The sequence below is a fragment of the Streptomyces sp. NPDC048182 genome (genome assembly GCF_043202555.1).
Taxonomy (GTDB): Bacteria; Actinomycetota; Actinomycetes; order Streptomycetales; family Streptomycetaceae; genus Streptomyces.
Window position 1 is genome coordinate 55272 of sequence record NZ_JBIDAQ010000008.1, and the last position, 57671, is coordinate 112942.

Below are 57671 nucleotides of genomic sequence, written 5' to 3' on the forward strand. Positions count from 1 at the left end.
ACGCCCACCCTGACGGGAAGGTCGGACCATGGCTGTGCTCGCCGTGCTCATCCCGGTCATCATGCTCGGCGCGCTCCTCGCCCTGGGCCGCTACGAGGAGGTGCTGCTGCCGTGGACCGCGCCGCCGCCCGAGCCGTCCGAGACCGCCGCCGCCCCCTCCTCGGCGACGCCCTGACTCCTCGTCCCGCGTGTGACACGATGCGCCGGTGACCAGCGACGCCACCGCACCGCGCCTGTCCGACCTCGCCCGGCTGCGCCGCGTCCGCGACCGGATCGACCGCGAGTACGCCCAGCCGCTGGACGTCGAGGCCCTCGCCCGCGGCGCGCACATGTCGGCCGGCCACCTCAGCCGCGCGTTCCGCCGCGCCTACGGCGAGTCCCCGTACTCCTACCTCATGACCCGGCGCATCGAGCGCGCCATGGCGCTGCTGCGCCGCGGCGACCGCAGCGTCACCGAGGTCTGCTTCGAGGTCGGCTGCTCCTCCCTCGGCACCTTCTCCACGCGCTTCACCGAGCTGGTCGGTATGCCCCCGAGCGCCTACAGGAAGGCGGCGGCCGAGACCCCGGCGGAGCTGCCTGCCTGCGTGGCCAAGCAGGTCACCAGGCCGGTCAGGAATCGAGAAGCGCCCGCCGCCGGCCGTGACTAGCGTGACGGACATGGACCTCACCATTCACACCACCGTCCTCCCGCACGACGACCCCGACGCCTCCGTGGCCTTCTACCGCGACACCCTCGGCTTCGAGGTGCGCAACGACGTCGGCCAGGGCGCCATGCGCTGGATCACCGTCGGCCCGCCGGGACAGCCCGGCACGTCGATCCTCCTCGCGCCGCCCGCCCCCGACCCCGGCATCACCGACGACGAGCGCCGCACCATCGCCGAGATGATGGCCAAGGGCACCTACGGCTGGATCCTGCTGGCCACCCACGACCTCGACGGCACCTTCGAGAAGGTGCAGGCCGGCGACGCCGAGGTGGTCCAGGAGCCCACTGAGCAGCCCTACGGCGTCCGCGACTGCGCCTTCCGCGACCCGGCGGGCAACCTGGTCCGCATCCAGGAACTGCGCTGACCCACCCGCACCCCGAGCCGATGCAGACCCGAGCCGATGGAGACCCGATGAGCAAGGCCGCGCACCCGGCCCCCGCCTCACCCGCCGCCGACCGCCACGACCTGATCCGCGTGCACGGCGCCCGCGAGAACAACCTCAAGGACGTCAGCGTCGAGATCCCCAAGCGGCGCCTGACGGTGTTCACCGGAGTCTCCGGCTCGGGCAAGAGCTCGCTGGTCTTCGACACGGTCGCCGCCGAGTCGAAGCGCCTGATCAACGAGACGTACAGCGCCTTCGTGCAGGGCTTCATGCCGGCCACGGCCCGCCCCGACGTCGACGTCCTGGACGGCCTGACCACCGCCATCACCGTGGACCAGCAGCGCATGGGCGCCGACCCCCGCTCCACCGTCGGCACCGCCACCGACGTCAACGCCATGCTGCGCATCCTGTTCAGCCGGCTCGGCGACCCGCACATCGGCCCACCCGGCGCGTACGCCTTCAACGTGCCCTCGGTCCGGGCCAGCGGCGCGATCACCGTGGAGCGCGGCGCCAAGAAGGCGGTCAAGGCCACCTTCAACCGGCTCGGCGGGATGTGCCCGCGCTGCGAGGGCCGGGGCGCGGTCTCCGACATCGACCTCACCCAGCTCTACGACGACACCAAGTCGATCTCCGAGGGCGCCTTCACCATCCCCGGCTGGAAGGCGGACAACGTCTGGACCGTCGGCGTCTACGCCCAGTCCGGCTTCTTCGACCCCGACAAGCCGATCCGCGACTTCACCGAGCGGGAACTGCACACCTTCCTGCACGGCGAGCCGGTCAAGGTGAAGGTCAACGGCGTCAACCTCACCTACGAGGGACTCGTCCCGAAGATCCAGAAGTCCATGCTGGCCAAGGACAAGGAGGCGATGCAGCCGCACATCCGGGCCTTCGTGGAACGCGCCGTCACCTTCGCCACCTGCCCCGAGTGCGCCGGCACCCGGCTCACCGAGGCCGCCCGCTCCTCCAAGGTCGCCGGGATCAGCATCGCCGACGCCTGCGCGATGCAGATCAGCGACCTGGCCGACTGGGTGCGCGCCCTGGCCGAGCCGTCCGTCGCGCCGCTCCTCGCGGGGCTCGGCGACATCCTCGACTCCTTCACCGAGATCGGCCTCGGCTACCTCTCCCTCGACCGCCCCGCCGGCACCCTGTCCGGCGGCGAGGCGCAGCGCGTGAAGATGGTCCGCCACCTCGGCTCGCCGCTCACCGACGTCACGTACGTCTTCGACGAGCCCACCGCCGGACTGCACCCGCACGACATCCAGCGCATGAACGACCTGCTGCTGCGGCTGCGCGACAAAGGCAACACGGTGCTCGTCGTGGAGCACAAGCCGGAGGTCATCGCCATCGCCGACCACGTGGTCGACCTCGGCCCCGGCGCCGGCACCGAGGGCGGCACGGTCTGCTTCGAGGGCACGGTCGAGGGGCTGCGCGCCGCCGGCACCATCACCGGGCGGCACCTGGACGACCGGGCCGCCGTCAAGGAGGACGTCCGCAAGCCCACCGGCACGCTGCCGGTGCGCGGAGCGCGCGCCAACAACCTGCGGGACGTGGACGTCGACATCCCGCTGGGCGTCCTGACCGTGGTCACCGGCGTGGCCGGCTCCGGCAAGAGCAGCCTCGTGCACGGGTCGATCCCGGCCGACGCGGGCGTGGTCTCCGTCGACCAGAGCCCGATCCGCGGCTCCCGGCGCAGCAACCCGGCCACCTACACGGGCCTCCTGGAGCCGGTCCGCAAGGCCTTCGCCAAGGCCAACGGGGTCAAGCCGGCCCTGTTCAGCGCCAACTCCGAGGGCGCCTGCCCCACCTGCAACGGCGCCGGCGTGGTCTACACCGACCTCGGGATGATGGCGGGCGTCGCGATGCCCTGCGAGGAGTGCGAGGGCAGGCGGTTCCAGCCGGCGGTCCTGGAGTACCGCCTGGCCGGCCGGGACATCGGCGAGGTGCTCGCCATGCCGGTGGCCGAGGCCGCCGCGTTCTTCGGCGCGGGCGAGGCCCGCCTGCCGGCCGCGCACCGGATCCTGGAACGCCTCGCCGACGTCGGGCTCGGCTACCTCACCCTCGGCCAGCCGCTCACCACCCTCTCCGGCGGCGAACGCCAACGCCTCAAGCTGGCCACGCACATGGGCGACAAGGGCGGGATCTACGTCCTCGACGAGCCGACCAACGGCCTCCACCTCGCCGACGTCGAGCAACTCCTCGCCCTGCTCGACCGGTTGGTCGACGCCGGCAAGTCGGTCGTCGTGGTCGAGCACCACCAGGCGGTCATGGCCCACGCCGACTGGATCATCGACCTCGGCCCCGGCGCCGGCCACGACGGCGGCCGGGTGGTCTTCGAGGGCACGCCGGCCGAACTGATCGAGGCGCGCTCGACGCTGACGGGGGAGCACCTGGCGGCGTACGTGGGCGGCGCCTAGTCCCCGTCGTCTTCCTTCCTGCCGCGGCCCGCGCCCGGCAGGAACTCCTGGACCTTGGCCTTGAAGCCCTGCTTGACGACCGAGCCGCGGTCCGGGTCGCCCTTGAGGATGGCGGCGGCCGTCGACTCCATCTGCTCCCAGGTGGCGTGCGGCGGGATCGGCGGTACGGCCGGGTCGGTGACGAACTCGATCACCGCCGGGCCGTCCGCCGCGAGCCCCGCCCGCCACGCCGCCTCGACCTCCTCCGGCTTCTCCACCCGGATGCCGGTGAGGCCGAGGGAGCGGGCGAACTCCGCGTAGGGCACGTCCGGGAGCTCCTGCGAGGGCTCGAAGGACGGCGCGCCGCCCATCGCCCGCAGCTCCCAGGTGACCTGGTTGAGGTCGCGGTTGTTCCAGACGCCCACCACCAGGCGGGGATCCTCCCACAGGTGGCGGTACTTGGCCGCCGTGATCAGCTCCGCGAGCCCGTTCATCTGCATCGCCCCGTCCCCGACCAGGGCCACCACCGGCCGGTCCGGGTGGGCGAACTTCGCGCCGATCGCGTACGGCACCCCGCAGCCCATGGTGGCCAGCGTGCCGGAGAGCGAGCCGCGCATGCCGGGGCGCATGGTCAGGTGCCGGGCGTACCAGTTGGCGGTCGAGCCGGAGTCGGAGGTGACGATCGCGTTCTCTGGCAGCAGGGGGTCGAGGGCGGACGCCACCAGTTCCGGGTTGACCGGATCGGCGTCGAGCTCCGCGCGCCGGCGCATGATGTCGCGCCAGCGCGTGACGTTGTCCCGTACGGTGTCCTGCCACTCGCCGCCGCGCCCCGGCTCGATCAGCGGGATCAGCCGCTCCAGGGTGGCCTTCGCGTCGCCGACCAGGTTCACCTCGTAGGGATATCGCATCCCGATCATTCTGCGGGTCGATGTCGATCTGCACGCCGCGCGCCTGGCCGAAGTCGGGGAGGTACTGGGAGTACGGGAACGACGAGCCGATGGTCAGCAGGGTGTCGCAGTCCCGCATCAGCTCGTAGGACGGGCGGGTGCCGAGCAGGCCGATCGAGCCGGTGACGTACGGGAGTTCGTCGCTCAGCACGTCCTTGCCGAGCAGCGCCTTGGCCACCCCGGCGCCGAGCAGTTCCGCGAGGCGCTCCACCTCGGCGCGGGCGCCGGCCGCGCCCTGGCCGACCAGGATCGCCACCTTGTCACCGGAGTTGAGGACCTCGGCCGCCCGGCGCACCGCGTCCTCGTCGGGCACGGCCGTCCAGCCGGCGCGGTCGGGTGCGGTGTCCAGGCCGGCGGGCACCATCTTGAACTCGTGGGTGGGCGGGGAGTAGTCGAGGTCCTGCACGTCGCCCGGGATGATCACCGCGGTGGGGCAGCGGCGCGCGTAGGCGGTGCGGATCGCGCGGTCCAGGACGTTCGGGAGCTGCTCGGGGACCGTCACCGTCTCCAGGAACTCCGAGGCCACGTCCTTGAACAGGCTGTGCAGGTCGACCTCCTGCTGGTAGGAGCCGCCCATCGCGCTGCGGTGGGTCTGCCCGACGATCGCCAGCACCGGGACGTGGTCGAGCTTGGCGTCGTACAACCCGTTGAGCAGGTGGATCGCGCCGGGTCCCGAGGTCGCCGCGCACACCCCGAGCCGGCCGCTGAACTTGGCGTACCCGACCGCCTGGAGGGCCGACATCTCCTCGTGCCGGGACTGCACGAACCTCGGCCGGTCCTCGGCCCGGCCCCAGGCGGCGAGCAGCCCGTTGATGCCGTCGCCGGGGTATCCGAAGACCTGCTCGACGCCCCAGTCCCGCAGCCGCTGGAGGACGTGATCGGACACCTTGCTGCTCATGCGGGCCTCCCGGGCGGGGTGGGGTGGGGTCGACGGCAGCGGTACGGGTGACCCCGGGCGGGGGCGGAAAACCTCGGCGGGTCTTGGTTCGGAGCGGGGGCGTGGGCTCGGTGGGCGGCGCTGCCCCGCCGTCTGCCGTCTGCCGTCCGCTGTCGGCGGAGCGGGCGGGGTGCTCGGTGAAACCCCCGCTTCACCCGCCCGGGCGCCTCGTTCCCGCGAACGGCGCACGGCGGCGCGCGCCGGCGGGGCGGGCGGGCTGTGATGGCGTCGGGGCGCGCGTGCCGCCCCGACGCCCGCAGCCGTCGCTCGAAGGAGCCCGTCCCATGCGCCGCACCGCCCGTCCCCTGCGCCGCGCCGCCCGTGCCCTGTCCGTATCCGTCCTGGCCGCCGCCGCCCTGGGCGTCGCCACGGGCCCCGGCCGGGCGGCACCGGGCGTCCCGCCGCAGCCACCCGGCACCACCGCACCCGGCTGCTCCGGCGCGTCGCCGTACTCCTCCGGAGAGGCCGCGCCGGGAGAGGCAGCGGTACCGGAAGAGGGTGCCGCGCCGTACGCGGGGGAGGGTGCCGCGCCCTACGAGGGACTGCCGCCCGGGGAGGAGGCGGTACCCGACGAGGGGATGCCGCCGGGGGAGCCGACCGAGCCGGGAGAGGGACTCGTCCCCGGAGAGCGGGTCGCGCCCAGCGAGGGCCTCGAGCCCGGGGAGCCGGCACCCGGTGAGGAACTCGCGCCCGGGGAGCCGGCCGCCCCCGGTGAGGGGCTCCTGCCCGAGGGACAGGCCCTACCCGGCGAGGGGTCGTCGCCCGAGGCGCAGGCCGCTCCCGGTGGGGGCTCCGTGGTCGGCGTACGGGTGGCTCGGCGCCAAGGGGCCGCACCGGCGGAGGAGGTGGCGCTGCGCGGCGGAGCGGTGCGGAGGGTGCGGAGCACCACCGCGCTCCACGAGACGTCCAGCGCCCGAGTCGCCCTGCGCCCGGAAGCCGGGCCGGCGGAGGGGGCGGTGCCGCGCGGCGGGACTGTGCGGGAGCCGGTGGAGGCCGCCGCGTTCCAAGGGGCCCCGGGCGGGCGAGTCGCCCCGCGCTCGGCAACCGTGCCGCAGGCGGTGCGGGCCGCCGCGTTCCATGAAGCGCCCGGCGCACCCACCCCACCGGCAGCACCGGAGAACCCCGCCGCTCCAGAGGCCCCCGCGGCGCCCGACCGGCCCGCGGCACCGGGCGACCCGGCCGCGCCCGATGCCCCGGCGGCTCCGCCGGGCCCCGCCGCCCCCGATGCCCCGGGAGCCCCTGACGCCCCGGCCGCGCCCGATGACCCGACCGCGCCCGACGCCGCCGAGGCACCCGACGCACCCGGCGCCGCAGACGCACCCGGCGCCCCCGCCCAGCGCACCGTGCCCGCCGCCTACGCCGGCCCCCCTCAGGGCGAGCCCTGCGCCGGTGGCAAGCCGCCCTGTCCCAACGGGGAGGCGGGGGCCGCGTCTCGAGGTGAGTCGTGCGGTGGCGGTGATACCGCCCCCGAGCACGGTGTGCACGCCGGAGCCGGCGGCACCTTCACCGACTCCGTGCCCGTCCTTGCCGCCGGCGGCGCCCTGATCGCGGGTGCCTGCGCGGCGGCCGGGCACCGGCTGCTGACCAGGCTGCGCCCCCGCCCGCGAGGCGGCGACGGGACGCTGTGATCGACGCGACCCCGGCCGCAGCCATGGCCGGGCGGCGTGCTGGGTACGTGGTAGGTCGACGTCCCGGCGGCGACAGGACACGGCACGGACTGCGCGGAGGCGGAGATGCGGACCGAGGAGGAGCCCCGGGGACACGGCCCCGTCCGCTTCGGGCCCCCGTTCCCCGGCGACGGACTGCCCGTCCTGCCCGAACTCTCCGCCGTCCTCGCCGCCGCGGCCGGCCGGGGCGGCGAGGAGCCCGTCGGCGGCGCCCCCGCCCTGCTGGACGCCGCCCACGGATACGGGGACCGGCGCGGCCTGCCCCCGGGCCCCGTGGCCGCCGCCCCCGGCGCGGGCGCCCTGCTGCTCGCCCTCACCGCCGCGCTCGGCGGCGACGTGATCGTGCCCCGCCCCTGCGCCGCCTGGTGGGAACCGTACGCGCGCCTGCTCGGCCGGCCCGTCTTCCACGTCCCCACCCCGGCCGAGTCCGGCGGCGTCCCCGACCCGTACGCCCTCCTCGAGACCGTCCGCCGGGTGCGCGCCGAGGGCGGTGCGCCCCGCCTGCTCGTGCTGTCCGTCGCCGACGACCCGACCGGCACCGTCGCGCCGCCCGAGCCGCTGCGCGAGACCGTGGAGGCGGCCGCCGCCGAGGGCCTGCACCTGGTCAGCGACGAGACCTGGCGGGACACCGTGCACGACCCGCACGCCACCGTGCTGCTCAGCCCGGCCGAGATGCTGCCCGAGCGGGTCACCGTCGTCACCGACCTGGCCGGCGCCCTGCTGCCGCCCGGCTGGCCGGCCGCCGTGGCCCGCTTCCCGCCCTCCGCCGCCGGAAGCGGCCTGCACGCGCGCGTGCTCGACGTGCTCACCGCCCTCAAGGCCCGGATCGCGGCCCCCGTCGCCGTCGCGGCCGGCTACGCGCTCGCCGAACCCGAGCCGGTCACCACCCGGCGCGCTGCCACCGTACGGCTGCACGCGCGGGTGGCCGCCGCCGCGCACGCCGCCGTGGTCGCCGCCGGCGCCACCGCCCGGCCCCCGCAGGCCGGCCGCCATCTGTACGCCGACCTCGGCCCGCTGCGCGACGCGCTCGCCGCGCGGGGCGTGGACGACGCCCAGGACCTGGAGGACCACCTCACCGCCCGGCTCGGCATGCCCGCGCCGGGCGGCCACCGCTTCGGCGACGACCTCCAGGCGCTGCGCGTGCGGCTGTCCACCGGCCCGCTGGTGGCCGGCGGCGCGGACGGCGGGACCCGGGCGGGCGCGGAGAGCCTGGCCGCGCCCGACCCGCTGCGCGTGCCGCACCTGCGACGCGCGCTGACCGCGCTGAGCACGGTCTTCGACGAACTCCGCGACGCCCGGCGAGGGGAGCCTCCTCGATGACGCAGCAGCCGCCCGTGTCCGGCACCTCCCGCATGTCCCGCACGTCTCGCACGGAACAGCCCCGGCCCGCTCCGAGCGCCCCCGCATCCACCTCGTCGCCCCCGTCGCCCCCCTCGGCGCCGCCGGTCCTCGCCGCCCCCCGCCCCCTGGCCGAGCACCGGCTCTGGCCCCGCACCTTCCACGACCGCCTGACCACGCCCCTGCCCGGCCTCGCCGCGACGGTCAGATTCGCCCGCGAGGGCGCGGTCCGACCCGGCCCCGAGGGCCTCGCCGACATCCCCCGACTGCCGTACGCGCCGGGCCCGCTGCCCCGTGTGGACGCCCGCACCGTCGCCGTCACCTGGGCGGGCCACGCCAGCTGGGTCGTGCGCATCGGCGGCCTGACCGTGCTCACCGACCCGGTCTGGTCCCGCCGCATCCTCGGCACCCCGGCCCGCATCACCCCCGTCGGCGTCCCCTGGAGCGCGCTGCCGCGCGTCGACGCGGTCGTCATCAGCCACAACCACTACGACCACCTGGACGCCCCCACCCTGCGCCGACTGCCCCGCGACACCCCGGTGTTCGTGCCGGCCGGGCTCGCCCGCTGGTTCCACCGGCGCCGGTTCACCCGCGTCACCGACCTCGACTGGTGGGAGGCGGCCGAACTGGGCGGCGTGCGCTTCGACTTCGTACCGGCGCACCACTGGTCCAAGCGCAGCCTCACCGACACCTGCCGCACCCTGTGGGGCGGCTGGGTGCTCACCGACCCGGACGGGCAGCGCGTTTACTTCGCCGGCGACACCGGCTACGGCCACTGGTTCACCCGCATCGGCCGCCGCTACCCCGGCATCGACCTGGCCCTGCTCCCCATCGGCGCCTACGACCCCCGCTGGTGGCTCCGCGACGTGCACTGCGACCCGGAGGAGGCCGTGCGCGCGGCCCGCGACCTCGGCGCCCGCCGGATGGCGCCGATGCACTGGGGCACGTTCGTACTGTCCGCCGAACCGGTCCTGGAACCGCTCACCCGCGTCCGCGCGGCCTGGCACCGGGCCGGCCTGCCCCGCGAGCACCTGTGGGACCTGGCCGTCGGCGGCTCCCAGGTACTGGGCCCCGCCTGAGAACCACCCCCGGCCCGCACCACGCCCCTACGCCTTGGCCGGCCGCCGGACCCGCCGCAGCAGCCGCCGCCACAGCCCGGGCACCACGCTGACCACCACCGTCAGCAGGATCGCCAGGGCCACGCCCTCCCACGGCTCGGCGAACAGCGCACCGCTCAGCACGCCGATCAGCTGGTACGTCAGCGCCCACGCCAGGCAGGCCGGCAGATTGCCCCGCGCGAACCGGCGCAGCGGCCACTTCGCGAGCAGGCAGGCCAGCATCACGGGTATCCGCCCGGCCGGCACCAGCCGGGACAGCACGAGGACGGCGACGTCGTGCTCGGACAGCTTGGCCTGCGCCTGCTCCAGGCGGTCCTCGGGCGCCCGCGAGCGGATCGCCTCCAGCCACCGCGAGCCGTTCTTCGAGCCGACGCCGCGCCGCCCCAGCCAGTACAGCGCGATGTCCCCGAGGAACGCGGCCAGCGAGGCCGTCACGAACACCATCAGCATCGAGAACGGCAGCGTCTGGTGCATCGCCACCACCGCCGCCGAACTGACCAGCGCCCCCGTCGGCACCACCGGCACCAGGGCGCCGATCAGCACCAGCAGGAACAGCGACGGCAGGCCGAGCGCCTGCTGCGTCGCCTCCGTCGGCACCACCGTGGCGACTACGCCCATTCCGGCCGCCCCGTACCAGGGCGCCGCCAGCCAGGTCACCGTACGACCTCCACCCGCACACTCTCACCGTGCCCGAGCAGGTGGACCGCCACGCCGGGCGCGCGCAGCGCCGACAGGCGCACGAACTCCTCGCCCGGCGTGTGGAACTCGTGGGGGCGCACACCGTCCATCCCGATCGGCCAGTACGTGCCGTAGTGCACCGGCACCGCGGCGCGCGGCGCGAGCCGGGCCAGCGCCTCGGCCGCCCGCTCGGCGTCCAGGTGCTCCGGACCGAGGCCCGGCCCCCAGCCGCCCACCGGCAGCAGCGCGGTGTCCAGCGGCCCCGTCTCCTTCTCCATGCCGTCGAAGAGGCCGGTGTCCCCGGCGAAGTAGGTCCGCGACTCGCCCTCGACCACGTAGCCGAGCGCGGGGGAGCGGTGCGGGCCGAACGGCAGCCGGCGCCCGTCGTGCCGAGCCGGCACCGCCCGGATCCGCAGGTCCCCGACGCTCGTCTCGTCGCCCGGCGCCACCTCGCTCACCCGCAGGTGGCGCAGCCGGCGCAGCAGCCCCGGCACCTGGCGCGGCGCGCCGCGGGGCACCAGGAGACGGGTTCCGGGCGCCAGCCTGGCCAGCGAGGGCACGTGCAGGTGGTCGGCGTGCAGGTGGGACACGAGGGCGATGTCCGCGCGCCACGCCTCGGGCGGCGGGGGCGCGCCGCGCCGGCGGCGCAGATGCGCGAGCCGGCGCGTGAACAAGGGGTCGGTCAGCACCCGTATGTCCGAATCCTCGACCGTGCAGGTGGCGTGACCCCACCAGGTGACCTCCACCGGCACCGCGCTGCCTCCTTCGTGCGACTCCCCGAAGCGTACGTCCAGGAGTAGGGTCGGCGGCGAAACCGGAGGTGGCGGGAGGCGAGGGGGACGCCATGGGGCAGGTGCGGGTGACGGCGATCGCGAGTCTGACGCCGCTGGAGCGTCTTGACGACGACCCCTTCCTGGTCGACTCCCGCAGCCAGCACGCCATGTGCGCCCGCTGGGCCGCGGACCGGGGCTATGTCGTCGCCAGGGAGCTGCTGGTCAGCGGTCTGCGCGCGGACCACGAGGCGCTGTGGGAGGGGGTCCGTCCGGGCCGCGACCTGTTCGTGGCGCCCAGCCACCGCGTGCTGGAGAGCGCGCTGGCGTCCGTGGCCGCGTTCAACGAGGAGTGCGCGCGGCGCGGAGTGCGCGTCGAGACCGCCGGCCACGCGGAACCGGCCTACGACGCCCGCATGAAGGCATGCGTGCACCGCCGCCTCTCCATGCCGACGGCCGGCTACGACGGCCGCTGACCCCTCCGGGACCTCCCGGGCCCCGCCCCCACGTCCCCGTTCCCCCGGCCCCGGGCCTCCGCCCCCGGCCCCGGTCCTCTGCCCCCCCCGGCCCTGGGCTCCCGGCCCCGGCCTCCCGGCGCGCATCCCCGGTCCACCGGTCCCGTGCCTTCCCACTGGCCCCGAGCCCTCGGGCTCCCCGACCCGTCTTCCGGGCCCCGGCCTCCCAGGCTCCTGGCTTCCCAGCCCCACGTCCCCGGTCCACCGGCCCCGGGCCTCTGCCCTCCGGCCCGGGCCCCGGGCTCCCGGACCTTACAGGCTGCCGGCCCCGGCCCCCCGGCCCCCCGGCCCCCCGGCGCCCTGGCCCCGGGCCCCGGCCCCCGGCCTCCCGGGAACCCGGGTCCCCGGCCGTCCCCGGCCGCCCCCGGCCGCTGTGACACCCTGTTGTGGCAATCTGGGGGAGTCCGCGCCGAGGAACGGCTGGTGCGCGGGTCGGAACGTGAGGTGTGCGGAGCGTGGGTGGCGGGCGTTGGCGGCGGATCGCCAGTCAGATCGGGCGGAGCGTCGCCGTGTGGGCGGTGTCCACCCTGACCATGCTCGCCCTGGCCGGCATCCTGCCGGACTTCCGGCTCAAGGACGCCGACGGCGACAGCGCGACCGACATCGCCGTCACCGCGGCGGCGGGCGCGGGCGCCTTCGGCCTGCTCTCCGCCCTGGTGTGGCCGCTCCTGGTCCGCATGCTGCTGCTGATCCCGGCACTCGTCCTCGGGCTGCTGGTCTTCTTCCTCAACGGCGCGCTGCTCCTGATCGCCATGGACATGAACCCCACCGAGCGCGGCGGCGTCGCCCCGGAGACGGCCGTCGTGGTGGCCGCCGTGATGTCCGCCGTCGCCTCGGCCACCGGGGCCGCGCTCGCGGTCCGCGACGACGACGCCTACCGGCGCCGGCTCTACCGCCTCGCCGACCGCCGCCGCCGAGCCACGCCGCCCTGCCCCGTCGACCCCGGCACCGTCTTCGTGCAGCTGGACGGCGTCGGCCACGACGTGCTGCTGCAGGCCGTCGACGCCGGTGCCATGCCCACCGTCGCCCGCTGGCTCGGCCGCGACGGCGCCTCCGCCACCCACCGGCTCACCAGCTGGCGCACCGACTGGTCCAGCCAGACCGGCGCCAGCCAGCTCGGCATCCTGCACGGCAGCAACAACGACGTGCCCGCCTTCCGCTGGTACGAGAAGGACAGCGGCGAGGTCGTGGTCTGCAACCGGCCCACCAGCGCCGCCGAGCTGCAGCGCCGCGCCGTCGCCCGCACCGGCGACGGCGGACTGCTCACCCTGGACGGCGCCAGCCGCGGCAACCTCTTCGGCGGCGGCGCCGACGAGCAGGCCCTCGTGCTGTCCATCGCCACCCGCCGCCGCAGCCGCGAGACCCGCTCCAGATCCGGCTACTTCGCCTACTTCAGCGACCCCGCCAACGCCGTGCGCACCGCGCTGTCCTTCGCCGCCGAGGTCGGCCGCGAGATCGGCCAGTCCACCCGCGCCCGCCTGCACAAGGTCCGCCCCCGGGTCTCCCGCGGCGGCCTCTACCCCTTCCTGCGCGCCTTCGCCACCGTCGTCGAACGGGACGTCGTCGTCTCGGCGGTGATGGGCGACATGCTCGCCGGCCGCACCGCCGTCTACGCCGACCTGATCGCCTACGACGAGGTGGCGCACCACTCCGGGCCGCACAGCCGCGACGCCGCCAAGGTGCTGCGCCGCCTGGACCGCTCCCTCGCACTGATCGAGAACGTCGCCGAGCACGCCCCCCGCCCCTACCGCCTCGTCCTCCTCTCCGACCACGGCCAGAGCCCCGGCGAGACCTTCCGCGCCCGCTACGGGCTGACCCTCGCCGACCTGGTCAAGGCCGGCTGCGGGCTGCCCGTGCCCCGCCGGGCGCGCCGCACCCGCAGCGGCGCCGAGGCCCGCAACACGGTGCGGGCCGCGCTGCACCGCCCGGTCGAGGAGGGCGCCCGGCAGCACCACCCGGACGCCGGCCGGCACGCGGAACCCGTCGTCCTCGCCTCGGGCAACCTGGGCCTGGTCTCCTTCCCCGACGTGCACCACCGGATGAGCCGGGAGGAGATCGACGCCCGCCACCCCGCCCTGCTGCCCACCCTCGCCAACCACCCCGGCGTCGGCTTCCTGCTGGTGCGCAGCGAGGAGCACGACGGCGTGGTCCTCGGCGCGCGGGGCGTGGAGGTCCCCCTGGACCGCCTCACCGACGACTCCGCCCCGCTGGCCCCCTTCGGCCCCGGCGCCGCGGACGCGATCCGCCGCACCCACGCCTTCCCGCACACCGCCGACATCATGGTCAACTCCTTCCACGACCCGGCCGACGGCGAGGTGCTGGCCTTCGAGGAGCAGATCGGCTCCCACGGCGGCCTCGGCGGCGCCCAGTCCCACGCCTTCCTGCTCTCCCCGAGGGTCCTGTCCGCCCCCACCGCCGACGGCTCGGAGCCGGCCGGCGCCGAGCACATCCACCACATCCTGCGCCGCTGGCTCCGCGAGGGCAGCGGCCCGCAGGTCCCGCTGAACGATCCCCTGTCGGACGGGCGTACCGACGCAATACTTCCGGCGCCGGACACCGTCCCGCAGGACGAATCCGCCTGACTTGGCACCACGCCGGCCCCTCCCCGACGATGGTCGGCGGCCCAGGCGATCCCGGGCCGACCCCCCACCCTCTGAGAGGCGCACCACCCATGCACGCCCCCGGGACCGCCCCCACCCCACCGGCCCCGCAGGACACCACCGAGGCACCCGCGGACGCCCCAGGACGCCACACCCGCCGCTTCGGCCTCCCCACCGCCACCGCCCTGGTCATGGGCAACATCATCGGCGGCGGCATCTTCCTGCTCCCGGCCTCGGTCGCCCCGTTCGGCACCGTCAGCCTGCTCGCCTTCGGCGTCCTCACCGTCGGCGCCATCGCGCTCGCCCTGGTCTTCGGCCGCCTCGCCGCCCGCGACCCGCGCACCGGCGGCCCCTACGTCTACGCCCGCGCCGCCTTCGGCGACTTCGCCGGCTTCCTCGCCGCCTGGGCGTACTGGATCACGACCTGGGTCTCCAACGCGGCCCTCGCCGTCGCCGCCGTCGGCTACCTGGACGTCCTGATCCCGGTGAACGACCACCGCTGGAGCGCCTGCCTGGCCGCGCTCACCCTCCAGTGGCTGCCGGCGCTGGCCAACTTCGCGGGCACCCGCTACGTGGGCGCGGTCCAGCTGGTCTCCACGGTGCTGAAGTTCGCGCCGCTGCTCCTGGTGGCCGTCGGCGGCCTGTTCTTCTTCGACGCCGGCAATCTGGGCCCCTTCCACACCGGCGACGGCTCGACCGTCGGCGCGGTGTCGGCCTCCGCCGCCATCCTGCTCTTCTCCTACCTCGGCGTGGAGTCCGCCGCGGTCAGCGCCGGCGAGGTCAAGAACCCCCGCCGCACCGTCGGACGCGCCACGGTCATCGGCACGGCGGGCGCCGCCCTGGTCTACCTCCTGGGCACCCTCTCCGTCTTCGGAACCGTCGCCCACGACCGCCTGGTCACCTCCACGGCCCCCTTCTCCGACGCGGTGAACGCCATGTTCGGCGGCACCTGGGGCGGCTGGGCGGTGGCGCTGGCCGCCCTGGTCTCGATGACCGGCTGCCTCAACGGCTGGACCCTGCTCAGCGCCCAGACCCCGTACGCGGCGGCGAAGGACGGCCTGTTCCCCGCCTTCTTCGCCCGCAGGCGCCGGGGTGTCCCCACCTCCGGGGTGGCGGTGACGGTGGTCCTGGCCTCCCTGCTCACCGTCTACAACTACACGGCCGGCTCGGCGAAGGTCTTCGAGGTCCTCGTCCTGGTCACCACCTTCACCGCCACCGTTCCCTACCTCCTGGCCACCGCCGCCCAGCTCCACCATCTGGCGTCCGGACGGGAGGTGAACCGCCCCCGCCTGATCCGTGACGCCGTGATCGCCTCCGTGGCGGCGGCCTTCTCGCTCTGGCTGGTGGCGGGTGCGGGGTACGCGGCGGTCTACCAGGGCGTGCTGTTCCTCTTCGCGGGCGTGCTGGTGTACGCGGTCATGACGGCGCGGCGCCGGCGCTGAACTCCGCCCAGCGGGGCACGGATAAGTGTGATCGTATGAGGCGGTGGACTCCCGTTGAGGGAGCCCACCGCCCCCGGCGCAACAGATCCGAAAGGAACCCCGTGGCCACCACGCGCTCCGCACACACCGTCTGGGAAGGCAACCTGCTCGAGGGCAGCGGTGTCGTCGCCTTCGACTCGTCCGGGATCGGCGAGCAGCCGGTGTCGTGGCCCTCGCGGGCCGAGCAGGCGAACGGGAAGACCAGCCCCGAGGAGCTGATCGCCGCCGCCCACTCCAGCTGCTTCGCGATGGCGCTGTCGCACGGCCTGGCCGGCGCGGGCACCCCGCCCACCCGGCTCACCACCTCCGCCGACGTCACCTTCCAGCCCGGCGAGGGCATCACCGGCATCCACCTCACGGTCGAGGGCACCGTCCCCGGCCTGGACGACGACGGCTTCCGCGCCGCCGCGAACGACGCCAAGCAGAACTGCCCCGTCAGCCAGGCCCTCAAGGGCACGACGATCACCCTCGACGCGAAGCTCGCCTGAGCGGCTGCCCGGAGGCCGGCGTACCGCTCACCGGCCTCCGGCCCGGCTCAGGGCGCCGAGGAGATGGTCCAGGTCGTGCGGCATCAGGGCGACGAGGACCCCGCCCTCGGCAGAACCGCACTCCACGATCCGCGCCTGGGGATTGATCCGCACGCCCTCGCGCAGGGACGGGCGGCGCAGGCCGACCTGATGGAGCCAGCGCGGCCCAGCACTGCCCTGGCCCCGCCGTCACATCCCCGCCCGCTCCCACCCCCGCCGGTCCGGGCGCGGTCCGAGCTGGTGGGGGTCGCGGGAGCGGTAGACCACGTACGGGCGGACCAGGTACGGCAAGGGGGCGCTGAACATGTGGACGAGGCGGGTGTACGGGACCATCGCGATCAGGAGCATGCCGACCACCGCGTGGATCTGGTAGAGGGTCGGGACGCCGACCATCAGCTCCGTCTTCGGCTGGAGGGTGAACAGGCTGCGGGCCCAGGGGCCGATGGTCGTGCGGTAGTTGTAGCCCTCGCCCGAGGAGTGGGACAGCTTGGCCACCATGCCCAGGATGATGGCGGCCAGCAGGAACAGGTACATGGTCTTGTCGTTGGCCGTCGTCGCCTTGAAGACCGGGGCCTTGGTGCGGCGGCGGTAGACCAGGAGCGCGATGCCGGCGACGGTGAGGATGCCCGCGCCGGTGCCGCCGATGAGCGAGAAGAGGTGGTACGCGCGCTCGTTCACGCCGACCGCGTTGGTCCAGGACTCCGGGACGAAGATGCCGATCAGGTGGCCGACGAGGACGAACAGGATGCCGTAGTGGAAGACCGGCGAGGCGATGTTCAGCAACTTCGACTCGTAGACCTGCGAGGAGCGCGTCGTCCAGCCGAAGCGGTCGTAGCGGCGGCGCCACACCAGGCCGGCGATCAGCAGCACGAAGGCGGCGTAGGGGAGGACGGCCCAGAGGAAGGTGGTCATGTACGGGCTCCAGCGGGGGCGGGCGGCAGGGTGGCGCACACCGCGTCGAGCACGCACGCGTAGGGCGTGCCGGCGGCGGTGAGCCGGGAGCGGAGCTGGTCCAGGGCGTCGCGGTGCTCGGTGAGCATGCCGATGTCCCCGGTGCGGGAGGCGAATTCCAGCACCGCCGGCAGGAAGTCCGGCAGCTCCTCGCCGGTCAGCTCCAGGCCGTGCGCGCGGTAGTGCTCCTTGAAGCGGACCAGCGACATGCCGCGCCGCCGGGTGTCGCCGTCCGTCCACCAGCTCAGGTAGAGGCTGTGGCGGTTCTTGAAGTCGAAGACCTGCACGTAGTGGGACTGGAGGTCGGTGTCCGACGTCGCCGTCGCGTGGTCGGTGAACTCCCGCAGCTGCGGGGCCGCCTCGCGAAGGAGCGGCAGGCGGGCCCGGAAGTCCTCGTCCGGGTAGGTCAGGCAGAGCGCCGCCGCCTGGTACAGCACCTCGAAGCCGGCCATCACGCCTCCCTCTCGTCGTCCGCGGTCTGCCGCCGGCGCAGGATGTGGAAGTTCTCCACCGGCACCAGCGGCAGCCGCTTGCGCCCCGAGTCCAGGCCGAACGGCCCGTCCCCGCCCATGCCCGGCCCGCCGTCGACGTCGAGGCTGCACGTGTCCGGCAGCGCCGACGCCTCAAGTCGGTGCGCGTCGCCGACGGCCGCCGTCGGAATCACGTACCGCTCCTCGTACTTGGCGATGGCCAACAGGCGGTACATGTCCTCGATCTCCTGGGCCGGCATCCCGACCCCCGCCGCGACCGCCGGATCCGGGTCCTCGCCGAGGTTCAGGGCACGCATGTGCGCCCGCATCGCGGCCAGCTTCTCCAGGGAGGCGCGGACCGGGCCCACGTCGCCGGCGGTGAACAGCTCCGCCAGGTACTCCAGCGGGATGCGCAGCGTGTCGATCGCGCCGAAGAGATTCCCGGCGTCCTCGCCGTCGTGACCCGTCTCGGTCAGGGCGTCCACCACGGGGGAGAGCGGCGGGATGTACCAGACCATCGGCATCGTCCGGTACTCCGGGTGCAGCGGCAGCGCCACCTTGTACTTGCTCACCAGCGCGTGCACCGGCGAGCGCCGGGCCGCCTCCAGCCAGTCGTTCGGGATCCCCGCGGCCTCCGCGGCCCGGCGCACCTCGGGGTCCTCCGGGTCGAGGAAGAGCCCCAACTGGGCCTCGTACAGATCCCGTTCGTTCGGAGTCTCGGCCGCCGCCGTCACCTTGTCCGCGTCGTAGAGGACCACGCCGAGGTAGCGCAGCCGGCCCACGCACGTCTCCGAACAGACCGTCGGCTGGCCGACCTCGATGCGCGGGTAGCAGAAGGTGCACTTCTCGGCCTTGCCGGTGCGGTGGTTGAAGTACACCTTCTTGTACGGGCACCCCGTCACGCACATCCGCCAGCCCCGGCAGCGGTCCTGGTCGACCAGGACGATGCCGTCCTCCGCCCGCTTGTACATCGCCCCCGACGGACAGGCGGCCACGCACGACGGGTTGAGGCAGTGCTCGCAGATCCGGGGGAGGTAGAACATGAAGGTCTCTTCGTAGGCGAACTTCACCTTCTCGGAGGTCTCCTGGCGGACCTTCGCCACCATCGGGTCCAGGTCGCCGTAGGCGGGCGCGCCGCCGAGGTTGTCGTCCCAGTTGGAGGACCACCCGATCTTCATCGGCTTGCCGTCGAGCTGCGAGACGGGCCGGGCGACCGGGAAGTCGTCACCGAGCGGGGCGTCGATGAGGTTCTTGTAGTCGTACGTCCAGGGCTCGTAGTAGTCCTTGATCTCCGGGAGCTTGGGGTTGGAGAACAGGCCCGCCAGTTTCTTCAGCCGGCCGCCGGACTTCAGGCGCAGCGCGCCGCGCCGGTTCAGCTCCCAGCCGCCCTGCCAGCGCTCCTGGTCCTCGTAGCGGCGCGGGTAGCCCTGCCCGGGGCGGGTCTCGACGTTGTTGAACCAGACGTACTCCATGCCCCGGCGGTTGGTCCACGCCTGCTTGCAGGTGACCGAGCAGGTGTGGCAGCCGATGCACTTGTCGAGGTTCATCACCATGGCGATCTGGGCCATCGGGCGCATCAGTACTCGACCTCCTGGCTGCGGCGGCGGATGACCGTCACCTCGTCGCGTTGATTGCCCGTCGGGCCCAGGTAGTTGAAGGCCCACGACAGCTGGGCGTAGCCGCCGATCAGGTGGGTGGGCTTGAGGATCAGCCGGGTCAGGGAGTTGTGGATGCCGCCGCGCCGGCCGGTCGTCTCCGCCAGCGGCGTGTTGACCGTGCGCTCCTGGGCGTGGTGCATGTACACCGTGCCGGGCGGCATGCGGTGCGAGACGATCGCGCGGGCCACCACCACGCCGTTGCGGTTGACCGCCTCGATCCAGTCGTCGTCGGCCACCCCGATGGCGTCCGCGTCCTGCGGCGCCATCCAGATGCCCTGGCCGCCCCGGGACAGTGACAGCATGAACAGGTTGTCCTGGTACTCGGAGTGGATCGACCACTTGTTGTGCGGGGTGAGGTAGCGGACCGTCACCTCGCGCTCGCCGTCCGGGCCGAGGCGCGGCTCGCCGAACAGGCGGTGCATGTCGAGCGGTGGGCGGTAGACCGGCAGCGCCTCGCCCAGCTCGTGCATCCAGTCGTGGTCGACGAAGAACTGCTGGCGCCCGGTGAGCGTGTGCCAGGGCTTCAGGTGCTCGGTGTTGAGCGTGAACGCCGTGTAGCGCCGCCCGCCCGCCTCGCTGCCCGACCACTCCGGCGAGGTGATCACCGGCACCGGCGCGGCCTGCGTGTCCGCGTACGTCACCCGCTTGCCCTCGTGCTCGGCGGCCAGGTGCGCCATCTCCTGGCCCGTCTTGGCCTCCAGGGTGTGGAAACCCTGCACGGCCAGGCGGCCGTTGGTGGTGCCGGACAGCCGCAGGATGGTGTTGGCCGCCTTCACCGCCGTGTCCAGCGAGGGGCGTCCGTCGGCGGGGCCGCCGCGCACCGGGCCGTTCAGCTCGCGCAGCCGCTCCACCTCGTCGTCCGGCTTCAGCGTGATGCCCTTGGCGGGCAGGCCCTTGGCCTCCACCAGCGGGCCCAGCGCGGCGAACTTCGCGCCGATGGCGGTGTAGTCCCGCTCCACCACGACGAGGTTCGGCATGGTCCGGCCCGGTTCCGGCTCGCACTCGCCGCGCCGCCAGTCCCGTACCACCCCGCCCGGCTGGGCGATCTCGCCCGGGGTGTCGTGCTGGAGCGGGGCCGCCACCAGGTCCTTGCGCACCCCGAGATGGCCCACGGCCAGCTCGCTCAGCTTCTCCGCGAGGGCCTTGAAGGTGTCGAAGTCGGTGCGTGCCTGCCAGGGCGGGTCCACCGCCGGGGTGAAGGCGTGCACGTAGGGGTGCATGTCCGTGCTGGACAGGTCGTGCTTCTCGTACCAGGTGGCGGCCGGCAGCACCACGTCGGAGAGCAGGGTGGAGGAGGTGTGCCGGAAGTCCAGCGACAGCAGCAGGTCGAGCTTGCCCTCCGGGGCCTCCTCCCGCCAGACCACGTCCCGGGGCCGCTCGCCGGGCGCCGCCTCCTCGGCGCGCAGCGAGGAGTGCGTGCCGAGGAGGTGCTTGGTGAAGTACTCGGCGCCCTTCGCCGAGGAGCCGAGCAGGTTGGCCCGCCACAGCGTCACGATGCGCGGCCAGTTCTCCGGCGCGTCCGGGTCCTCGCAGGCGAACTTCAGCGTGCCCGCGCGCAGTTCGGCCACCGCCTTGGCGACCGGGTCGCCGAACGCCTCACCCAGCTCCAGGGGGTTGCGGTCGAAGGTCGGGTACGACGGCATCCAGCCGGTGCGCGCGGAGAGCGCCAGGCAGTCCGCGCCGGTCATGCCCTCCAGGCGGCCCTCACCGAGCGGGGAGGCCAGCACGTCGGCGCCGAAGCGGTCGTAGCGCCACTGGTCGGTGTGGAGGAACCAGTACGCCGTGCCGATCATCTGGCGCGGCGGGCGCGACCAGTCCGAGGCGGCGGCCAGCGTCTGCCAGCCGGTGACCGGGCGGCACTTCTCCTGGCCCACGTAGTGCGCCCAGCCGCCGCCGTTGCGGCCCTGGCAGCCGGTGAGCTGGAGCAGGGCGAGGAAGGCGCGGTAGATCGTCTCGGAGTGGAACCAGTGGTTGGTGCCGGCGCCCATGAGGATCATGCAGCGGCCCTTGGACCGCTCGGCGGTGCGCGCGAACTCGCGGGCCACCCGTACGCAGGCCGCCGTCGGCACCGAGGTGTGCGTCTCCTGCCACGCCGGGGTGCCCGGCGCCTCGGCGTCCTCGTACGAGGAGGGCCAGTCACCCGGCAGCCCCGGCCGGGCCACGCCGTACTGGGCGAGCAGCAGGTCGAACACCGTCGTCACCAGCGGGCCGTCCGGGCCGCCGAGCCGCGTCGCCGGCACGCCCCGGCGGACCACCTCGCCCCGGCCCTGCCCGTGCTCCCCGCCCTCGGTGTCGAAGCGGGGCAGCAGCACCTCCACGCCGCTCGCCGCATCGAGGCCGTGCAGGCCGAGGCGGGGGCGCACCTCGCCGAGATCGAGGTTCCAGGCGCCCTGGTCGGCCTCGTTCCAGCGGAAGCCCAGGGAGCCGTTCGGGACGACGACGCGGCCGGTCGCCTCGTCCAGGACCACCGTCTTCCACTGGGCGTCCTCGCCTCCCTGCCCGAGGTCGGCGGCGCGCACGAACTTGGACGGGACCAGCGCCCCGTCCCGCTCCGTCAGCGTCACCAGGAACGGCAGGTCGGTGAAGCGGCGCACATAGTCCGCGAAGAACGGCGTCTCGCGGTCGACGAAGAACTCCTTGAGCACCACGTGGCCCATCGCCAGGGCCAGCGCCCCGTCGGTGCCGGGGTGCGGGTGCAGCCACTGGTCGGCGAACTTGGCGTTGTCGGCGTAGTCAGGCGCGACCACCACGACCTTCTGGCCCCGGTAGCGGGCCTCCGCCATCCAGTGGGCGTCCGGGGTGCGGGTCACCGGGACGTTCGAACCCCACATGATCAGGTACGCCGCGTCCCACCAGTCGCCCGACTCCGGCACGTCCGTCTGGTCGCCGAAGACCTGCGGGGAGGCCACCGGCAGGTCGGCGTACCAGTCGTAGAACGACAGCATCGGGGCGCCGATGAGGGAGTGGAAGCGGGCCCCGGAGGCGTGCGAGACCATCGACATCGCCGGGATGGGCGAGAAGCCGGCGATCCGGTCGGGGCCCTGGGTCCTGATGGTGTGCACATGGGCGGCGGCGACCATCTCCACCGCCTCGTCCCAGTTCGCCCGCACCAGGCCTCCCTTGCCGCGCGCCCGCTGGTAGCGCCGCCGGCGCTCCGGGTCGGCCTGGAGGTCGGCCCAGGCGAGCACCGGGTCCTTCAGCCGCCGCTTGGCCTCCCGGTACATCTCCAGCAGGACCCCGCGCACGTACGGGTAGCGCACCCGGGTGGGGGAGTAGGTGTACCAGGAGAAGGCGGCGCCCCTGGGGCAGCCGCGCGGCTCGTACTCGGGCCGGTCCGGGCCCACCGACGGGTAGTCCGTCGCCTGGGTCTCCCAGGTGATGATCCCGTCCTTGACGTACACCTGCCAGCGGCAGGAGCCGGTGCAGTTCACGCCGTGCGTGGAGGTGACCGTCTTGTCGTGGCTCCAGCGGTCCCGGTAGAACGCGTCCGACTCCCGGCCGCCGACCAGCCCGATGCTGTGCAGGTCGGGCGCCGCGGTGCCGGGCCGGAAGAACCGGCCGGCGCGGAGCAGCGCCGCGCCCGGTTCGGTGGGCGGTGTCCGGGTGTCGGTCACGTACGCGCTCCCTCGCTCGCCCCTCGGGCCGTCCTTGACGAACCTAGGGGCGAGCGAGGGAGCGCACCCGTCCGCGGCGCCCGTACGGGTCAGGGTTCCGCCAGGCGGGGAACCCCGCTCGCTCAGAGCTTGCGCGCCACCCCGGCGTACACCGGCACGATGCCCTCTGCCTGCACCGCCACGTCCTCCGGGTCCGGGCGCCAGCCGGTCACCGGGATGACGCCGGGGCCCAGCAGTTCCAGGCCGTCGAAGAAGCGGGCGAACTCGGGCAGCGAGCGCGGGTGGAACGGCGTGCCGCCACGGGCGAACAGGGCGGCCGCCTTGCCGACCGCCTCCGGGTTCAGATCGGGCGTGACCTGGGAGAGGATCAGGAAGCTGCCGGGGGCGAGGGCGGCGACGTAGCGCCCCAGCAGGCCGTGCACGTCGTCGCCGTCCTTCGCGTCGCCCAGGTAGTGGGTCAGGGCCACCAGGGACAGCGAGACGGGCCGGGAGAAGTCCAGCGACTCGCCGGCCAGGCGCAGGATCGTGTCCGGGTCCCGGACGTCGGCGTGCACATAGTCGGTGCCGCCCTCCGCCGTGCCGTTCAGCAGCGCCTCCGCGTGCCGCAGCACGATCGGGTCGTTGTCGGCGTACACCACCCGCGCCTCGGCGGCGACGGACTGCGCGACCTGGTGCAGGTTGGGCTCGGTCGGGATGCCGGTGCCGACGTCCAGGAACTGGCGGACGCCCGCCTCGGCGACGGTGCGGACCGCCCGCTGCATGAACCGGCGGTTGGCGCGGGCCCCGCGCACCGCGGTGTCGTCCACGGCGAGGATCCTGCGGGCCAGCTCCTCGTCGACCGGGTAGTTGTCCTTGCCGCCCAGCCACCAGTCGTAGACCCTGGCCGGATGCGGGCGGCTGGTGTCGACGGGCGGGTGCGCGGCGTCGGGTGCGGTCATGCGGGGTCGTCTCCTCGGGCTCGGGTGGGCGGTGGTCAGCCGGTGTGACCGGGGCCTGGGCGTGGGGGGGGGGAGAACGGGGCGTCGAACGATCGTCAGTAGAACTCGCGGTACTCCCGCAGGACCTTCTCGGTGCGCTGCGTCGACGCGGCCAGCGCTGTCATGTGGTCAAGGACCTCCAGGTGCGCGGAGACCTCCGCCCGGGAGTCCAGGTACAGGGCGCCGGTGAGGTACTCGGTGAACACCATGTCCGGCAGCTCCGGCTCGGCGAACCGGAACAGCGTGAAGGGCGCGTACGTCCCCGGGTGCGGGCCGTCCGCGAACTCGGCGACCTGGAGGGTCACCCCGTCCCGGGCGGCGATCTCCAGGAGCTTGTCGAGCTGGTCGCGCATCACCCGGCCGTCGATGCTCACCGGGCGGCGCAGCACCGTCTCGTCCATCACCACCCACAGGTGCGGCCGGTCCGGGCGGTCGAGCAGCCGCTGCCGCTCCATGCGCAGGGACACGTGCCGCTCCACCGACTCCCGGCCCGCGTTCCCTATCGTCCCGGCCTCCAGGACCGCCCGCGCGTACTCCTCCGTCTGGAACAGGCCCGGCACGAAGTGCGGCTCGTAGGAGCGGATCACCCGTGCGGCGCCCTCCAGGCTGACGTACAGGCTGAACCAGTCGGGCAGCACGTCGTGGTACCGCTGCCACCAGCCGGGCTGGTTCGCCTCCTCGGCCAGCGCGATGAACGACGCCACCTCGGGGTCGGGCACGCCGTACGCCGTCAGCAGGATCTGCACGTACGGGATCTTCAGCGCGACCTCGGCCATCTCCATGCGCCGCACGGTCGCGGGGGCCACGCGGAGCACCTTGGCGGCCTCCTCGCGCCTGAGGCCCGCCGTCTCCCGCAGTTCCTGAAGCCGTCTGCCGAGGACCACCTGGCCCACGGTGGGTGCGGCCCGCCGCTCACTCACGCCACGCCTCCCCAACGGGCCCGTCTTTGCCCGCAGTCTGCCATGTCACCCCGCCTGTCCCACAAGGGGCGTCAGGGCAGCAGTGCGTGAAGGTGGTCGACCGTCGCCCGGTCGGCCGGGAGCAGGGTCTCGATGGCGAGTTCCGCGACGGTCACGTCCATCGGGGTGTTGAAGGTGGCGATGGACGAGATGAACGACAGCACGCGGCCCTCGTGCTCGATCTGCAGGGGCAGCGCGAAGTACGGCACCGGCTCGGCGGGTTCGACGGCGCGCGCGCCGGCCGGCACCGGGTACGCCTCGACCTCCTCGTACAACTCCCGCAGCGCCGGCGAGCGGTGCAGGGCGATCTCGCGGCGCATCTGCTCCAGCAGGTGCCCGCGCCACTCGGGCAGGTTGCGGATGCGCGGCGCCAGGCCCTCCGGGTGCAGGGTGAGCCGCATGGCGTTGACCGGCGGGGTGAGCAGGTGCTCGGGGAGGCCGTCCAGGAGCATCGTGATGCCCCGGTTGGCGGCGAGCACCCCGTACGTGGCGTCCACCACCAGCGCCGGATACGGCTCGTAGCCCCGGATCAGCCGCTCCATGCCCTCGCGCAGCGCGTCCAGGGCCGGGTCGTCCAGCGGGGTCTCCGGGTAGCGCGGGGCGTAACCGGCCGCGAGCAGCAGGGCGTTGCGCTCGCGGACGGGCACCTCCAGGTGCTCGGCGAGGCGCAGCACCATCTCCTCGCTGGGCCGGGAGCGGCCCGTCTCGACGAAGCTGATGTGCCGGGCGGAGGAGTCCGCCCGCAGCGCCAGCTCCAACTGGCTGACCCGGCGCCGCTCCCGCCAGGCCCGCAGCAGCGGACCGACGCCCTGGGCGGCGGGGGCGGTGCCGGACGCGAGAACGGTCATGGCAGGGAACCGTAGCCGACGCCACCGACATGGCAGGCTGAGGGCGGGCGGAGAGGCCGCCCGCCCCCACGCCGAGGAGCACCGTCATGCCCGTCGCACCGCTGTCGCAGCAGGAGATCGAGGACCGGCTGGCCGAGCTGCCGGGCTGGGCCCTCGACGGCGACCGCCTCACCCGCGCCTACCGGCTCGCCTCCCACCCGGCGGCGGCGGCCATGGTCGTCCACGTCGCGCAGGTGCAGGAGGAACTGGACCACCACTCCGACCTGACCCTGGGCTACGACACGGTGTCCCTCGCCGTCCACACGCACAGCGCGGGCGGCGCCGTCACCGAGAAGGACTTCGAGCTCGCCCGCAGGGTGGAGGCCCTGGCCCCGGGCCACGGGGCACAATGAGCCGCATGCTCGACTACGACAAGGAAGCCGAGGCATACGACGCCCTGCGCGGCGGCGAACCCCGGGCCGCGGCGGCTGCGGACGCCGTCCTCGGCCTTGTGCCGCCCGGCGCCCGCACCCTGCTGGACGCCGCCTGCGGCACCGGCATCGTCACCCGGCGCCTCGCGGCCGGCCGGGACGGCCTGCGGGTCGCCGGCGCCGACCTCGCGCCCGAGATGGTCCGCCGCGCGGCACCCCGGCTACCCGGTGCCGTCGTACGGGCCGACAGCCGCCGACTGCCCTTCCGGGACGGGGTGTTCGACGCCGTCAGCACCGTGTGGCTGCTGCACCTCCTCGGCGGCGCCGAGGAACTGGCCGCCGTCGCCGCCGAGTGCGCGCGGGTGCTGCGGCCCGGCGGGGTGTGGGTCACCACCGTCGACAAGGGCGCCGCGCACAACGTCGGCAGTGACATCGACGCCGTGCTCGCGGCCCGCCCGCCGAGCCCCGTCGTGGACGCCTCGGGCGAGGTCGCCTCGCACGCCCGCGCCCATGGCCTGCGCCCCGCCGGCACCGCCCGCTTCACCGGCCACGGCCAGGGCCGCAGCCCGCGCAGCACCGTCGCCGACCTCCGCCGCGGCTGGTTCGTCACGCTGCCGCCGGGCGACCCGGGCGCCGACGGCTTCGCCGAGCGCCTCGCGGCCCTGCCGGACCAGGACCGGCCGCGCCCCGACCCGGTCTACACGCTGCGGGCCTTCGCGAAGGCGTGATCCCCGGGCCTTTTTCCCATTCGCCGACCGTCGGGAGATGATGCGTCGCACCACCACTTGAGTTCCGGGGGGAACCGTGAACCAGTACGCACCGCCACCCGCCATGCCGCCCACGCCGGGCTTCGGGCCGCCGATGCCGCCGCCCCCGCCACGCAGGAACCACACGGCGCTGATCGCCGCGGCTTCCGCCGTGGCGGCCGCGGCCGTCGCGGTGGCCGTCACCGTCGCCGTCACGCGCGACGGCAAGGACGAGGCGGCGCCCGCCCCGACCGTCACGGTCACCCAGACCGTGGGCGCCGACGAGCCCGTCGCCGACGAGGAGGACACCGAGCCCGCCCCCGAGGAGCCGGCCGACGACGGCATCCTCGCGCTGGACGAGACCCGCGCCTACGACGGCGGCGTCAGCGTCAGCCTCGCCGGCTTCAAGCGGGCCGTGTCGACCGACACCGCCATCCCGGAGAGTGCGCCCTACCTGCGCTTCACCGTCAAGCTCAAGAACGACGGCAAGAAGACGCTCGACGCCACCCTGCTCACCGTCAACTGCGCCTACGGCAAGGACGGGCGCCCCGGCGAGGCCGTCTTCGACAGCGCGGGCGGCCTGAGCGGCGGGCCGTCCACCAAGCTGCTCGCCGGCCGGTCGCTGAGCATCACCTGGGGCTGCGAGCTGCCCAAGGGCGAGAAGGTCGTGCAGATCGAGGTCGCCCCCGACTACGAGCTGGACGCCGCCGTCTTCACCGGCTCCGTGAAGTAGCCGCACATTGCGGGGGAGTTGACTTCGAGAGCGCTCCAAGTGATGGACTCCGGGTCCCAGCTCGACGAACGACTCAGGGGGACATCATGACCGACGCACCCGTCACACTCATCACCGGCGGCGGCAGCGGCATCGGCGCCGCCGTCGCCGAGCGGCTGCTCGGCAAGGGGCAGCGGGTGGCGGTCACCGGGCGCGGCGAGGCGCGGCTCGCCGCCTTCCGCGCCGGGCTGGGGGAGCCCGAGGGGCTGCTGACCCTGCCGGGCGACTCCGCCGACCACGAGCAGGTGCGGGCGGCCGTGGAGGCGACGCTCAAGGAGTTCGGGCGTCTCGACACGGTGATCGCCAACGCCGGGTCCGCCACCCACGACTCGGTCGCCGAGGGCGATCCGGCCGGGTGGTCCGAGATGGTGCTGACCAACGTGCTGGGCCCGGCCCTGCTGATCCGCGCCTCCATCGACGCGCTGAAGGAGACCCGCGGGCGGATCGTGCTGGTCGGCAGCGTCGCCGGGTTCGTCAACACCCCGGGCAACCTCTACGGCGCCACCAAGTTCGCGGTGACCGGCCTCGCGGAGAACACCCGGCGCCAGGTCACCGAGTGGGGCGTCGGCGTCACGCTGATCGCGCCCGGCCGGGTGGAGACCCCGTTCTGGGACGGCCTGGGCAGCCTGCCCCCGGGCCACCTGCTCACCGCCGACCAGATCGCCGCGTCGGTCGTCTGGGCGCTGGAGCAGCCGGCCGGCGTGGACATCAACACCGTGGTCGTCCGGCCGGTGGGCCAGCCCAACTGAGGCACGGCGAAGGGGCCCGGTCGCGGCGACCGGGCCCCTTCCAGCCCGAGCGGCGGCTCAGGCCATGTCGAACGTCGCCGGGTCCGGACCCGTGCGCCGGTCCTCGTTGAGGGCGGAGATCGCCGCGAGGTCCTCGTCGTCCAGGGAGAAGCCGAAGACGTCGATGTTCTCCTTGATCCGCGACGGCGTCACGGACTTCGGGATCACCACGTTGCCGAGCTGGATGTGCCAGCGCAGCACGACCTGCGCGGGGGTGCGCCCGTGCTTCTGGGCGATGGCGATGATCGCCGGGATCTCCAGGATGCCCTTGCCCGAGCCGAGCGGGGACCACGCCTCGGTGGCGATGCCCTGCTCCGCGTGGAACTCACGGGCGGCGTGCTGCTGGAGGTGCGGGTGCAGCTCGATCTGGTTGACCGCCGGGATGACCGACGTCTCGGAGATCAGCCGCTCCAGGTGCTCCGGCAGGAAGTTCGACACACCGATGGCCTTGATCCGGCCGTCGGCGTGCAGCTTCTCGAACGCCTTGTAGGTGTCGACGTAGCGGTCCTTCGACGGCAGCGGCCAGTGGATCAGGTACAGGTCCACGTAGTCCAGGCCGAGCTTGCCCACGGAGGTGTCGAAGGCGCGCAGGGCGGCGTCGTACCCCTGGTCCTTGTTCCAGAGCTTGGTGGTGACGAAGAGGTCCTCGCGGGCCACGCCGGAGGCGGCGATGGCCTTGCCGGTGCCCTCTTCGTTGCCGTAAGCGGCGGCCGTGTCGATGCTGCGGTATCCGGCCTCCAGGGCCGTCGCGACCGCGGTCTCGGCCTCGTCGTCCGGCACCTGCCAGACACCGAAGCCCAGCTGGGGCATCTCGACGCCGTTGTTCAGGATGATCGGGGGGACCTTGCTGCTCACGAGCTCTTGATCCTTCGTTTGTGGTCAGGTGGTACTCCCCATCGTCAACGATCACAGGACGGGGCGCATTCCTGACCGGCGGGACTCACGCTCTGTACAGTGCCTCGACCTCGCCGGTGTATGCCTTCTCGATGGCCCTGCGCTTGAGCTTGAGCGACGGGGTGAGCAGCCCGTGCTCCTCGGTGAAGGGCTGGGCGAGGATCCGGAAGGTCCGGATCGACTCCGCCTGGGAGACCAGCGTGTTCGCCGCGACCACCGCCCGCCGCACCTCCGTCTCCAGGTCGGCGTCGCGCACCAGCTCCGCCGGGCCGAGCCGGGGCTTGTTCCGCATGGTCAGCCAGTGCTCGACGGCCTCCTGGTCGACGGTGACCAGCGCGGCGACGTAGGGGCGGTCGTTGCCCACGACGATGCACTGGTGGACCAGCGGATGGTCGCGCACCCGCTCCTCCAGCAGGCCGGGCGCGACGCTCTTGCCGCCCGAGGTCACCAGGATCTCCTTCTTGCGCCCGGTGATGGTGAGGTAGCCGTCCTCGTCCAGCGTCCCGAGGTCGCCGGTGGCCAGCCAGCCGTCGTGCAGGGTCTCGTCGGTGGCCTTGGGGTTGTTCAGGTAGCCCCGGAAGACGTTGTCGCCGCGCAGCCAGATCTCGCCGTCGTCCGCGATGTGCACGGTGACGCCCGGCACCGGCCGGCCGACGGTGCCGAAGCGGGTCCGCTCGGGCGGGTTGGCGGTGGCCGCCGCGGTGGACTCGGTCAGCCCGTAGCCCTCGTAGATCTGCACGCCGGCGCCTGCGAAGAACAGCCCGAGGCGGCGGTCCATCCCCGAGCCGCCCGACATGGCGTTGCGGATCCGGCCGCCCATCGCCTCACGGACCTTGGCGTAGACGAGCTTGTCGAAGAGCTGGTGCTGCATCCGCAGGCCCGCCGAGGGTCCCGGTCCGATGCCCCACGCCTTCGCCTCCACCGCCTCCGCGTAGCGGACCGCCACGTCGACGGCCTTCTCGAAGGGCCCGGATCTGCCCTCCTTCTCCGCCTTGCGCCGGGCCGCCCCGAACACCTTCTCGAAGATGTACGGCACGGCCAGGATGAAGGTCGGCCTGAAGGCGGCCAGGTCCGGCAGGAGCGCGGCGGCGTGCAGCTGCGGCTGGTGGCCGAGGCGGACCCGGCCGCGCACCGCCGCGACCTCCACCATCCGGCCGAAGACATGGGCGAGCGGCAGGAACAGCAGGGTGGCCGCCTCGTCGCCCCGCCGGGAGTGGAAGACCGGCTCCCAGCGGGCGATGACCGTGTCCGCCTCGTACATCAGGTTGCCGTGCGTGATGACGCAGCCCTTGGGGCGGCCGGTGGTGCCCGAGGTGTAGATGACGGTGGCGACCGCGTCCGGCGTGAGCGCCTCGCGATGCCGGTGCACCACCTGGTCGTCGAGGTGCGCGCCCGCGTCGTACAGCTCCTGCACCGCCCCCGAGTCCAGCTGCCACAGACCGCGCAGGTGCGGCAGCCGGTCGATGACGGTGGCGATCGTCATCGCGTGGTCCTCGTGCTCCACCACCGCCGCGGTGACCTCGGCGTCGTACAGCGTCCAGAAGCACTGCTCGGCCGAGGAGGTGGGGTAGATCGGCACCACCTGGGCGCCGATCGTCCACAGGGCGAAGTCGAAGAGCGTCCACTCGTAGCGGGTGCGGGACATGATCGCGACCCGGTCGCCGAACCGCACGCCCTGTGCGAGCAGGCCCTTCGCCAGGGCCAGCACCTCGTCGCGGAAGGCCGCCGCGGTCACGTCCTGCCAGTGCCCGGCGGCGTCCTTGCGGCCCAGGGCGATCCGCTCCGGGTCCTCGGCGGCGTACTCGAAGACGACGTCGGCAAGACCGCCCACGGGTGGTGCCGACGCCGTCGCAGGGTTGGTGAACTCGCGCAATCCCGCTCCCCGCTCCCCTCCCGGTTCCTGGTCGCCCCGCACGGCGCGGTGAAAGCTACCCCACCCGGGGCGGGGGCGGCGGGAGCGCCGGGACCGGGCGGCGGGGGCGTCCCCGCTGGTCAGCGGGGGGAAATGCGCTCACATGGGGAAGGGTCGGACAGTTTCCGGACAGAGATCCGGCGGTTGGGTGAGGGTCCGCCCGCCGATCTCCACCGAATCTGTACGACCCGCTCACCCACGGTACGAGGGCTCTCCGTCCGCCCGCGCTACGACCGTGACCCGGCCGCCTGCTCCCGGGTGGCCGCCGGCGCGGGCGCCTGCGGCGCGGCCGGGCCCCGGCCCGCACGGTCCGGGCGGACCACCAGGAGCACCAGCACCCCGGCGACCGCCGCGACCACGCCCGCCGTCACCGCCGCGGCGTTGAGGCCCTCGGCGAACACGGTGTGCAGCGTGCGGTCGCCGAAGGGACCGCGCAGGGCGCCCGCCGCGCCGCCCGCCAGGCCCTGGGCGGCGTCGTGCGGCAGGGTGTCGGCCATCCGCGAGGTCAGCACCGTGCCGAACAGCGCGATGGCGAGGGCGTAGCCGAGCTGCCGGAAGGTGTTGACCGCGCCGCCCGCCATGCCGGCCCGCTCCGGCGGGACCGCCGCCAGGGCAGCGCCCGCGATGCCGGGGGACACCAGGCCGGTGCCCACGCCGACCAGGATCAGACCCGGCACCAGGTCGGACGCGCTGGAGGAGGCGTCCAGGAAGGCCATGCAGAACTGCCCGACGGCGACCAGCAGCAGACCGCCCCCGATGGTGAACCGGGCCGGCACCCCGTGCAGCAGCCGCCCACCGGCCGCGGCCACCACGAAGGACGCCAGCGACATCCACAGGAAGACCAGGCCGCCGCGGACCGGGCTCATGCCGAGCAGCGTCTGGAGCCAGATCGAGGTGTACACCAGCACGCCGAACGCCGCCCCGTTGAAGGCCATCGCGCCCAGCATCACGCCGGAGAACGCGGGCCGCAGGAACAGCCGCGGGTCGATCAGCGGATCGGCCACCCGCCGCTCCACCACGACGAAGCAGACCAGCGCCAGCGCGGCCACCGCGAACGACGCGAGCGTGCCCGCCGCCGTCCAGCCGTGCGACCCGGCCCGCACCGCCCCGTACGTCACCGCGCCGGCGAACACCGCGAACACGACCGTGCCCGCCCAGTCCACCCGGCGCCCGCTCGCCCCGCGCGACTCCGGCACCACCCGCAGCGTCAGCCAGACCGCCGCCACGCTCACCGGCAGGTTCACCCAGAAGATCCACCGCCAGCCCGGGCCGTCGGTCAGCAGCCCGCCGAGCACCGGCCCCACGGCCGCCGCCGCGCCGCTGACCGCCCCCCACACCCCGAGCGCGGCCGAGCGCTGCCGGCCCTGGTAGACCGAGCCGAGCAGCGGCAGCGTCGTGGCGAACATCGCCGCGCCGCCGATGCCCTGAAGCGCCCGGGAGGCGATCAGCATCTCCGGCCCGGTGGCGAGCCCGCACAGCGCCGACGCCACCGCGAACAGCACCACGCCCACCACATGGACCCGGCGCCGCCCCAGCACGTCCGCCGCGGCACCCAGGCCGAGCAGCAGCGCGGCCAGCGCCAGCGCGTACCCGTCCATCACCCATTGCAGATCGCTCAGCGACGCGTGCAGCCCGTGCGCCATGTCCGGCAGCGCGACGACCGCGATCGTCACGTCCAGCAGCAGCATGAACGTCCCCAGGCACACCGCGGTCAGCGGCCCCCATGTACGCATGTCCCTCTTCTCCGTCCTGGCCGCCGTCCTTCGCGCGGCCCTCCGTACGATGGGTGCCTGGAGCCAGATCGAGCCGGTGCGCGGGCCGTGCGCGACGGAATCCGACGGGAGTGACCGGCATGCGGATGGAATCCGACACCTTCGACCAGCTCGACCTCCAACTGCTCACCGCCCTGGAGGTCAACGGCCGGGCCTCCTTCAGCCGGCTCGGTGACGTGCTCGGCGTCTCCGACCAGACCGTCGCCCGCCGCTACCGCCGGCTGAGCGCCGAGGGCGGGCTGCGCGTGGTGGCCGTGCGCGACGCCGACCGGCTCGGCCAGGACCACTGGACGCTGCGGCTGCGCTGCGTCCCGGACAGCGCGCTCGCCATCGCGGACGCGCTCGCCAAGCGGCCCGACACCAACTGGATCGGCCTCGCCGCGGGCGGCACGGAGGTCATCTTCGGCACCCGCCCGCGCAGCGCCGGCGCCCGCGACGAGCTGCTCCTCGGCCAGCTGCCGCGCACCCCGCGCGTGCTGGAGATCCGGGCCCACCAGATGCTGCACCGCTTCTGGGGCGGCCCGGCCGGCTGGCTGCGCAAGTTCGGCGTGCTCACCGACGACCAGATCGAGGCGCTGCGCCCCGACACCGGCGCCGCGCCGCCCGGACCGGCCCGCCTGGAACCCGAGGACGAGGCGCTGCTCGCCGTCCTGGAACGCGACGGACGCGCCTCCTACCCCGAGCTGCAGCGCGCCACCGGCCGCTCCGAGTCCGCCGTCAAGCGCCGCCTTTCCGCGCTGATCGCCTCCGGCGCCGTCTACATCGACGTGGAGTACCACTCGGAGATCTTCGGCTACCCCACCGCCGCCGTGCTGTGGATCACCACCGAGCCGGCCGCCCTGCACCGGGTCGGCGAGGCGCTGGCCGGGCACGACGAGGTCGCCCACGCCGCCGCCACCGCCGGACCGTCCAACATCATCGTCACGGCGGTCACCCGCAGCACCGCCGACCTGTACGCCTACCTGAGCGGCCCGCTCGGGCACCTGGAGGGCGTGCGGCACGTGGAGGCGTCGCCCTTCCTGCGCCGGATCAAGCAGCTCACCTACGCGAGGCCGGGGCGCTGAGGCCGCTCACGCGAGACCTGGCCGCTGAGGCCGCTGCAACCGGTCCTGGCCCGCCAGGACCGCCCGCGCCAGGGCGTCCGCCGCGCTCTGCGCCGAGGGGCGCCGGCGGCCGTGCACCAGGACGAAGTCGACCCGCCCCAGCTCGGGCAGCCCGGCCCGGTCCGCCACCTCCACCAGGCCCGGCGGGATCATGCCCCGCGAGTGGGCCATCACGCCGAGGCCCGCCCGGGCCGCCGCGATCAGGCCGTTGAGGCTGCCGCTGGTGCACGCCACCCGCCACTCCCGGCCCTGGCGGCCGAGCGCCTCCAGGGCGAGCGCGCGGGTGATGCCCGGCGGGGGATAGGCGATCAGCGGCACCGGGCGGTCCGGGTCGAGGCGCAGCCGCTCCGCGCCGATCCACACCAGCCGGTCCCGCCACACCGGCTCGCCCCGCGGGTCCTCGGGCCGCCGCTTGGCCAGCACCAGGTCCAGCTTCCCGGCGGCCAGCTGCTCGTGCAGGGTGCCGGACAGCTCCACCGTCAGCTCCAGGTCGACCTCGGGATGGTCGTGCCGGAAGCCCTCCAGGATCTCCGGCAGCCGGGTCAGCACGAAGTCCTCCGACGCCCCGAAGCGCAGCCGGCCGCGCAGCCGGGTGCCGGTGAAGTAGGCGGTGGCCTGCTCGTGCGCCTCCAGGATCCGCCGCGCGAAACCGAGCATCGCCTCGCCGTCCTCGGTCAGCTCCACCGAGTGGGTGTCCCGGGTGAACAACTGGTGCCCGGCCGCGTCCTCCAGGCGGCGCACGTGCTGGCTGACCGTCGACTGGCGCAGCCCGAGCCGCCGGGCGGCCTGCGTGAAGCTCAGCGTCTGCGCCACGGTGAGGAACGTGCGCAGGTGGGAGGGGTCGTACACGGTGACCACGCTACCCGCCCATCGCGGAACGTGATGACAGTCAGAGCGGTGTACCGGATTCCCGATCGTCGGGCGGGAGAGCAGGATGGAGGAGACGGAGGGGAAGCCGGTCCGAGCCGGAACCCCCACACCCTGCGAGCAACGGAGCACCGTGAAACGCCTGCGATGGCCGCGCCGGACGCCGGTCGACCCCTACGTGCTGCTGCTCCTGGCGACGGTGGGCCTCGCGGCCCTGCTGCCCGCCCGGGGCACCGGCGCGGACGTCGCCTCGGGCGCCTCCACGGCCGCCATCGCGTTCCTCTTCTTCCTCTACGGCGCCCGGCTCTCCACCCGCGAGGCGATGGACGGGCTGCGCCACTGGCGCCTGCACCTCACCGTGCTGGCCTGCACCTTCGTCCTCTTCCCGCTGCTCGGCCTGGCGGCCCGCGGGCTCGTGCCCGTCCTGCTGAGCCACCCGCTCTACCAGGGCCTGCTCTTCCTCACCCTGGTGCCGTCCACCATCCAGTCCTCGATCGCCTTCACCTCCATCGCCCGCGGCAACGTGCCCGCGGCGATCTGCGCGGGCTCCTTCTCCTCCCTGGTGGGCATCGTCGTCACGCCGCTGCTCGCCGCGGCCCTGCTGGGCAACAGCGGCGGGGGCTTCTCGGCGGACTCGCTGGTGAAGATCGTGCTCCAACTCCTCGTGCCGTTCGTCGCCGGGCAGCTGCTGCGCCGCTGGATCGGCGGCTTCGTCACCCGGCACAAGAAGGTGCTCGGCCTGGTCGACCGGGGCTCGATCCTGCTGGTCGTCTACACCGCGTTCAGCGAGGGCATGGTGCAGGGCGTCTGGCACCAGGTGAGCCCGCTGCGGCTGGCCGGGCTGCTGGGGGTGGAGGCCGTCCTGCTCGCCGTGATGCTGCTGCTGACCTGGTACGGGGCGCGGGCGCTGGGCTTCGGCCGGGCCGACCGGATCGCGATCCAGTTCGCCGGGTCGAAGAAGTCCCTCGCCTCGGGCCTGCCCATGGCCAGCGTGCTCTTCGGCGCGCAGGCGTCGCTCGCCGTGCTGCCGCTGATGCTGTTCCACCAGATGCAGCTGATGGTCTGCGCGGTCATCGCCAAGCGCCGCGCCCACGACCCGGAGGCGGCCGAGGAGGCGGCGGCGTCGGACGGGTCGGACGCGTCGGAGGCGGGGCGCACGGTGGTGGGCACCGGGACCGGGTCCGGCTGAGCACGGCGCGGGCGGGGGCCGGTGTCAGCCGGGTGCGGTGACGCGGTCCAGCGGCAGCCGGAGCACCGTCCCGGCGGTGGCCGGCCGCCCGGTCGCGATCTCCGTGTCGGTCAGCGCCCGCCGCCACACCCGTACGTCGGCCACGGCGCCCGTCAGCCGGGCCCGCCCGTCCGGGCGCTCGCCGACGTGCACGCCGAAGGGCGAGTCGCGGCTGACCGAGCCCGGCACGTCCGGCGCGGAGGCGCTCTCGGCGCCGTCCACGAACAGGGTCAGCCGGCCGCCCCCGCGGCGCAGCGTCAGCCGGTGCCAGACGCCGTCGTTCAGCGCGGCCGGGTGCCGCACGGAGGCCGAGCGCGGGGGCGCCGCGCCGTCCCGGGCGGTGATCAGGCCCTGGACGCGGCCCCGCGCCGGCTCGGCCCGCAGCCACACCTGCGGCTGACGGCCGCCGACCCCGCCCATCCACAGCAGCGGCTGCTCCCCGCCGGACGCGGTGTACCGCAAGCGCGTCGACGCCGTGAACTCCCCGGCCCCCAGCCGCAGCCGCTCGGCGTAGGGCAGGCGTACGGCGTCGTCGACGCCGTCGAACACGACCGCACCCCCCGCCGCCACGGCCCCGCCGAGCACCGCCGCCGGGCGGGCACCCGGCGCGAGGTCGGGCGTGGTCGGGTCGGGGCCCCGGCGGGGGCGGAGCCAACCCTCGGTGAAGCGGGCGAAGCGGATCTCGTCCCGGGCGTCGGCCGCCCCGGCCTCGTAGACCAGCCCGACCGTGCCGCCGCCGGCGTCGACCAGGTCGGAGTAGCCGGACCAGTCCCGGGTGACGACCGTGCCGCGGTCCACGCTGTCCCAGCTCGCGCCGCCGTCGTAGGAGGAGCGCAGCACCATCGTGCGGCGGCGGTCGGGGTCGGCGGGGGCGGCCAGCAGGATGCGGTCGCCCAGGCGCAGCAGGGAGCCCTGCACCCGCGGGGTGTACAGGTCGGGCAGCGTCGCGAAGGGGGCGGTGAAGCTGTCGCCGCCGTCCCGGCTGACGGCCTGCGTGCGGTGGCCCGGGTCGGTGCCGGCGTCCTCCCGGCCGCTGACCAGGAGCGAGCCGTCGGCGCGCTCGGTGAGGGTCAGCTCCGAGGGCTTCTGCCGGAAGGTGCCGTCCGCCTGGACCCGCCAGGTGTCGGTGGCCCCGATCCGCCAGTGCGCGCCGCCGTCGTCGCTGACGACCAGCGCGGCGTGGTTCGCGGTGACGCGGGTGCCGTCCCACGTCTCGGCGTTCACGCCGACGACCAGCCGCCCGTGGTGCCGGCCCCGGGTGAGCTGGACGCCGTGCACGGGGCCGGTGGCGTACCAGGAGTTCCACCCGGGCGGCAGGATCTCCCGGCTCAGGTCCCGGGCCGCCGACCAGGTCAGGCCGTCGTCGTCGCTCGACCGGAGCCGGGGCGTGCGGTCGCAGGGCACCGCGCAGTCGCCGGCGTCCGGGCGTCCGGTGTTGTACGTCTCCAGGAGCAGCACGCGGCCGGTCGCGCGGTCGACGACCGGGGCGGGGTTGCCGTGGGTGTCGCCGCCGCCCGGGTCGACCACGCGCAGCGGGCCCCAGGTACGCCCGCCGTCGGTGGAGCGCTTGAGGACGAGGTCGATGTCGGCGGCGTCCCCGCAGGTGCCGCGGCGTCCCTCGGCGAAGGCGAGCAGCGTGCCGGGCCGCGTCCGCACGACCGCCGGGATGCGGAAGCAGGCGTAGCCGGGGTCCCGGTCGGCCCGGAACAGCACCTGCTGCGCGAACTCCTCGGCCCGCGGCGAGGGCTCCGACCCGGCCTGTTGCGGCGTGACCGCCAGGGGCAGGGCGGCGGCGAGTGCGGCGAGCAGCGGGGCGCGCAGGGGTGACGGCATGGACGGATCGGCCTCTCGGGCGGCCCGCCGGATGGGCTGATCCGTCCGGCGCTCGGCGCTCAGTAGATCAGGACGCCCCGGCCCGGGACGCGTCCATATGATCACGCGCGTGTCGCCTTGGGACGGGCGTCCGCGCCGGGCGCCGGCCTCCGGGGGCGTCGGCCGGCCGCCGTGTCACCCGCCCGCGACTGCGGTCTCCAGGGCCACCCGGTCCTCGCCCGCGTACACGTTCATGGACCCGCCCCGCAGGAAGCCCACCAGCGTGAGGCCGGTCTCCTGGGCCAGGTCCACCGCCAGGGACGACGGGGCCGAGACCGCCGCCAGGAACGGGATGCCCGCCATGACGGCCTTCTGGGCCAGCTCGAAGGAGGCCCGCCCCGAGACGAGGAGCAGGGAGCGGGAGAGCGGCAGGCCGCCGTCCTGGAGGGCGCGGCCGACCAGCTTGTCCACCGCGTTGTGCCGGCCCACGTCCTCCCGTACGTCCACCAGCTCCCCGTCCGCCGTGAACAGCGCCGCCGCGTGCAGCCCGCCCGTGCGGTCGAAGACCTGCTGCGCCGAGCGGAGCCGGTCGGGCAGGGTCGCGAGCAGGTCCGGGGTGACGCGGACCGGGGGCGCGTCGGCGATGGCCCAGTGGGCCGACGTCCGCACCGCGTCCAGGCTGGCCTTGCCGCACAGGCCGCACGAGGAGGTCGTGTAGACGTTGCGCTCCAGGGTGATGTCGGGCACCGGCAGGTCCGGGTCCGTCGTCACGTCGACCACGTTGTACGTGTTGGAGCCGTCGGCCGTGGCGCCCGCGCAGTACACGACGTTGCTCAGGTCCTCCCGGCGGGCCAGCACGCCCTCGCTGACCAGGAAGCCGACCGCCAGGGCGAAGTCGTCGCCGGGAGTGCGCATCGTGATCGCCAGCGGCCTGCCGTTCAGCCGGATCTCCAGCGGCTCCTCGGCGACCAGGGTGTCGGGGCGGGTGGAGACCCGGCCGTCCCGTATGCGCAGTACCTTGCGTCGCTGTGTGACTCGTCCCATGACCCCCATTGTCGCCGCCGCGCCGGACTCCCTTGCCGACGCTGACCGAAGCCGACAAGGCGGGCGCCCGATTCCTGTCGCTTCACCTGCCCTCGTACCGGTGAGTACCTGATCACACTGGTGGATCCCGTACCCGAGGCACCGAGGGGTCCCGCTCATGCACGGCTCGCGCATCACCGCCGTCGGTCACTACCAGCCCGCCAAGGTGCTCACCAACGAGGACCTGGCCAATCTGGTCGACACCAGCGACGAGTGGATCAGGAGCCGGGTGGGGATCCGTACCCGGCGGATCGCGGGCCCCGACGAGCCGGTGGACGAGCTGGCCGCGCACGCCGCCGCGAAGGCGCTGGCCGCGGCCGGGCTCGCCCCCGCCGACGTGGACCTGGTCCTCGTCGCCACCTCGACCGCCGTGGACCGCTCCCCGAACACCGCCGCCCGCGTCGCCGCCCGCCTCGGCATGCCGTCCCCCGCGGTGCTCGACCTCAACGTCGTGTGCGCCGGCTTCACCCACGCCCTGGCCAGTGCCGACCACGCCGTCCGGGCCGGCGCCGCGCGCCGGGCGCTGGTGATCGGCGCGGACAAGATGTCCGAGGTGACCGACTGGACCGACCGCACCACCTGCGTGCTGGTCGGTGACGGGGCGGGGGCCGCCGTCGTGGAGGGCTGCGCGCCGGACGGGGAGCCGGGGATCGGCCCGGTGCTGTGGGGGTCGGTGCCGGAGATGGGCAACGCGGTGCGCATCGAGGGCACGCCCCCGCGGTTCGCGCAGGAAGGCCAGAGCGTCTACCGCTGGGCCACGACCCGGCTGCCGGCCATCGCCCGCCAGGCGTGCGAGCGGGCCGGCACCGACCCGTCCGACCTCGCGGCCGTGGTCCTGCACCAGGCCAACCTGCGCATCATCGAGCCGCTCGCGCAGCGGATCGGCGCGGTCAACGCGGTGGTGGCCCGGGACGTCGTGGAGTCCGGCAACACCTCGGCCGCCAGCATCCCGCTGGCCCTGTCCAAGCTGGTCGAGCGGGGCGAGATCGGCAGCGGCGACCCGGTCCTGCTGTTCGGCTTCGGCGGCAACCTCTCCTATGCCGGACAGGTCGTCCGCTGCCCCTGACCCGTCCACCGACGGCCCGCGCGGCCCGGTTTGTGCCATACCGCCCTTTCCTTTGTCCACTGAGTGGAGAAAGTGGGAGGCAATTCCTGCGCGACTTCTTCCCACGCCCGACGCCCACTGCTACGTTCCCCTCGAAAGCAAGCCAAGGACATGGCCGGTGACCGGGAGGGGTTCGTGAGACGCATGACGGCACGACCCGCGAACGCCCACCAGGCCCGGCTCCTGAAGCTTCTGCGCGACGGCGGCCCCAACTCCCGGGCCCAGCTCGGCGACCAGGTCGACCTCTCGCGGTCCAAGCTGGCCGTCGAGGTGGACCGGTTGCTGGAGACGGACCTGGTCGTCGCCGACGGACTCGCCGCCTCCCGCGGCGGGCGCCGCTCGCACAACATCCGGCTCAACCCCGGACTCCGCTTCCTCGGCGTCGACATCGGCGCGACCTCGGTCGACGTCGCCGTCACCAACGCCGAGTTGGAGATCCTGGGACACATCAACCAGCCCATGGACGTCCGCGAGGGGCCGGTCGCGGTCTTCGAGCAGGCACTGTCCATGGCCGCCAAGCTGCGCGCCTCCGGGCTCGCGGAGGGCTTCGACGGCGCCGGCGTCGGCGTCCCGGGGCCGGTCCGCTTCCCCGAGGGCGTGCCGGTCGCCCCGCCGATCATGCCGGGCTGGGACGGCTTCCCCGTCCGGGAGGCGCTCAGCCAGGAACTCGGCTGCCCGGTCATGGTCGACAACGACGTGAACCTCATGGCGCTGGGGGAGCAGCACGCGGGCGTCGCCCGCACCGTGCACGACTTCCTCGTCGTCAAGATCGGTACGGGCATCGGCTGCGGGATCGTCGTCGGCGGTGAGGTCTACCGCGGTACGACGGGCAGCGCCGGCGACATCGGGCACATCCAGGCCGTCCCCGACGGCCGCCCGTGCGCCTGCGGCAACCGGGGCTGCCTGGAGGCCCACTTCAGCGGCGCGGCCCTGGCCCGCGACGCCACGGAGGCCGCCCAGCAGGGGAGTTCGGCCGAACTCGCGACCCGCCTGGAGGCGAACGGGGGCCTCAGCGCCGCCGACGTCGCCGCCGCGGCGGCCGCGGGCGACGCCACCGCGCTCGACCTGATCCGCGCGGGCGGCCGGAGCACCGGCCAGGTCATCGCCGGGCTGGTCAGCTTCTTCAACCCCGGGCTCGTGGTGATCGGCGGCGGGGTGACCGGCCTCGGCCACAACCTGCTCGCCGCCATCCGCACCCAGGTCTACCGCCAGTCGCTGCCCCTGGCGACCGGCAACCTGCCCATCGTCCTGGGCGAGTTGGGCCCCACCGCCGGCGTCATCGGCGCGGCCCGGCTGATCAGCGACCACCTGTTCTCACCCGCGTAGGCACCACCCGGTTTCCCACCCGAGTAGGCACCACCCGCTTCCGATCCGCGCAGGCACCGCCCGGTGCCCCGTCCTTGCCCCGCCCTGCCCCGATCCTTGCCCCGCCCTGCCCTGACACCGGCCCGCACGCCCGCCGAGGGGACCTCACATGGCACCAGAAGCACCGCTGCTCAGCATGTCCGGCATCACCAAGTCCTTCCCCGGCGTCCGCGCCCTCGACGGCGTCGACCTCGACGTCCAGGCCGGCGAGGTGCACTGCCTGCTCGGCCAGAACGGGGCCGGCAAGTCCACCCTCATCAAGGTCCTGGCCGGCGCCCACCAGCCCGACACCGGCACCATCCGCTGGCGCGGCGAGGAGGTCGTCCTCCGCTCGCCGATCGCCGCCATGCGCCTCGGCATCGCCACCATCTACCAGGAACTCGACCTGGTGGAGCACCTGTCGGTGGCGGAGAACGTCCACCTCGGCCACGAACCGACCGCCGCCGGCTTCGTCGTACGGGGCCGCACCGCCCGCACGTCCACCGCCCGGCTGCTCGCCCGGCTCGGCCACCCCGAGATCGACCCGGGCCGCCTCGTCGGGGACCTCTCGGCGGCGCAGCAGCAGATCGTCTCCATGGCACGCGCGCTCTCCCACGAGGTGCGGCTGATCGTGATGGACGAGCCGTCCGCCGCGCTCGACCCGGACGAGGTCGCCAACCTCTTCCGCATCGTCGGCGACCTGACCGCCGACGGCGTCGCCGTCGTCTACATCTCCCACCGCCTGGAGGAGATCCGCCGCATCGGCGACCGGGTCACCGTCCTCAAGGACGGCCGGGCCGTGGCCGGCGGACTGCCCGCCGAGTCGACACCGACCCGCGAGGTGGTCGCGCTGATGACCGGGCGCAACGTCGAGTACGTCTTCCCCGACCGGCCCGTGACGCCCCCGGCGGGTGAACCGGTGCTGACCGTACGGGGGTTGTCCCGGGCCGGCGAGTTCGCGCCGCTGGACCTGGAGGTCCGCCCCGGGGAGATCGTCGGCCTCGCGGGGCTCGTCGGCTCGGGCCGCTCCGAGGTCCTGGAGACCATCTACGGCGCCCGCAGGGCGAGCACCGGCGAGGTCCTGGTCGACGGCCGCCCGCTGCGGCCCGGCAGCGTCCGGGCCGCCGTACGCGCCGGGCTCGGCCTCGCGCCCGAGGAGCGCAAGGCACAGGCGCTGCTGATGCTGGAGTCCGTCACCCGCAACGTCTCCGTCTCCGCCATGTCCCGCTTCTCCCGCGGCGGCTGGATCGACCGCGGCGCCGAACGCGGCGCGGCCCGCGCCGCCACCCGCGAACTGTCGCTGCGGCCCGACAACCCCGAGGTGCCCGTGCGCACCCTGTCCGGCGGCAACCAGCAGAAGGCCGTGCTCGCCCGCTGGCTGCTGCGCGGCTGCCGGGTGCTCCTCCTGGACGAGCCGACCCGCGGCGTCGACGTCGGCGCCCGCGCCGAGCTGTACGCGGTCGTGCGCCGCCTCGCCGACGATGGCCTCGCGGTGCTGCTGGTCTCCAGCGAGGTGCCCGAGGTCCTCGGCCTCGCCGACCGGGTCCTCGTCCTGCGCGAGGGCACCGTCGTGCACGAGGCGCCCGCCCGCGAACTCGACGAACACCGCGTACTCGACCTCGTGATGGAAGGAAGCCCGGCGTCATGACGCAGCACGTGTCCCCGCCACGGGGCGGCACCGGCAAGACGGCTCCGGCGGTGGACGAACCGCCCGCCTGGCGGGGCCTGGTGGCCCGCGCCGACGTCCGCACCCTCTCCCTGCTCGGCGTGCTCGCCGTACTGATCCTCATCGGCGGCATCACCCAGCCCGACGCGTTCCTCGACACCCGCAACCTCCAACTGGTGCTCACCCAGGCGTCGGTGATCGGGGTGGTGACCGTCGGCGTCACCTTCGTGATCATCTCCGGCGGCATCGACCTGTCCGTCGGCGCCATCGTCGCCCTCGCCTCGGTGTGGGCGACCACGGTGGCCACCCAGGACTTCGGCTTCACCGGCATCCTCTTCACCGCCGTCGTGGTCGGCGTCGGCTGCGGGCTGGTCAACGGGGTGCTCATCGCCTACGGCAAGATGGTGCCCTTCATCGCCACCCTCGCCATGCTCGCCTCGGCGCGCGGCCTGGCCCTGCAGATCACCGACGGGCGCACCCAGGTCGTCACCGTCGACTCCGTCCTCGACCTCGGCGAGCGCGACTCCTACCTCCTGGGCATCCCGCCCCTGGTGCTGGTGTTCGCCGCCGTCACCGTGATCGGCTGGCTGGTGCTGAACCGGACCACCTTCGGGCGCCGCACCGTCGCCGTCGGCGGCAACGCGGAGGCCGCGCGGCTGGCCGGCATCGATGTCAGGCGCCAGCGGCTCTACCTGTACCTGCTGTCCGGGCTGTGCTGCGGCATCGCCGCCTTCCTGCTGATCGTCCTGGCCGGCTCCGGCCAGAACACCAACGGCAACCTCTACGAACTCGACGCCATCGCCGCCGCGATCATCGGCGGCACGCTGCTCAGCGGGGGGCGCGGCACCATCGTCGGCTCCGTGCTCGGCGTCCTGATCTTCACCACGATCACCAACATCTTCGCCCTGAACAACCTGCAGAGCGACGTCCAGCAGATCGCCAAGGGCGCGATCATCGTCGCCGCCGTGCTGGTCCAGCGCCGTACCGCAAGCACGACCTGAGGAAAGGGTTCCCGCCACCATGCCGCAGCTCAACACGAGTCGCAGAGGACTGCTCTTCGGAGCCGCCGCCGTCTCCGCCGGTGCCCTCCTCACCGGATGCACGAGCAACGACAGCGACGACGACAAGCCGGCCGCGAACGACCAGCCGGCCACCGACGACAAGCCTGGCAAGCAGGTCACTATCGGCTTCGCCGGCCCGCAGGCCGACCACGGCTGGCTCAACGCCATCAACGACAACGCCAAGAAGCGGGCGGAGAAGTACTCCGACGTCACCCTGGAGATCACCGAGGGGTCCAACGACACCGCCCAGCAGATCGGCCAGATCGAGACCCTCATCAACAAGAAGGTCGACGTCCTGGTGGTGCTGCCCGCCGACGGCAAGGCCCTCACCCAGGTCGGTCTGAAGGCCATGCGGGCCGGCATCCCGGTGGTCAACCTCGACCGCGTCTTCAACACCCCCCAGGCGTACCGCTGCTGGATCGGCGGCGACAACTACGGCATGGGCCTGAGCGCCGGGCACTACATCGGCGAGAAGCTGAAGGGGAAGTCCGGGGCCAAGGTCATCGAGCTGGCCGGCCTGGACAACCTGGAGCTGACCAAGCAGCGCACCCAGGGCTTCGACGACGCGCTGAAGAACTACCCGAACATCAAGAAGGTCGCCCGCCAGGCCGCCGACTTCACGGTGGAGTCCGGCCAGGCCAAGATGGCCCAACTGCTCCAGGCCCAGTCGAAGTTCGACGCCCTGTGGAACCACGACGACGACCAGGGCGTGGGCGCGCTGCGGGCCATCGAGCAGGCCGGGCGCGACGACTTCCTGATGGTCGGCGGCGCCGGCGCGCTCTCCGCCTTCCAGGCCATCGAGCAGGACAAGGGCGTACTGAAGGCGACCGTGCTCTACCCGCCCACCATGGCCGCATCCGCCATCGACCTCGCCCGCGCGCTCGGCCAGTCCAAGGGGGTCGCCGGCCTCGCCGAGTTCGAGATCCCCACCTCGCTGACCTGCTACTCGGCCGTCGTCGACAAGGAGAACGTCGCCCAGTACATGTCCACCGGCTTCCGCTGACGGGCCCACCGGGCGGCCCGCCGGCCCTGCCGGGCGGCGGGGGCCCCGCGGACCGGCGTAGCCGCGGTCAGTGGTGCCACGCCCGACCCCCCTCCCGCGCAGCTGCGGGCGCTGGTGCGGCGCCCGCTCACCCTCCCGCGCAGCTGCGGGCGGTGGTGCCGCGCCCGGCCCCCTCCCCCCTCCCGCATAGCTGCGGGCAGTCGTGCCGCTGGGGCGGCACGGGTGGGCGCAGCGGCACCCCGCAGCGCCGGGCTGCGCCACGCCCCCCGGGTCCGCATCCGCGCCGGGGCGCGTATCCAGCGTCGGTCGGCGTCTGCCGGGAGGGACCGCGCCTCCGCCGGGAGGGACCGCGCCCGCCGGGAGGGACCGCGCCCCCGCCCGGAGGGCACCGCACCGCGCCCGGCGAGCCCGACCAGCCCGCCGCAGGGACCCGCACCGGGGCCCACCGTGAGACCAAGACCAGGAGGACAACCGCATGGGACAGCCGCAGCAGCCCGAGGGGGCCGAGGCGCCGCCGGCCGCAGGACCCGCCGCGAGGGAAGAGGCCGACGCCGCACAGGCGACCACGCACCGGCCCCCCCTACGCGTGGGCATGGTCGGCTACGCCTTCATGGGCGCCGCCCACTCCCAGGGCTGGCGCACCGCCGGCCGCGTCTTCGACCTGCCGCTGAACCCGGTGCAGGCCGCCATCTGCGGCCGCGACCCCGGCGCGGTAAGGGCCGCCGCCGACCGGCACGGCTGGGCGAGCACCGAGACCGACTGGCGGGCCCTGATCGCCCGCGACGACATCGACCTGGTCGACATCTGCACCCCCGGCGACAGCCACGCCGAGATCGCGCTCGCCGCACTCGCCGCCGGCAAGCACGTCCTGTGCGAGAAGCCGCTGGCCAACTCCGTCGCCGAGGCCGAGGCGATGACCCTCGCCGCCGACGACGCCGCCCGGCGCGGCCTGCTCGCCATGGTCGGCTTCAACTACCGCCGCCTCCCCGCCACCTCGCTGGCCCGGCGCATGGTCGCCGAGGGCCGCGTCGGCCGCCTGCGGCACGTGCGGGTCAGCTACCTCCAGGACTGGCTGGTCGACCCGCAGGCCCCGCTGACCTGGCGGATGCGCCGCGAACTGGCCGGCTCCGGCGCACTCGGCGACCTCGGCGCGCACATCGTGGACCTCGCGCAGTACGTGACCGGCGACCGGGTCGCGGGCGTATCGGCGCTCACCGAGACCTTCGTCCGCGAACGCCCGCTCCCCGAAGGCGCCGCCAAGGGACTGACCGCCGGGTCGGCCGACGGCGTCACCGGCGAGGTCACCGTCGACGACGCCGCCGTCTTCACCGGCCGCCTCACCTCCGGCGCCCTCGCCACCTTCGAGGCCACCCGCTACGCCACCGGCCGCAAGAACGCCCTGCGCATCGAGCTGAACGGCGAGCGCGGCTCCCTCGCCTTCGACCTGGAACGGCTCAACGAGCTGTCGTACCACGACCACACCGAGCCCGGCGCGCACGCCGGCTTCCGCCGCATCCTCGTCACCGAGCCCGAGCACCCCTACCTCGACGCCTGGTGGCCGCCGGGCCACGGCCTCGGCTACGAGCACACCTTCGTCCACCAGGTCCGCGACCTCGTCCACGCCCTCGCCGAGGGCCGCCGCCCCGAGCCCTCCTTCGCGGACGGCCTCCAGGTGCAGCGCGTGCTCGCCGCCGTGGAGGAGAGCGCCGAGAAGAACTCCGTCTACACGCCGATCGCCCCCTGACGCCCACGCCCACGCCACCGCCCCGAAGGAGGCCGTACACACCATGCCGCGCGACTTCACCCTCTTCACCGGCCAGTGGGCCGACCTGCCCCTGGAGGAGGTCTGCCGCCACGCCCGCGACTTCGGCTACGACGGCCTGGAACTCGCCTGCTGGGGCGACCACTTCGAGGTCGACAAGGCCCTCGCCGACCCGGCCTACGTCGAGTCACGCCACCAACTCCTCGACAAGTACGGCCTGAAGTGCTGGGCGGTCTCCAACCACCTGGTCGGCCAGGCCGTCTGCGACGCCATCATCGACGAGCGCCACCAGGCCATCCTGCCCGCCCGCATCTGGGGCGACGGCGACGCCGAGGGCGTGCGGCAGCGCGCCGCCGCCGAGCTGAAGGACACCGCGCGGGCCGCCGCCCGGCTCGGCGTGGACACCGTCGTCGGCTTCACCGGCTCCGCCATCTGGCACCTGGTCGCCATGTTCCCGCCGGCCCCCGAGTCGATGATCGACCGCGGCTACCAGGACTTCGCCGACCGCTGGAACCCGATCCTGGACGTCTTCGACACCGAGGGCGTGCGGTTCGCGCACGAGGTCCACCCCAGCGAGATCGCCTACGACTACTGGACCACCCAGCGCGCCCTCGCGGCCGTCGACCACCGCCCGGCCTTCGGCCTCAACTTCGACCCGTCGCACTTCGTGTGGCAGGACCTGGACCCGGTCGGCTTCCTCTGGGACTTCCGGGACCGGATCTACCACGTCGACTGCAAGGAGGCCCGCAAGCGCCTCGACGGCCGCAACGGCCGCCTCGGCTCCCACCTGCCCTGGGGCGATCCGCGCCGCGGCTGGGACTTCGTCTCGGCCGGTCACGGCGACGTGCCCTGGGAGGACGTCTTCCGGATGCTGCGCTCCATCGACTACCGGGGCCCGGTCTCCGTCGAGTGGGAGGACGCCGGCATGGACCGGCTCCAGGGCGTTCCCGAGGCCCTCACCCGCCTGAAGGCGTACGACTTCGAACCGCCGTCCGCCTCGTTCGACGCGGCGTTCGGCAACTGATCCGACCCCCGACATCGGCCGCCCCCGGGATGACGGCGCATCCCGGCACCGGCCCGCGCACCCGCCCCGCCCCACCGGCTCCCGCATCGGAGGCATTCGTGCACGGGAACGACCGCACCACCGCCACCACCCATCCCCATCCCCCCACACCCCCGGCCCGCGGCCGGCGCCCGTCCTTCCGCCAGTCGCTCGCCCTGCTCAGCGGCGCCCTGCTGGCGGGCACCTCGCTCACCCTCGCCGCCCCCCACGCGGGCGCCGCCCCGGCCGCCCACCACCCCGCCCCGCCCGCCGCCGCCGAGGACTTCCAGCAGGTCACCCTCGCCAAGGGCGAACCGGAGGTCGGCGAGCCCATGTCGCTCGCCGTGCTGCCCGACCGCTCCGTGCTGCACACCTCCCGCGACGGCGAACTCCGCCTCACCGACGCGGCCGGCACCACCAGGCTCGCCGGCAAGCTCGACGTGTACAACCACGACGAGGAGGGCCTGCAGGGCGTCGGCGTCGACCCCGGCTTCACCCAGAACCGCTTCATCTACCTCTACTACGCGCCCCCGCTCGACACCCCCGAGGGCGACGCCCCCGAGACCGGCACCGCCGCCGACTTCGCCCCCTTCGACGGCGTCAACCGGCTCTCCCGGTTCGTGCTGAAGCAGGACGGCACCCTGGACGCGGCCAGCGAGAAGCAGGTCCTCGACGTCAAGACCTCCCGCGGCACCTGCTGCCACGTCGGCGGCGACATCGACTTCGACGCCGCCGGGAACCTCTACCTCTCCACCGGCGACGACTCCAACCCGTTCCAGTCCGACGGCTTCACCCCCATCGACGAGCGCGCCGACCGCAACCCGGCCTTCGACGCCCAGCGTTCGGCCGGCAACACCAACGACCTGCGCGGCAAGATCCTGCGCATCAAGGTCCAGGCCGACGGCTCGTACACGGTCCCCGAGGGCAACCTCTTCCCGCCGGGCATCGAGAAGACCCGGCCCGAGATCTACGCCATGGGCTTCCGCAACCCCTTCCGCTTCAGCGTCGACAAGGCGACCGGCATCCTCTACGTCGGCGACTACGGCCCCGACGCCGGCGCCGCCGACCCGAAGCGCGGCCCGGCCGGCCAGGTCGAGTTCGCCCGGGTCACCAAGCCCGGCAACTTCGGCTGGCCGTACTGCACCGGCGACAACGACCCGTACGTGGACTACGACTTCGCCACCAAGGCGTCCGGTGCGACCTTCGACTGCGCGGCCCCGAAGAACGACTCCCCGCACAACACCGGCCTCACCGACCTGCCCCCGGCGCAGCCGGCCTGGATCCCGTACGACGGCGTGTCCGTGCCCGAGTTCGGCGACGGCTCCGAGTCCCCGATGGGCGGCCCGGTCTACCACTACGACCCCGCCCTCGACTCGCCGGTGAAGTTCCCCGAGATCTACGACGGCGACTTCTTCGCCGGTGAGTTCGGCCGCCGCTGGATCAAGCGGATCACCAGCGACGCCGACGGCACCATCCAGTCCATCGGGGACATCCCCTGGACCGGCACCCAGGTGATGGACATGGCCTTCGGCCCCGACGGCGCGCTCTACGTCCTGGACTACGGCACCGCCTGGTTCGGCGGCGACGAGTACTCCGGCCTGTACCGCATCGAGAACGCCACCGACGGCCACTCGCCCGTCGCGCAGGCCGCCGCCGACCGCACCTCGGGACAGGCCCCGCTGAAGGTGCGCTTCTCCTCGAAGGGCACCAGCGACCAGGACGGCGACGCGCTGACCTACGCCTGGGACTTCGGCGACGGCACCAAGTCCACGGCGGCCAACCCGTCGCACACGTACCGGAAGAACGGCACCTACACCGCCACCCTCACCGCGAAGGACACCACCGGCCGCACCGGCAGCTCCAGCGTGCAGGTCGTGGTCGGCAACACCGCGCCCACCGTGAAGCTGCAACTCCCGGCGGACGGCACGCTCTTCAGCTTCGGTGACGACATACCGTTCCAGGTGAAGGTCACCGACCCCGAGGACAAGAAGCCGATCGACTGCGCCAAGGTCAAGGTCACCTTCGTCCTCGGCCACGACACCCACGGCCACCCGCTCACCTCGGCCAACGGCTGCACCGGCACCATCAAGACCAGCGCCGACGGCGGCCACGACGAGAACGCCAACATCTTCGGCGTCCTCGACGCCGAGTACACCGACAACGGGGGCGGCGGCCAGGCCGCGCTCACCACGCACACCCGGCACGTCCTCCAGCCCCGGCACCGGCAGGCCGAGCACTTCGGCGACTCCTCCGGCGTCTCGGTGATCAGCAAGGAGGCCGCGCACGGCGGCAAGACGGTCGGCGAGATCCACGACGGCGACTGGATCTCCTTCACGCCGTACGTCCTGAAGAACGCCACCGAGGTCACGGCGCGCGTCGCCTCCGGCGGTGCCGGCGGCACCCTGGAGATCCGGGCCGGCTCCGCCAAGGGCACCCTGCTCGGCAAGGCCACCGTGCCGGTGACCGGCGGCTGGGAGACCTTCCAGGACGTCTCGGCGAACCTCACCAAGGCGCCCAAGGGCACCACGACGCTCTTCCTGGTCTTCAAGGGGAAGGGCACGGGCGCCCTGTACGACGTGGACGACTTCACGTTCACCACGGGCTGAGGCCGCGCCGGCCTCGCCGCACGAACGGCGACGGGCGGGGGACGCCGGACCCCCGCCCGCCGCCTCCCTCCCCCCTGAAGCGCCCGATCGACGTGCTCGTGCTCGACAAGGAGGCCGCCCATGTCCGCGTCCCGTTCCGATTCCCGTACCGGTGTCTGGCTGGTCGGGGCCCGCGGCTCCGTCGCCACCACGGTGGTCGCGGGCTGCGCCGCCGTCACCGCGGGGCTGCACCCGCCGGTCGGCATGGTCACCGAGACCCCCGCCTTCGCCGGCGCCGGGCTGCCCGCCCTGTCCTCGCTCGTGTTCGGCGGGCACGACACCCTGGACTGCCCGCTGCCCAAACGGGCCGAGGCCCTCGCCGCCGGCGGCGTGCTCCCGCCCGGTCTGCCCTCCGCCGTCCACGCCGAACTGGCCGCCGCCGACCGGGACATCCGCCCCGGCGGCCCGCTGCCCGGCGACACCCGGGGCGAGGACGAGCTGATCGACGCCTTCGCCGCCGACCTCCGCGACTTCGCCGAGCGCGTGGGCGCCCGGCGCACGGTGGTGGTGAACGTGGCCTCCACCGAGCCCGTCGCGGCCGGCGCCGCCCTGCCGCCCAGCTCCCTGTACGCGGCGGCGGCCCTGCGCGCCGGCTGCCCCTACGTCAACTTCACCCCGTCCACCGGTCTGCACCACCCCGCGCTCGCCGCACCGGCGGCCGACAGCGGCCTGCCGTACGCCGGCCGCGACGGCAAGACCGGCCAGACGCTGCTCCGCTCGGTGCTCGGCCCGATGTTCGCCCAGCGGGCGCTCGCCGTGCGGGCCTGGTCCGGCACCAACCTCCTCGGCGGCGGCGACGGCGCGGCCCTCGCCGACCCGGCCGCCGCGGCGGCCAAGAACGCCGGCAAGGAACGCGTCCTCGCCGACACGCTCGGCGGTCCCGTGGAGGGGCAGGTCCACATCGATGACGTCCCCGCGCTGGGCGACTGGAAGACCGCCTGGGACCACATCGCCTTCGACGGCTTCCTCGGCGCGCGCATGGTCCTCCAGACCACCTGGCAGGGCTGCGACTCCGCGCTGGCCGCACCCCTGGTCCTGGACCTCGCCCGCCTGACCGCCCGCGCCCACGAGGCCGGCCGCGCCGGGCCGCTGGGCGAACTGGGCTTCTTCTTCAAGGACCCGGTGGGGGAGGGGCCGGCGGGTCTTGGGGAGCAGTACGCGGAGCTGGTGCGGTTCGGGGAGGAGCTGCGCGGGGACGGGGCCGACGCCGGTGCGGGGGAGCGCAGGTGAGGGCCCTGAAGGAGAGGGCGGCGGCCGGTAACACACCGGTGTTGAGCAGTCCGCCCCCGCCGCGCGAGGCGTCGGTCGCGGCTGCCGCGAAACCCACGGCCGCCACCGCCTCCGCCTGGGCTGAACTCCTCCGTCTCCCCGCCCTGTTCACCGTCCCCGGCGACGCCCTCGCCGGCGCCGCCGCGGCCGGGCTGCGCCCCGGGCCCCGTACGCTGCTCGCCGTCGGCTCCTCGCTCTGCCTCTACGAGGCGGGCATGGCCCTCAACGACTGGGCGGACCGCGCGGAGGACGCCGCCGAACGCCCTCACCGCCCGATCCCCTCCGGCCGGATCCGCCCCGCCGCCGCCCTGGCCGCGGCCGGCGCCCTGACCGCCGCGGGCCTGGCCCTGGCCGCCCGCGCCGGCCGCCAGGGCCTCGCCGTCGCGGCCCCCCTCGCGGCCACCGTCTGGGCCTACGACCTCGCCCTCAAGCACACCCCGGCCGGCCCCGCCGCCATGGCCGCCGCCCGGGGCCTCGACCTGCTCCTCGGCGCGGCGGCGACCGGCGGCACCACCGGGGCGGCCCTGCCCTCCGCCGCCCTGCTCGCCACCCACACCCTCGCGGTCACCGCCGTATCCCGCGAGGAGACCCGGGGCGGCTCCCCGCTGCCCCCGCTGGCGGCCCTGGCGACGACGACCCTGCTGACCGGCCTGGTGACCCGCCCCGACGCCCCGCGAACCGCGGCGGACCGAGCTGTGCCGAACACGCCCGGCCCGTCGGACGCCCGCACCCGGTCCGCCGCCGCCACCGCCCTCGGCGCCCTCTACGCCGCCACCGCCGCCCGCCCCTACTTCCACGCCGCCCTCAACCCCTCACCCCCGCTCGTCCAACGCGCCGTCGGCGGCGGCATCCGGGCCACCATCCCCCTCCAGGCCGCCCTCGCCGTCCGCGCCGGAGCCACCGGCGCCGCCCTGCTCGTGACGGCCCTCGCCCCGCTGGGCCGGCGGTTCGCGAAGAAGGTGAGCATCACATGAGCCACCCCCGCACCCCCGGCGGGCTCCGCTTCGGCTACGGCACCAACGGCCTCACCGACCTCCGCCTCGACGACGCCCTCGGCCTCCTCGCCGACCTCGGCTACGACGGCGTGGGGCTGACCCTCGACCACATGCACCTCGACCCGACGGCCGACGACCTGCCCGCCCGCACCCGCCACGTCGCCCGCCGGCTGGAGACGCTCGGCCTCGGCGTGACCGTCGAGACCGGCGCCCGCTACGTCCTCGACCCGCGCCGCAAGCACGGCCCCGGCCTGCTCGACCCCGACCCCGCCGACCGCGCCCGCCGCACCGGCCTCCTGGTCCGCGCCGTGCGGGTCGCTGCCGACCTCGGCGCGTACGCCGTGCACTGCTTCAGCGGCACCACCCCGCCGGGCACCGACGAGGACACGGCCTGGCTGCGGCTCGCCGACTCCCTCGGCCCCGTTCTGGAGGCCGCCGCCGACGCGGGCGTCCCCCTCGCCGTCGAACCGGAGCCCGGCCACCTCCTCGCCACCCTCGACGGCTTCCACCGGCTGCGCCGCACCCTTGGCGACCCCGAGCACCTCGGCCTCACCCTGGACATCGGCCACTGCCAGTGCCTCGAACCCCTCCCGCCCGCCGACTGCGTCCGCGCCGCCGCCCCCTGGCTGCGCCACGTGCAGATCGAGGACATGCGCCGCGGCGTCCACGAACACCTCCCCTTCGGCGACGGCGAGATCGACTTTCCGCCCGTCCTCGCGGCCCTCGCGGACACCGGCTACCAGGGCCTCACCGTCGTCGAACTGCCCCGCCACTCCCACGCCGGCCCCCACCACGCCGCGCACTCCCTCCCGTTCCTCCACGCGGCGGCCACCGCCGGCCGCACCGAAGGGAGCCCCGCCCGATGACGCACCCGAACGAGACCGTCCGCGCACCCGAGGGCACCACCCCGGCCGACCTGCGCGCCGACCTCACCGCCCGCCTCGGCGGAGCAGCCCGCGCCTGGCTGGACCAGGCTATGGACGAGGCCGCCGCCCACCCCCGCACCGAGGGGCCCGTCTCCGTCTGGGAGCTGCGCCTCGCCGAGGCCGGCCGCCGCTGCGGGCCCGCGCACGCCGACGCCGCCCGCGTCCTGATCCTGCACGCGGCCCGTGCCGACCACGCCGCCCTGGCCCGCGTCTACGCCCAGGGCACCGCCGACGAGCGGCGCGCCGTGCTGCACGCGCTGCCCCACCTCGTGCCCGGCCCCGACGCCCTCCCGCTCGTCGAGGACGCCCTGCGCACCAACGACACCCGCCTGGTCGCCGCCGCCCTCGGCCCGTACGCCGCCCGGCACCTCGACGCCCACCAGTGGCGGCACGCCGTACTGAAGTGCCTGTTCACCGGCGTCCCGGTGGACCGGATAGCGGCTCTGGATCGCCGTGCCCGCGCCGACGCCGAACTCGCCCGCATGCTCGCCGACTACGCCGCCGAGCGCACCGCCGCGGGCCGCCCCGTCCCCGACGACCTGCACCGCGTCCTGGCCCTGACCGAACCCGCCGGCCCCCACGACTCGCAAGGCCACCATGCCTCGCACGGCCCCCACGGCAAGGAGTCCTGATGCGTATCTTCGACCCCCACATCCACATGACCTCCCGCACCACCGACGACTACCGGGCCATGCACGCCGCCGGGGTCCGCGCCCTGGTCGAGCCCGCCTTCTGGCTCGGCCAGCCCCGCACCTCGCCCGCCTCCTTCCACGACTACTTCGACGCCCTGCTCGGCTGGGAACCCTTCCGCGCCGCCCAGTACGGCATCGCGCACCACTGCACGATCGCCCTCAACCCCAAGGAGGCCAACGACCCGCGCTGCCTGCCCGTCCTGGACGACCTGCCCCGGTATCTCGTCAAGGACCGCGTCGTCGCCGTCGGCGAGATCGGCTACGACTCCATGACCCCCGCCGAGGACACCGCGCTCGCCGCCCAGCTCCAACTCGCCGCCGACCACGGCCTGCCCGCCCTCGTGCACACCCCGCACCGCGACAAGCTGGCCGGACTGCGCCGCACGCTGGACGTGGTCCGCGAGTCCGCCCTGGACATCGACCGCGTCCTGGTCGACCACCTCAACGAGACCACCGTCAAGGAGGCCAGGGCCGCCGGCGCATGGCTCGGCTTCTCCGTCTACCCCGACACCAAGATGGACGAGGCCCGGATGGTGGCGATCCTGCGTGAGTACGGCCCGGAGAAGGTGCTGGTCAACTCCGCCGCCGACTGGGGCAACAGCGACCCGCTGAAGACCCGCAAGGTCGCCGACCTGATGCTCGCCGAGGGCTTCACCGAGGACGACGTCGACCGGGTGCTGTGGCGCAACCCCGTCGCCTTCTACGGCCTCAGCGGCCGCCTGGAACTCGACGTGGCCGCGCCGGACCCCACTCACGAGGGCAACTCCGTGCTGCGCGGCGGGGAGTGAGCGATGCGCTTCCGGCACCCCGACGGCTCCGTCGTCCACCTCGCCTACTGCACCAACGTGCACCCCGCCGAGACCCTCGACGGCGTCCTCGCCCAGCTGCGCGACCACTGCGAGCCGGTCCGTCGCCGCCTGGGCCGCGACCGCCTCGGCATCGGCCTGTGGCTGGCCCGCGGCGCCGCCCACGCCCTGATCACCGACCCCGCCGCGCTGCGCGGTCTGCGCGCCGAACTCGACCGGCGCGGCCTGGAGGTCGTCACCCTCAACGGCTTCCCCTACGAGGGCTTCGGCGCCGAGGAGGTCAAGCACCGCGTCTACCGCCCCGACTGGGCCGACCCCGAACGCCTGGACCACACCACCTCCTTGGCCCGCCTCCTCGCCGCGCTGCTCCCCGACGACGTCACCGAGGGCACCGTCTCCACCCTGCCGCTCGCCTGGCGCACCGCCTACGACGACGCCCGCGCCGACAAGGCCCAGGCCGCCCTCGCCACCCTCGCCACCCTCGCCGAACGCCTCGACGCGCTCCAGGACCTCACCGGCCGCTCGGTCCGCATCGGCCTGGAACCCGAGCCAGGCTGCGTGGTGGAGACCACCCGCGACGCCATCGCCCCGCTCACCGCGCTCGGCCGCCCCGACCGCGTCGGCCTCTGCCTCGACACCTGCCATCTCGCCACCTCCTTCGAGGATCCCGACACCGCCCTGGACGCCCTGGCCGCCGCCGGCGTCCCCGTCGTCAAGTCCCAGCTCTCCGCCGCCCTGCACGCCGAGCACCCCGCGCGCCCCGAGGTCCGCGCGGCCCTCGCCGCCTTCGCTGAGCCCCGCTTCCTGCACCAGACCCGCACCACCACCGACGCGGGGCTGCTCGGCACCGACGACCTCGACGAGGCCCTGACCACGGACGCCCTGCCGGACGCCGCCCCTTGGCGGGCCCACTTCCACGTCCCGCTGCACGCGGCCCCCGCCGCGCCCCTCACCTCCACCCTCCCCGTCCTCAAGGCCGCGCTGGCCCGCCTCGTCGGCGGCCCGCGGCCCCTCACCCGCCACCTGGAGGTGGAGACCTACACCTGGCAGGCCCTGCCGCCCGAGCTGCGGCCCCGCGGCCGGGCCCAGCTCACCGACGGCATCGCCGCCGAGCTGACCCTCGCCCGCGACCTCCTCACCGACCTCGGCCTCAAGGAGCTGCCGTGACCTCTCCCGACCCGGCCCAGCGGCCCACCCCGCTCCTCGTCCTCGACGTCGTCGGCCTCACCCCCCGCCTCCTCGACCACATGCCCCACCTCAAGCGGCTCGGCGCGACCGGCTCCCGCGCCGCCCTCGGCACCGTCCTTCCCGCCGTGACCTGCGCCGCCCAGTCCACCTTCCTCACCGGCACCCACCCCGCCGAGCACGGCATCGTCGGCAACGGCTGGTACTTCCGCGAACTCGGCGACGTCCTGCTGTGGCGCCAGCACAACGGGCTCGTCGCCGGCGACAAGCTGTGGGACGCCGCCCGCCGCGTCCACCCCGGCTACACCGTCGCCAACATCTGCTGGTGGTACGCGATGGGCGCCGACACCGACATCACCGTCACCCCCCGCCCCGTCTACTACGCCGACGGCCGCAAGGAACCCGACTGCTACACCCGGCCGCCGGAGCTGCACGACGAGCTGACGGCGAAGCTCGGCACCTTCCCGCTGTTCCACTTCTGGGGGCCCGGCGCCGACCTGGTCTCCAGCCAGTGGATCATCGACGCCACCCGGCACATCCAGCGCACCCGACACCCCGACCTGACCCTGTGCTACCTCCCGCACCTCGACTACGACCTCCAGCGCTACGGCCCCGACGACCCCCGCTCCCTCAAGGCCGCCGCCGACCTCGACGTGGCCCTCGCCCCGCTCCTGGACGACGCCCGCGCCGAGGGCCGCACCGTCGTCGCGCTCTCCGAGTACGGCATCACCCGCGCCGACCGGCCCGTGGACATCAACCGCGCCCTGCGCCGCGCCGGCCTCCTGGAGGTGCACACGCAGGACGGCATGGAGTACCTCGACCCGATGGCCTCCCGCGCCTTCGCGGTCGCCGACCACCAGATCTCCCACGTGTACGTCCGCCGCCCCGAGGACCTGGACGCCGTCCGGGCCGCCCTCGAAGGGCTGCCCGGCATCGACCAGCTCCTGGACGACGCCGGCAAGAAGGCCCACCACCTCGACCACCCCCGCGCAGGCGAGCTGGTCGCCGTCGCCGAGCCCGACGCCTGGTTCACGTACTACTACTGGCTCGACGACGCCCGCGCGCCCGACTTCGCGCAGCTGGTCGAGATCCACCGCAAACCCGGCTACGACCCGGTCGAGCTGTTCATGGACCCCCTCGACCCCTACGTCAAGGTCAAGGCGGCCACCGCCCTGGCCCGCAAGAAGCTCGGCATGCGCTACCGCATGGCGGTCGTGCCCCTGGACCCCGCACCTATTCGCGGCAGCCA

At 74.3% G+C, this 57671-nt stretch carries 47 protein-coding genes and 1 pseudogene (1 of these 48 only partly in view); 32 read left to right on the plus strand and 16 right to left on the minus strand.

Annotation, left to right across the window (positions count from 1 at the left end; all coding sequences use genetic code 11):
• Positions 1 to 28: 28 nt before the first annotated feature.
• From ACGFZL_RS17640 to ACGFZL_RS17655, 4 genes are read left to right on the plus strand one after another with little or no spacing between them, the layout of a single operon-like run.
• Positions 29 to 175, plus strand: a complete 147-nt coding sequence (locus ACGFZL_RS17640; protein ID WP_393692637.1) for a hypothetical protein — start codon at positions 29 to 31, stop codon at positions 173 to 175.
• Positions 176 to 206: 31 nt separating this feature from the next.
• Positions 207 to 647 carry a helix-turn-helix transcriptional regulator gene (locus ACGFZL_RS17645; protein WP_355170295.1) on the plus strand — a complete coding sequence of 147 codons (441 nt, stop codon included), beginning with the start codon at positions 207 to 209 and terminating at the stop codon, positions 645 to 647.
• Between the two features lie 10 nt (positions 648 to 657).
• The gene (locus ACGFZL_RS17650; RefSeq protein ID WP_393692639.1) at positions 658 to 1068 is read left to right on the plus strand and encodes a VOC family protein; all 411 of its coding nucleotides are present in this window, start codon (positions 658 to 660) and stop codon (positions 1066 to 1068) included.
• 47 nt (positions 1069 to 1115) lie between these two features.
• Positions 1116 to 3500 (plus strand): ATP-binding cassette domain-containing protein, encoded by a 2385-nt coding sequence (locus tag ACGFZL_RS17655; protein WP_393692641.1) that lies wholly within the window; start codon positions 1116 to 1118, stop codon positions 3498 to 3500.
• Here the strand turns inward: ACGFZL_RS17655 and ACGFZL_RS17660 are convergent.
• A pseudogene (locus ACGFZL_RS17660) lies at positions 3497 to 5324 on the minus strand (thiamine pyrophosphate-requiring protein). The gene ACGFZL_RS17655 and the pseudogene ACGFZL_RS17660 overlap by 4 nt on opposite strands.
• A 1517-nt stretch (positions 5325 to 6841) precedes the next feature.
• Between ACGFZL_RS17660 and ACGFZL_RS17665 the strand changes: the two are divergent.
• The 3 genes from ACGFZL_RS17665 to ACGFZL_RS17675 all read left to right on the plus strand — a co-directional run bounded on the left by ACGFZL_RS17665 (position 6842) and on the right by ACGFZL_RS17675 (position 9447).
• The gene (locus ACGFZL_RS17665) at positions 6842 to 6991 is read left to right on the plus strand and encodes a hypothetical protein (protein ID WP_393692643.1); all 150 of its coding nucleotides are present in this window, start codon (positions 6842 to 6844) and stop codon (positions 6989 to 6991) included.
• A 105-nt stretch (positions 6992 to 7096) separates the two neighbouring features.
• Positions 7097 to 8350, plus strand: a complete 1254-nt coding sequence (locus ACGFZL_RS17670; protein WP_393692645.1) for an aminotransferase class I/II-fold pyridoxal phosphate-dependent enzyme — start codon at positions 7097 to 7099, stop codon at positions 8348 to 8350.
• The gene (locus tag ACGFZL_RS17675) at positions 8347 to 9447 is read left to right on the plus strand and encodes an MBL fold metallo-hydrolase (protein WP_393692647.1); all 1101 of its coding nucleotides are present in this window, start codon (positions 8347 to 8349) and stop codon (positions 9445 to 9447) included. The genes ACGFZL_RS17670 and ACGFZL_RS17675 overlap by 4 nt, the downstream gene beginning before the upstream one ends.
• A gap of 27 nt (positions 9448 to 9474) precedes the next feature.
• Here ACGFZL_RS17675 and ACGFZL_RS17680 read toward each other — a convergent pair whose 3' ends face one another.
• Positions 9475 to 10104, minus strand: coding sequence for a VTT domain-containing protein (locus ACGFZL_RS17680; protein ID WP_355170578.1), 630 nt, complete (start codon positions 10102 to 10104; stop codon positions 9475 to 9477).
• Between the two features lie 35 nt (positions 10105 to 10139).
• Complete coding sequence (locus ACGFZL_RS17685) at positions 10140 to 10916, minus strand: MBL fold metallo-hydrolase (RefSeq protein WP_355170309.1); 777 nt, start codon at positions 10914 to 10916, stop codon at positions 10140 to 10142.
• 92 nt (positions 10917 to 11008) lie between these two features.
• On the opposite strand from ACGFZL_RS17685, the gene ACGFZL_RS17690 reads away from it, so the two are divergent.
• From ACGFZL_RS17690 to ACGFZL_RS17705, 4 genes are all read left to right on the plus strand, one after another.
• A complete protein-coding gene (locus tag ACGFZL_RS17690) occupies positions 11009 to 11410 on the plus strand; it encodes a hypothetical protein (protein ID WP_393692649.1) in 402 nt (133 codons plus the stop codon).
• A 494-nt stretch (positions 11411 to 11904) separates the two neighbouring features.
• The gene (locus ACGFZL_RS17695; RefSeq protein ID WP_393692651.1) at positions 11905 to 14031 is read left to right on the plus strand and encodes a phage holin family protein; all 2127 of its coding nucleotides are present in this window, start codon (positions 11905 to 11907) and stop codon (positions 14029 to 14031) included.
• 89 nt (positions 14032 to 14120) lie between these two features.
• Entirely contained in the window at positions 14121 to 15491 is a 1371-nt protein-coding gene (locus ACGFZL_RS17700) for an amino acid permease (RefSeq protein ID WP_355170315.1), read from the plus strand.
• Positions 15492 to 15592: 101 nt separating this feature from the next.
• Positions 15593 to 16018 (plus strand): OsmC family protein, encoded by a 426-nt coding sequence (locus tag ACGFZL_RS17705; RefSeq protein ID WP_393692653.1) that lies wholly within the window; start codon positions 15593 to 15595, stop codon positions 16016 to 16018.
• Between the two features lie 228 nt (positions 16019 to 16246).
• On the opposite strand, the gene narI is transcribed toward ACGFZL_RS17705, so the two are convergent.
• From narI to ACGFZL_RS17740, 7 genes are all read right to left on the minus strand, one after another.
• The gene (gene narI, locus ACGFZL_RS17710; protein WP_393692655.1) at positions 16247 to 16969 is read right to left on the minus strand and encodes a respiratory nitrate reductase subunit gamma; all 723 of its coding nucleotides are present in this window, start codon (positions 16967 to 16969) and stop codon (positions 16247 to 16249) included.
• Positions 16966 to 17460 carry a nitrate reductase molybdenum cofactor assembly chaperone gene (gene narJ, locus ACGFZL_RS17715; protein WP_393692657.1) on the minus strand — a complete coding sequence of 165 codons (495 nt, stop codon included), beginning with the start codon at positions 17458 to 17460 and terminating at the stop codon, positions 16966 to 16968. The genes narI and narJ overlap by 4 nt, the downstream gene beginning before the upstream one ends.
• Positions 17460 to 19055: a nitrate reductase subunit beta gene (narH, locus tag ACGFZL_RS17720; RefSeq protein ID WP_393692659.1), complete on the minus strand. Its 1596-nt coding sequence runs from the start codon at positions 19053 to 19055 to the stop codon at positions 17460 to 17462. The genes narJ and narH overlap by 1 nt, the downstream gene beginning before the upstream one ends.
• The gene (locus ACGFZL_RS17725) at positions 19055 to 22750 is read right to left on the minus strand and encodes a nitrate reductase subunit alpha (RefSeq protein WP_393692661.1); all 3696 of its coding nucleotides are present in this window, start codon (positions 22748 to 22750) and stop codon (positions 19055 to 19057) included. Before ACGFZL_RS17725 ends, narH begins: the two co-directional genes overlap by 1 nt.
• Positions 22751 to 22872: 122 nt before the next feature.
• The gene (locus ACGFZL_RS17730; RefSeq protein ID WP_393692663.1) at positions 22873 to 23688 is read right to left on the minus strand and encodes an SAM-dependent methyltransferase; all 816 of its coding nucleotides are present in this window, start codon (positions 23686 to 23688) and stop codon (positions 22873 to 22875) included.
• A gap of 95 nt (positions 23689 to 23783) precedes the next feature.
• Positions 23784 to 24647: a helix-turn-helix domain-containing protein gene (locus ACGFZL_RS17735; RefSeq protein ID WP_393692665.1), complete on the minus strand. Its 864-nt coding sequence runs from the start codon at positions 24645 to 24647 to the stop codon at positions 23784 to 23786.
• Between the two features lie 71 nt (positions 24648 to 24718).
• Positions 24719 to 25534, minus strand: coding sequence for a helix-turn-helix domain-containing protein (locus ACGFZL_RS17740; RefSeq protein ID WP_393692667.1), 816 nt, complete (start codon positions 25532 to 25534; stop codon positions 24719 to 24721).
• Between the two features lie 86 nt (positions 25535 to 25620).
• On the opposite strand from ACGFZL_RS17740, the gene ACGFZL_RS17745 reads away from it, so the two are divergent.
• The 4 genes from ACGFZL_RS17745 to ACGFZL_RS17760 all read left to right on the plus strand — a co-directional run bounded on the left by ACGFZL_RS17745 (position 25621) and on the right by ACGFZL_RS17760 (position 28211).
• Positions 25621 to 25926, plus strand: coding sequence for a 4a-hydroxytetrahydrobiopterin dehydratase (locus ACGFZL_RS17745; RefSeq protein ID WP_355170334.1), 306 nt, complete (start codon positions 25621 to 25623; stop codon positions 25924 to 25926).
• Positions 25927 to 25931: 5 nt separating this feature from the next.
• Entirely contained in the window at positions 25932 to 26672 is a 741-nt protein-coding gene (locus ACGFZL_RS17750) for a class I SAM-dependent methyltransferase (protein WP_393692669.1), read from the plus strand.
• 76 nt (positions 26673 to 26748) lie between these two features.
• The gene (locus tag ACGFZL_RS17755) at positions 26749 to 27423 is read left to right on the plus strand and encodes a hypothetical protein (RefSeq protein ID WP_393692671.1); all 675 of its coding nucleotides are present in this window, start codon (positions 26749 to 26751) and stop codon (positions 27421 to 27423) included.
• 86 nt (positions 27424 to 27509) lie between these two features.
• On the plus strand, positions 27510 to 28211 hold the full coding sequence (locus ACGFZL_RS17760; RefSeq protein ID WP_393692673.1) for an SDR family oxidoreductase: 702 nt from the start codon (positions 27510 to 27512) through the stop codon (positions 28209 to 28211).
• A gap of 57 nt (positions 28212 to 28268) precedes the next feature.
• Here ACGFZL_RS17760 and ACGFZL_RS17765 read toward each other — a convergent pair whose 3' ends face one another.
• The 3 genes from ACGFZL_RS17765 to ACGFZL_RS17775 all read right to left on the minus strand — a co-directional run bounded on the left by ACGFZL_RS17765 (position 28269) and on the right by ACGFZL_RS17775 (position 32789).
• Positions 28269 to 29105 carry an aldo/keto reductase gene (locus ACGFZL_RS17765; protein WP_393692675.1) on the minus strand — a complete coding sequence of 279 codons (837 nt, stop codon included), beginning with the start codon at positions 29103 to 29105 and terminating at the stop codon, positions 28269 to 28271.
• 85 nt (positions 29106 to 29190) lie between these two features.
• Complete coding sequence (locus tag ACGFZL_RS17770; RefSeq protein WP_393692677.1) at positions 29191 to 31017, minus strand: AMP-dependent synthetase/ligase; 1827 nt, start codon at positions 31015 to 31017, stop codon at positions 29191 to 29193.
• Positions 31018 to 31283: 266 nt separating this feature from the next.
• The gene (locus tag ACGFZL_RS17775; RefSeq protein ID WP_393692679.1) at positions 31284 to 32789 is read right to left on the minus strand and encodes an MFS transporter; all 1506 of its coding nucleotides are present in this window, start codon (positions 32787 to 32789) and stop codon (positions 31284 to 31286) included.
• A gap of 119 nt (positions 32790 to 32908) precedes the next feature.
• Between ACGFZL_RS17775 and ACGFZL_RS17780 the strand changes: the two genes are divergently transcribed.
• Positions 32909 to 33892, plus strand: coding sequence for an Lrp/AsnC family transcriptional regulator (locus tag ACGFZL_RS17780; protein ID WP_393692681.1), 984 nt, complete (start codon positions 32909 to 32911; stop codon positions 33890 to 33892).
• A 6-nt stretch (positions 33893 to 33898) separates the two neighbouring features.
• On the opposite strand, the gene ACGFZL_RS17785 is transcribed toward ACGFZL_RS17780, so the two are convergent.
• A complete protein-coding gene (locus ACGFZL_RS17785; protein WP_393692683.1) occupies positions 33899 to 34780 on the minus strand; it encodes a LysR substrate-binding domain-containing protein in 882 nt (293 codons plus the stop codon).
• A gap of 151 nt (positions 34781 to 34931) precedes the next feature.
• Between ACGFZL_RS17785 and ACGFZL_RS17790 the strand changes: the two genes are divergently transcribed.
• A complete protein-coding gene (locus tag ACGFZL_RS17790; protein WP_355170352.1) occupies positions 34932 to 35987 on the plus strand; it encodes a bile acid:sodium symporter family protein in 1056 nt (351 codons plus the stop codon).
• Positions 35988 to 36011: 24 nt separating this feature from the next.
• Here the strand turns inward: ACGFZL_RS17790 and ACGFZL_RS17795 are convergent, their stop codons facing one another.
• Together ACGFZL_RS17795 and fdhD are read right to left on the minus strand one after the other, a co-directional pair.
• On the minus strand, positions 36012 to 37859 hold the full coding sequence (locus tag ACGFZL_RS17795; RefSeq protein WP_393692686.1) for an exo-alpha-sialidase: 1848 nt from the start codon (positions 37857 to 37859) through the stop codon (positions 36012 to 36014).
• 174 nt (positions 37860 to 38033) lie between these two features.
• Entirely contained in the window at positions 38034 to 38882 is an 849-nt protein-coding gene (gene fdhD, locus ACGFZL_RS17800; RefSeq protein ID WP_393692688.1) for a formate dehydrogenase accessory sulfurtransferase FdhD, read from the minus strand.
• A gap of 157 nt (positions 38883 to 39039) precedes the next feature.
• Here fdhD and ACGFZL_RS17805 point away from each other — a divergent pair, with 157 nt between their 5' ends.
• The 15 genes from ACGFZL_RS17805 to ACGFZL_RS17875 all read left to right on the plus strand — a co-directional run.
• Positions 39040 to 39987: a beta-ketoacyl-ACP synthase III gene (locus ACGFZL_RS17805; protein WP_393692690.1), complete on the plus strand. Its 948-nt coding sequence runs from the start codon at positions 39040 to 39042 to the stop codon at positions 39985 to 39987.
• A 183-nt stretch (positions 39988 to 40170) separates the two neighbouring features.
• Positions 40171 to 41352, plus strand: a complete 1182-nt coding sequence (locus ACGFZL_RS17810; RefSeq protein ID WP_355170358.1) for an ROK family protein — start codon at positions 40171 to 40173, stop codon at positions 41350 to 41352.
• A 148-nt stretch (positions 41353 to 41500) separates the two neighbouring features.
• A complete protein-coding gene (locus ACGFZL_RS17815) occupies positions 41501 to 43018 on the plus strand; it encodes a sugar ABC transporter ATP-binding protein (RefSeq protein ID WP_393692692.1) in 1518 nt (505 codons plus the stop codon).
• Positions 43015 to 44037 (plus strand): ABC transporter permease, encoded by a 1023-nt coding sequence (locus ACGFZL_RS17820; protein WP_393692694.1) that lies wholly within the window; start codon positions 43015 to 43017, stop codon positions 44035 to 44037. The genes ACGFZL_RS17815 and ACGFZL_RS17820 overlap by 4 nt, the downstream gene beginning before the upstream one ends.
• A gap of 19 nt (positions 44038 to 44056) precedes the next feature.
• Complete coding sequence (locus ACGFZL_RS17825; RefSeq protein ID WP_393692696.1) at positions 44057 to 45100, plus strand: substrate-binding domain-containing protein; 1044 nt, start codon at positions 44057 to 44059, stop codon at positions 45098 to 45100.
• Between the two features lie 475 nt (positions 45101 to 45575).
• Positions 45576 to 46844 carry a Gfo/Idh/MocA family protein gene (locus ACGFZL_RS17830; protein WP_393692698.1) on the plus strand — a complete coding sequence of 423 codons (1269 nt, stop codon included), beginning with the start codon at positions 45576 to 45578 and terminating at the stop codon, positions 46842 to 46844.
• Between the two features lie 43 nt (positions 46845 to 46887).
• Entirely contained in the window at positions 46888 to 47886 is a 999-nt protein-coding gene (locus ACGFZL_RS17835) for a sugar phosphate isomerase/epimerase family protein (protein WP_393692700.1), read from the plus strand.
• A gap of 98 nt (positions 47887 to 47984) precedes the next feature.
• Complete coding sequence (locus tag ACGFZL_RS17840; protein ID WP_393692702.1) at positions 47985 to 50510, plus strand: PQQ-dependent sugar dehydrogenase; 2526 nt, start codon at positions 47985 to 47987, stop codon at positions 50508 to 50510.
• 120 nt (positions 50511 to 50630) lie between these two features.
• Positions 50631 to 51779, plus strand: a complete 1149-nt coding sequence (locus ACGFZL_RS17845) for an inositol-3-phosphate synthase (RefSeq protein WP_393692704.1) — start codon at positions 50631 to 50633, stop codon at positions 51777 to 51779.
• Positions 51780 to 51817: 38 nt separating this feature from the next.
• On the plus strand, positions 51818 to 52792 hold the full coding sequence (locus ACGFZL_RS17850) for an SCO3242 family prenyltransferase (RefSeq protein ID WP_393692955.1): 975 nt from the start codon (positions 51818 to 51820) through the stop codon (positions 52790 to 52792).
• Complete coding sequence (locus ACGFZL_RS17855) at positions 52789 to 53679, plus strand: sugar phosphate isomerase/epimerase family protein (RefSeq protein ID WP_393692706.1); 891 nt, start codon at positions 52789 to 52791, stop codon at positions 53677 to 53679. Before ACGFZL_RS17850 ends, ACGFZL_RS17855 begins: the two co-directional genes overlap by 4 nt.
• On the plus strand, positions 53676 to 54371 hold the full coding sequence (locus tag ACGFZL_RS17860) for an EboA domain-containing protein (protein ID WP_393692708.1): 696 nt from the start codon (positions 53676 to 53678) through the stop codon (positions 54369 to 54371). Before ACGFZL_RS17855 ends, ACGFZL_RS17860 begins: the two co-directional genes overlap by 4 nt.
• Entirely contained in the window at positions 54371 to 55219 is an 849-nt protein-coding gene (locus tag ACGFZL_RS17865; protein ID WP_393692710.1) for a TatD family hydrolase, read from the plus strand. The genes ACGFZL_RS17860 and ACGFZL_RS17865 overlap by 1 nt, the downstream gene beginning before the upstream one ends.
• Before the next feature lie 3 nt (positions 55220 to 55222).
• Positions 55223 to 56404 (plus strand): metabolite traffic protein EboE, encoded by a 1182-nt coding sequence (gene eboE / locus ACGFZL_RS17870; protein WP_393692712.1) that lies wholly within the window; start codon positions 55223 to 55225, stop codon positions 56402 to 56404.
• Positions 56401 to 57671 carry the 5' portion of an alkaline phosphatase family protein gene (locus tag ACGFZL_RS17875; RefSeq protein ID WP_393692714.1) on the plus strand. It continues 127 nt past the right edge of the window, so 1271 of the gene's 1398 nt are visible here — the first part of the coding sequence; it begins with the start codon at positions 56401 to 56403; its stop codon lies beyond the right edge, outside the window. Before eboE ends, ACGFZL_RS17875 begins: the two co-directional genes overlap by 4 nt.

Coding starts and splice junctions, on each gene's coding strand:
- ACGFZL_RS17640 (WP_393692637.1), top strand. CDS start 29: ATGGCTGTGCTCGCCGTGCTCATCCCGGTCATCATGCTCGGCGCGCTC.
- ACGFZL_RS17650 (WP_393692639.1), top strand. CDS start 658: ATGGACCTCACCATTCACACCACCGTCCTCCCGCACGACGACCCCGAC.
- ACGFZL_RS17655 (WP_393692641.1), top strand. CDS start 1,116: ATGAGCAAGGCCGCGCACCCGGCCCCCGCCTCACCCGCCGCCGACCGC.
- ACGFZL_RS17670 (WP_393692645.1), top strand. CDS start 7,097: ATGCGGACCGAGGAGGAGCCCCGGGGACACGGCCCCGTCCGCTTCGGG.
- ACGFZL_RS17675 (WP_393692647.1), top strand. CDS start 8,347: ATGACGCAGCAGCCGCCCGTGTCCGGCACCTCCCGCATGTCCCGCACG.
- ACGFZL_RS17680 (WP_355170578.1), bottom strand. CDS start 10,104: ATGGGCGTAGTCGCCACGGTGGTGCCGACGGAGGCGACGCAGCAGGCG.
- ACGFZL_RS17690 (WP_393692649.1), top strand. CDS start 11,009: ATGGGGCAGGTGCGGGTGACGGCGATCGCGAGTCTGACGCCGCTGGAG.
- ACGFZL_RS17700 (WP_355170315.1), top strand. CDS start 14,121: ATGCACGCCCCCGGGACCGCCCCCACCCCACCGGCCCCGCAGGACACC.
- narI (WP_393692655.1), bottom strand. CDS start 16,969: ATGACCACCTTCCTCTGGGCCGTCCTCCCCTACGCCGCCTTCGTGCTG.
- narJ (WP_393692657.1), bottom strand. CDS start 17,460: ATGGCCGGCTTCGAGGTGCTGTACCAGGCGGCGGCGCTCTGCCTGACC.
- narH (WP_393692659.1), bottom strand. CDS start 19,055: ATGCGCCCGATGGCCCAGATCGCCATGGTGATGAACCTCGACAAGTGC.
- ACGFZL_RS17730 (WP_393692663.1), bottom strand. CDS start 23,688: ATGACCGCACCCGACGCCGCGCACCCGCCCGTCGACACCAGCCGCCCG.
- ACGFZL_RS17740 (WP_393692667.1), bottom strand. CDS start 25,534: ATGACCGTTCTCGCGTCCGGCACCGCCCCCGCCGCCCAGGGCGTCGGT.
- ACGFZL_RS17745 (WP_355170334.1), top strand. CDS start 25,621: ATGCCCGTCGCACCGCTGTCGCAGCAGGAGATCGAGGACCGGCTGGCC.
- ACGFZL_RS17750 (WP_393692669.1), top strand. CDS start 25,932: ATGCTCGACTACGACAAGGAAGCCGAGGCATACGACGCCCTGCGCGGC.
- ACGFZL_RS17760 (WP_393692673.1), top strand. CDS start 27,510: ATGACCGACGCACCCGTCACACTCATCACCGGCGGCGGCAGCGGCATC.
- ACGFZL_RS17775 (WP_393692679.1), bottom strand. CDS start 32,789: ATGCGTACATGGGGGCCGCTGACCGCGGTGTGCCTGGGGACGTTCATG.
- ACGFZL_RS17780 (WP_393692681.1), top strand. CDS start 32,909: ATGCGGATGGAATCCGACACCTTCGACCAGCTCGACCTCCAACTGCTC.
- ACGFZL_RS17795 (WP_393692686.1), bottom strand. CDS start 37,859: ATGCCGTCACCCCTGCGCGCCCCGCTGCTCGCCGCACTCGCCGCCGCC.
- fdhD (WP_393692688.1), bottom strand. CDS start 38,882: ATGGGACGAGTCACACAGCGACGCAAGGTACTGCGCATACGGGACGGC.
- ACGFZL_RS17805 (WP_393692690.1), top strand. CDS start 39,040: ATGCACGGCTCGCGCATCACCGCCGTCGGTCACTACCAGCCCGCCAAG.
- ACGFZL_RS17810 (WP_355170358.1), top strand. CDS start 40,171: ATGACGGCACGACCCGCGAACGCCCACCAGGCCCGGCTCCTGAAGCTT.
- ACGFZL_RS17815 (WP_393692692.1), top strand. CDS start 41,501: ATGGCACCAGAAGCACCGCTGCTCAGCATGTCCGGCATCACCAAGTCC.
- ACGFZL_RS17820 (WP_393692694.1), top strand. CDS start 43,015: ATGACGCAGCACGTGTCCCCGCCACGGGGCGGCACCGGCAAGACGGCT.
- ACGFZL_RS17825 (WP_393692696.1), top strand. CDS start 44,057: ATGCCGCAGCTCAACACGAGTCGCAGAGGACTGCTCTTCGGAGCCGCC.
- ACGFZL_RS17830 (WP_393692698.1), top strand. CDS start 45,576: ATGGGACAGCCGCAGCAGCCCGAGGGGGCCGAGGCGCCGCCGGCCGCA.
- ACGFZL_RS17835 (WP_393692700.1), top strand. CDS start 46,888: ATGCCGCGCGACTTCACCCTCTTCACCGGCCAGTGGGCCGACCTGCCC.
- ACGFZL_RS17845 (WP_393692704.1), top strand. CDS start 50,631: ATGTCCGCGTCCCGTTCCGATTCCCGTACCGGTGTCTGGCTGGTCGGG.
- ACGFZL_RS17855 (WP_393692706.1), top strand. CDS start 52,789: ATGAGCCACCCCCGCACCCCCGGCGGGCTCCGCTTCGGCTACGGCACC.
- ACGFZL_RS17860 (WP_393692708.1), top strand. CDS start 53,676: ATGACGCACCCGAACGAGACCGTCCGCGCACCCGAGGGCACCACCCCG.
- ACGFZL_RS17865 (WP_393692710.1), top strand. CDS start 54,371: ATGCGTATCTTCGACCCCCACATCCACATGACCTCCCGCACCACCGAC.
- eboE (WP_393692712.1), top strand. CDS start 55,223: ATGCGCTTCCGGCACCCCGACGGCTCCGTCGTCCACCTCGCCTACTGC.